We start from the raw sequence: 56,510 nt of genomic DNA on the forward strand, positions 1-56,510 counted from the left end.
CCCCTCTTTCCAGGTTGAAAACCTGGCGTCCTAACCGATAGACGAACGGGCCATGCTTGCGGCGTGGGGCGGTAGATAGTCGAGGTTTCTTCGCCGCGCAAGAGGTTTTTTCACGATATTCTCACCTGTCGTGGCGCGCGGGGAAAACACCCATGAAAATATGCGCTTTCAAAGGGTTTCAATAGCGGGTGCGGCATCCTCCAGCCGCAGTTGAACCTTGCTTCTGCCGCCCCAGGTGTTGATTTCCAGTCGGCCGGCCAGATGGAATCGTGTCGCCCCCGGCTTGGCAAGGGCCGGACCGATGGCGCTATCAAAGGCCCCGAAGGCGATGGCATCGCGTTTCTGGCCCAGACCATCCCCGAAAGAGAATCGCAGATGCGATTCGCCAACCTGACGCGCCCCGGTAATTTCCATCGCGGGGAAGGCAAAACGCGGGGCAGGGGCGCCCTGACCGAAGGGGCCGGCCTGTTCGATCTGCTCGATCAGGTCGGTTGTGGCCGCGCCGGGCATCAGCAGCGTGTCGATGCGCAGATCACGCGGCCCACCGGCCCCCGCGCCCTGCTTGGCCAACAGCTCTGCCAGACGCTCCATCGCGGCCTCCAGCTTGCCTTCCTCGACCGTCAGACCTGCGGCCATTTTATGCCCGCCGCCTTTCAGCAACAGCCCCTCGGCGGCCACACGCTGGATAGAGGCGCCAAGGTCCACCCCGTTGACCGAGCGCGCCGAGCCCTTGCCGATGCCCTTATCCAGCCCGATCACCACGGCGGGGCGGTTGGTGGCCTCTTTCAGGCGGGCGGCGACAATGCCCACCACGCCCGGATGCCAGCCCTCGCCTGCGGCCCAGACCAGAGGCGCATCCAGCCCGCGGTCTTCCGCCTGTTTCAATGCGGCCTCGCGGACGCGGTTCTCGATGTCGCGGCGGTCGGTGTTGAGCTGGTCAAGCCGGTCGGCCAGCGCCTGCGCCTCGGCCTCGTCGGTGGTCGATAGAAGACGCGCGCCCAGATCGGCGGCACCGATCCGGCCCCCCGCATTCAGCCGTGGCCCCAGCAGGAAACCCAAGTGATAGGCATTGGGCGCCTGATCCATACGGGAGACATCCGCCAAGGCGCGCAGCCCCACGCGGTCGCGCCGCCCCATCACCTTCAGCCCCTGCCGCACCAAGGCGCGGTTGCAGCCGATCAGCGGCGCCACATCGGCCACCGTGGCCAGTGCCACCAGATCCAGCATGGCGATCAGGTCCGGCCCCTTCAGGCCCTCGCCGCGCATCAGCCGGTTCACATCGACCAGCATCAGGAACACCACCGAGGCCGCACAGAGATGCGCCAGATCCTTGGTCTCGTCCTGCCGGTTGGGGTTCACGCAGGCCACGCAATCGGGCAGGGTCTCACCGCCCAAGTGGTGGTCAAGGATAATCACATCCGCACCCTTGGCTGCCGCCACAGGCTCATGCGAAAGCGTACCGCAATCGACGCAGATGATCAGGTCATGATCGCGCGCAAGGGTTTCCATCGCGGGTACGTTCGGGCCATAGCCCTCGTCGATCCGGTCGGGGATATACAGCGTCGGGTCCAGCCCCATCTGCCGCAGCCAGACCAGCAGCAGGGCGGCAGAAGAGCCGCCATCCACGTCGTAATCGGCAAAGATGGCGATGCGCTCGCGGGCCTTCACCGCGGCCAGAAAGCGGGCCGAGGCTTTCTCCATATCCAGCATCTCGCGCGGATCGGGCAGCAGGTCGCGCAGGGTGGGCTCAAGGAAGCTTGCGGCCTCCATCGGCGGCACGCCACGGGCCACAAGAATACGGGCAAGGGGATGGGGCAGGCGGGTTTCCTGCACCATGGCTTCGGTCAGCCGATCGGATTCGGGGCCGGGGCCCACCCAATGGCGATTGGTCAGGGATTGTTCGACATTCAGAAAGGCGCTCATGGCGGCAGTCCTAGCCAAAAGGGGCGCGCGCCGCCAGAAGAAACCGGCAGGTGCGGGGGATCGCCGCCTTGGCAAAGTAGAACGGCCCCCTGAGGGGCCGTCTGTGGGGTTACTTGCGCTTGGTGGGGTTGCGATAGATCATCCGGCGCACGGAGCCGGTTTTCGAACGCATCAGCACCGTTTCGGTTTCGATGTAATCGGGCTCGCGCTTGACGCCCTTCACGATCGAGCCATTGGTCACGCCGGTCATCGCGACGATCACATCCGAGGTGACAAGCTCGTCACGCGAATAGATCTTGTCGAGATCGGTGATGCCTGCCTTGGCCGCGCGGCCTTTCTCGTCGTCATTGCGGAACAGCAGCTTGCCCCACATCTGGCCGCCCATGCATTTCAGGGCCGATGCCGCCAGAACGCCCTCGGGCGCGCCGCCGGACCCCATATACATGTCGATGCCGGTGGCCTCGGCTTCGGCGCAATGGATGACACCTGCCACATCGCCATCGGTGATCAGGCGGATCGCCGCGCCGGTCGAGCGGACTTCCTTGATCATCTCCTGATGACGCTCGCGGTCGAGAATGCAGACGGTGATATCGCGGGGGGTGACGCCTTGCGCCTTGGCCAGCGCGTTCACCCGCTCGGCGGGGGACATCTCGAGCGAGACCACGTCTTTCTCGTATCCCGGACCGATGGCGAGCTTTTCCATATAGACGTCGGGCGCATGCAGCAGCGTGCCGCGCGGCGCCATCGCGATGACGGTCAGCGCGTTGGGCATGTCGAGCGCGGTCAGCGTGGTGCCTTCCAGCGGGTCAAGCGCGATATCCACAGCGGGGCCTTGGCCGGTGCCGACTTCCTCGCCGATATACAGCATGGGCGCTTCGTCGCGCTCGCCTTCGCCGATCACGACCACGCCTTTGATGTCGAGCATGTTCAACTGCTCGCGCATCGCATTCACGGCGGCTTGGTCGGCGGCTTTCTCGTCGCCACGACCGATCAGGTCGGCGCTGGCATGGGCGGCCGCTTCAGACACACGGGCCAAGCCCAGCGAAAGCATACGGTCATTGAAATCTACGGGAGTGTTCATTTCTTGTCCTGTTTCTTGCGCGTATTCGCGCAGTGCAAATGGGCCAGCGCCAAGAAAACCCGTTCCGGCAGGTAGGGCAACCCCCGTGATCGCTAACAGAAGAAAGTTAATTCAGGGACTTGGCGGTTTTTTGCAGGTCGAATGTTTTGTGACGCTGCGACGGGCCATATTGCTTCAAGGATGGGCCGAAGAGAATCGTCGGACCGGTTGGTTCGGGCAAGAGACCGAATGCAAGAGACTGAACGCAGGAGACTGGGCTCAGGAAGCTGGGCGCAGGAGACTTGCGCAGGGGGGGACGCAAAAGGGCGGGATCGCCCCGCCCTTGTTCCGCCCTGTTTCAGGGGATGTCTTTCAGAGATCTTCGATACGCAGCGCCACGGGGTCGCCCTGAACCACGCCGGTTTGCGGGAAGGTGGCGATGGCGTGCTCGATTGCATCGCTGGTGGTCTTATGGGTGACAATCAGCACCGGAGCGGCGCTGTCGGCATGGCCATATTGACGCATCCGCGAAATCGAGATGCCTGCATTGCCCAGAGCCTGCGCAATCTTGGCCAGTGCGCCGGGTTTGTCGGACAGGTTGATGCGCAGATAATAGGAGGCGGGCGCGGTGGCGACCGCTGCGGTGGCCTCGGTCAGTTGCGAGGCCGGAATGCCGAAGGTGGACAGGCGCAGGCCCCGCGCGATATCGGCGACATCGCCCATGACGGCGCTGGCGGTTGGGCCTTCGCCCGCACCCGCCCCGCGCAGCACGATCTGGCCGACGCTATCGCCTTCGACGACAACCATATTGGTGCCGCCGCTCAGTTGCCCCAAGGGCGAGGTCGCGGGCACAAGGCAGGGGGTCATCCGCTGTTCCAGCCCGCGACCGGTCATTTGCGCCACGCCCAACAACTTGATCTTATAGCCCATATCCCCCGCGCGACGGATGTCGTCGATAGAGATGCGGCCGATGCCTTCCAGTTGCACATCATGGAAAGCGACTTTTGTGCCGAAGGCGATCGAGGCCAGCAGCGACAGTTTATGGCCCGCATCGATGCCCCCGACATCAAGGTTGGGATCGGCTTCCAGATAGCCCAGCTGGCGCGCCTCTTCGAAAACGGTCGCATAGGGCAGGCCCGCATCTTCCATCCGCGTCAGGATGTAGTTGCAGGTGCCGTTCATGACGCCCATCACACGGCGGATCTGGTTGCCTGCCATGCTTTCGGTCAGGGCCTTGATACAGGGAATGCCACCCGCCACCGCGGCCTCGAAACGGATCACGCGGCCAAGGCTTTCGGCCATCTCGGCCAGCGCCTGACCGTGATGGGCCAGCAGGGATTTGTTGGCGGTCACGACATCCTTGCCGCTGGTCAGCGCGGCCTCGGTGGCATCTTTGGCTACGCCTTCATGGCCGCCCATCAATTCGACGAAGACATCGATATCCTCGCGCTTGGCCAGATCGACGGCGTCGCTCTCCCATGCATAGCTGGACAGATCCGCATCGCGGTTCTTGTTGCGGTCTCTTGCGCAGACGGCGGTGATTTCCACCTTGCGGCCGGTGCGGGCGGCCAGCAGGTCTGCATGGCGCTGGACGATTTTGACCACGCCGATGCCCACTGTGCCAAGGCCGGCAATGCCTAGACGAAGAGCGGGGCCGGTCGAGCGTTGTGCGGACATGAGATACCTCATCGGGATTGGTCTGAGTTGTGGTCTGTTAGCCGGAAATCCCCCTTGGTGCAACGCGCATCCGGTTCTGGGGCATCCGGTTGGCGCAGGCGGCAGGGAGGCTTTGGCGCAGGGGGCGCTTAATTGGTGCCCTGCGACGTGCCGTCTGTGGGTTCTGCGCGCAGGGCTGCGGCCTTGGCGCGCAGAGCGGCGGCGCGGGACTCCAGCGTGCTGGTGCCCGCGTAATCCGGTTCGCTTGTGTCGTTAAGAAGTTGATCGAGCGGCAGAAGTTCGGGGTATCCGCCTTCCATCATCGGGCCGCCGCCACAAGCTGCAAGCGTCGCGCAAAGCAACGGGACCAGAGCGAGGCAGGGCAGATGTCGCATCGATTCTCCTTTCGACGGGGCAGGGCAGACCATAGGCAGGCGCGGATTGCTTGACCAGCCCGTTTGCATGGCCTCCGGCGATCTGCGCGGCCTGTGGCCTTGGGGGAGGGGCTGGGGCGCGCAGGCGTCAGGAGGACGGGTCCCACTGGATGGGGGTGCCACGACGTCGGGTCACGACGAAATTGCCGATTGGAATGCCGTCTTTGGTTTGTGCCATGCCGACCTTTACGGCATCCGAGCTGCCATTGCCGCCCGGCAATAACAGTGTGAGATTGCCGATATTGAACGGGGGACGGTAGCGGTAGAGTGTTTCCACGATCACCGCCGTATCGCCCGCTCCCATGATCGGGATGCGGTCGGCTTCGTTATCCAGTGAGGCCTGTGTTTGCGCTTTCAGCCCGCCCGTGGCAGGCACAGGATACGAGCCGATCAGGGTGGCTTTTTTCGTGACCCCGTCGCAGTTGTCCGTATCCTGGGCGGTTGTGTGGCATTCGATCAGGGTGACCCGCATCATGGTCTGCCCGTCGAAGCTTTTGCGGGAGGCGAAATCATAGACCTTCTTCATGCCGGCCAGATAGCTGGGGCCGATGGCCGAACGTTCGCGCGACAGAATATCGGCCACGGCATAGGCGGCACGCGATACCTCGCCTTTTTTGCGGAAGGCGTCGTAGAACTGGAAGGCCAGAAAGATCCACACGGTCAGGATCAGATAGGCGAAGATCGCTTCGATCGGGATCGAGCCGTCTTCATCGCGGTGCATCTTGTGCAGGGACAGGCGCAGAGGGGTCATTGCTGGATCGGTTCGTTGGCAAAGACGGTGGTCGAGATGAGATTGAGTTCGCCGTCATCATCCTTGGCCAGCATCGCCCATCGCAGCAGGCCTGCGGCAGAGGCGGACATGATCGTGTCGCTGACAAGGGCGGGCACTTTCAGGCAGGCGCGCATCAGCATGATCTGGTTATCCGTGCCTTTCTGCAGCACGGGTTCCGCATCAAGGGCCTTGCCGTCACTATAGTCGTGGCAAAGGGCCTGTCTGTTCCAGTTCGGCGCGGTCCATGTGCTGCGGTCTACAGCCACCATCTCGATGGTCAGCTGGTTCATGCAGTTTTTGATAAAGCCGATATTGCGGCACATATTGCTTTTGATCTGGTTCTGCGTCGGAAAAAGGGTGCCATAGGTTTGCAACCTGAGGTTACGTGCGGTGATTTCCAGCCCGCGATCAAGCATGGTCTGCTTGCTCTGCAAGACGAAGATCTGGGCCGCAGCGACCACGAAGATCAGGAAAAAGGGCAGCATGATGACCGCCGCCACCGTTCCGGCACCGGTATCGTCACGAAAGAACTTGCGTAGGAAAGAGGTCATGACGCGCCTTGCGGTTTCTAGTTTGTCAGCCGGAGCGAGTTGATCGAGGCGGCGATCTTCGAGAAGGCATTGGTCAGCTCGTCCGAGGTGATGTCGTAATAGAACCCGTCCCCCGAAGAGCAGGATTTCAGCACTGCGGCACCGTCCGAGGGCGCATCGACCGCGAGTGTATAGATCAGGATGTCATTGGCCTTGGCCGCCGTACAGACCGCATCAAGGGCGGCATCCTTTTCATGCTGGTCATCGGTGATATTGCTGTAGGTCGCGGCCCGTTCAGATTGCTCCGAGAAGAGTTCGTAGATCTCCTTGCTCGATTTATTGGCCCCCAGCGCATCGTAGAGCGGTTTCATGAATGTCTTGATGACATATTCATGCGGCACGCTGTTCCGGCTCCAGACGGTGCTCCATGCAATCTGGCGCAAGGTGCCGGGGCTATTGGTGGTCGACCACTGGCCGCTATAGGGCGAGCCCGATTTGCGATACCATTGCGAGCCGTATTTGTAATACCAGTAACGGTCGGAATACCGGTAATAGAGATTGGCGTCGATCGCGGTCATATTGGCAAAGAGCGCGTTATAGGAGTTCTGGTCCGTGCCGAAGGCGGTCGAGGACGCGGTGGAATAGAAGAAAGATCCGCCGGAGCGATAGGCCGATTTGATACTGTAAGAGCCGGTATTCTGGCCATCGGTCATCAGCACCATCACCTTGATCGCGCGGTCATTCGAGGCCTTCGACCCTGTCAGATCATACGCGTAGGGGCGGGCGGACAGGTCGGAGCTGACCGCGCCCTTGTTGATCAGGCTGTTGACAATGGGTTTGGCGGCAGGGTCCAGCAGCGCCAGCCCCCAACGTGCCCCGACATCGATTGCCGTATCGCCGCCGGCCTGCAAGCCGGAGATCTTGTTCTTGATGGCCGTTTGCGAATTCGAGAATGGCAGCACGGTGGCATAGCTGTTTTGCGGGCAGTTCAGGACGCTGATTTCGTCGCTGATATACCGGTCGTCGTTATATTGGCGCGTGTAATCGAAACTGTCGCCATACATCGTGCGCTGGATGGGCGTGGTGGGGCTGATGGCGATGCTGGAGCTGGGCAGCAGGAAAACATCGCCGCAGGTGGTCTGGGTCTGGTCGGTCGAGAGGTTGAACTCGTCGGCAAGCGTGCTGCCCAGCACCACTTGCTGGTTATAGGGGATGATCGAAATCGAGAGCCTGCCCGCCGGAGCGGAGGCCGGCTGAACCTTGGTGAACATCAGGTCGACAAAGGTCGAGGCGCTGCTGCGCAAGGCCGAGATACGGGTGGTGTTCCGGCCCACCGAAGTGCCCATAGACCCGGAGACGTCCAGCACCATCGAGACTTCGACATTGCCAATCGCCTCGGTGGCTTGGCTTGAAATATGGGTGGATAGCGTCTTGATGCCGATCTGGCTAAGCTTGCCCATGAAGCTGGTATCCATCGTATCGACCGCATCGATACGGACCTGACGCCATTCGCCCCATGTGCCCTGTTCAACAGTGACGGTGGTGTCCAGCCCGTCAAGTCCGGCCTTCTTGAGATAGTCCTCGACCACCAGTTTCGGATCCAGATCCTGGCTGAGCGAGGCCGCCGCCAGAGATGCGCGGTCGAGAGCTGCCAGAATTTCCGTGCGCCGTGCCTCGAACCGCATGAAATCCAGTGCGACGCCGGACAGCACCAGCAGCACGGTCAGCAGCACGATGGTCATGGGGAGGATGGCGCCGGTTTCATCGTGATGCAGGCGCAGGGGCCGCCGCAGGCTCCGACGGGCGAGACCGGTCAGACAGGGGCGGCGATGGGCCATAAGCAAACTCCGGAAACTGGAACAGGGACTGCCGGTCAGCAGCAAACATTCACAAGTTCTTAATCTTTAAGCTGCGGCGAAATTGGGGCAATTCTCGGGCGGGATTGGTGCGTATGGAAAAGATGGCCTGAAATGATTGCGATTGGGCGAATTTTGCCATGATAGTGTTTAGGATTTTCTATAATTTGTAACCGCTTGCGGGGAGACGCGGCATCGGATGGCGAATCATCCTTCCGTGAAAATCCACTGCGTGTCGCAAACATTTTTTTGCGTGGACAGGGGGGCTGCCCCTCTGGACAGGGGCGCAAACTGGGCCGATATACTCTGTATGAGCTTGCCACCCGGATTCCTTGATGAACTGCGTACGCGCATCTCGATCACTCAGGTGGTCGGGCGCAAGGTCATGTGGGACAATCGCAAGTCCAATCAGGCCAAGGGTGACATGTGGGCCCCTTGCCCCTTCCATCAGGAAAAATCCGCGTCTTTCCATGTGGATGACCGCAAGGGATATTATTACTGCTTTGGTTGCCATGCCAAAGGGGATGCTGTTACTTTCGTGCGTGAAACCGAGAATGTCGGGTTCATGGAGGCCGTCGAAATTCTGGCGCGGGAGGCAGGCATGCAGATGCCTGCCCGAGATCCGCGCGCACAGGAAAAGTCGGACCGTCGCACCGAGCTGGCCAAGGTCATGGATGAGGCCGTCAAATATTATCGCCTGATGCTGAATACGCAGGCAGGGCAGGCCGCGCGCGACTATCTGGCCAAGCGCAAGCTCGACCCCGCCGCGCAGGCGCGCTTCGAGATCGGTTTTGCGCCGGATGGCTGGCAGGGGCTTTGGGATACGCTGCGGGCCAAGGGGATTGCCGAGGATCTGATCTTGGGCGCTGGGCTGGCCAAGGCGTCGACCAAGGGCAAACAGCCCTATGACGTCTTCCGTAACCGCATCATCTATCCCATCCGCGATCCGCGCGGGCGCTGCATCGCTTTTGGCGGGCGGGCGATGGACCCTAATGATAATGCGAAATATCTGAACTCGCCCGAGACCGAGCTCTTCGACAAAGGGCGTTCGCTTTACAACCACGGACCTGCGCGCGAAGCCTGCGGCAAAGGTGCGCGCTTGGTGGTCTGTGAAGGCTATATGGACGTGATCGCGCTGGTCGAGGCAGGCTTTGGCGGCGCGGTGGCCCCTTTGGGCACAGCGGTGACCGAACATCAGCTGCAACTGCTATGGCGTATCCATGACGAGCCGGTGATCGCGCTTGACGGCGATACGGCGGGCATTCGGGCCGCGCATCGGGTGATCGACCTTGCCTTGCCGCTTCTGGAGGCGGGCAAGGGGCTGCGTATCGCGATCATGCCGGAGGGGCAGGACCCCGATGACCTGATTAAGGCCAAAGGGCGTGAGGCGATGGCCGAGGTGCTCGAGACCGCCCGTCCGATGATTGACCTGATGTGGAACCGCGCGATCGAGGGCAGGGTCTTTGACAGCCCCGAGCGCAAGGCGGCTCTGGATAAAGAGCTGCGCGCCGCGATCGCGCAGATCAGGGACCCCTCGATCCGCGCGCATTATGGCGAGGAGATCAGGGAAAAACGTCTGGCTCTTTTCGGAATGGGCCGCGGCCGCGACGAGGGCGGCGGCGGGGCCTCGCGTGGGAATTATCCACAGGCTTACCAACAGGGCTCTGGGGGTAACTTCCGCCGGAGTTATCCACAGGGGCGCGGGGCTTGGGGAAAACTGCCCGCATTGCCGCTGGAGCAGACCCGCAATTCCATGCTGGCCGTGGCGCAGGATGCTGCCGTGGCCGAGCGTCTGCGTGCCGCGATGGTGCTGGCGATCTGCGTGTCGCATCCCGCGCTGGTGGCGGAGTTCGAGGCGCAGTTGGAAAATGCGCCGCTGGCGGATCCCGATCACGACCGTTTGCGCAATCTGATGCTGCGAAATCTGGGGGCAGGGGCCGAAGAGATGGCACGGCTCTTGCAAAATCAGATGGGGGACTATCTTGAAAAAATGATGAGATTGCCCCATCTCCGAAGCGCACCACCTGTTGTGAAGGTGACAGATACGGCACTTGCGCGTATGTGCTTGGCCGAAGAACTGGCCAAACTGGATGCAGACCGTGCTGTACGCGCCGAGGTGGAAGATGCGATGGAAGACTTGGAGGGCGCCGCCGATGAAGGGCTCACATGGCGTTTGAGCCAAGCAACGCGACAAAGACAGAAGGCGTCGCGATCCAAGCTGGACGATACGAGTGATATGGGGGAGGACAGGGCAGCCCTCTCCGCCTATTTGCAATCGGTGATCGATCAAGAGATATGGCGGAAGAAAAAATGACGCCGTGATGCAACGCCCTGAATATGATCGATTCACCCCTCTGTGATTCGGTTCAATGATTCGATAAAACAGCGGGATATGATTCGTTCCCGCCCTAGCCGTGCTACAGCCCAAGCCGATCAAGGAGCGCCCATGGCCGCCAAAGACATCGACGATAACAAGCCTAATACCGCCAGCGACGATGGTACGTCCTTCGACATGTCGAAGACGGCGGTCAAACGCATGATCGCCGAGGCCAAGGAAAAAGGTTACATTACCTATGACCAGCTGAATGCGGTCATGCCGCCCGATCAGGTATCGGGCGACCAGATCGAAGACGTCATGTCGATGCTGTCCGAAATGGGCATCAACGTGATCGAGGACGAAGAGGCCGATGAAGACGGCTCTGACGATAATAACAGCTCCTCGGGCGGTGCGCTGGCCACGACCGGTGGCGGCTCGCGCGAGGTTGCGCTGTCCTCCGGTTCGGGCGAGACGCTGGACCGCACCGATGACCCCGTGCGGATGTATCTGCGCGAGATGGGGTCGGTCGAACTGCTGTCGCGCGAAGGCGAGATCGCGATTGCCAAGCGCATCGAGGCAGGCCGCAACACGATGATCGCGGGGCTGTGCGAAAGCCCCCTGACCTTCCAGGCGATCACCATCTGGCGGGACGAACTTCTGGAAGAAGATATTCTTCTGCGCGACGTGATCGACCTTGATGCGACTTTCGGGCGCTCGCTTGATGAAGAGGGCGAGGATGACGAGCCCGTGGTCGGCACGATGGGCGAAGAGCAGCCGCGCCAGACCGAGAAATCGCAGGAATTCGATGCCGACGGCAATCCGATCGACTCGGATGACGAGGATGATGATGACGCGCCGAACATGTCGCTTGCCGCTATGGAAGCGACGCTGAAGCCGCGTGTCCTCGAAACGCTCGAATCCATTGCGCTGCTTTATGACGATCTGGCCGAGATGCAGGATATGCGGATGTCGGCCACGCTGAACGAGGATGGCACTTTCTCGGTCTCTGACGAGGCGGCCTATCAGAAGAAGCGTTCCGAGATCGTCGAACTGGTGAATTCGCTGCATCTGCATAACAACCGGATCGAGGCGCTGATCGACCAGCTTTACGGCATCAACCGCCGTATCATGTCGACCGACTCCGCGATGGTGAAACTGGCCGATCAGGCCCGTATCAACCGCCGCGAATTCATCGAATCCTATCGCGGATACGAGCTTGACCCGACTTGGGTCGATGCGATGGCCGCCAAGCCCGGACGTGGCTGGCAGGTCCTGATGGAGAAATATCGCGACAAGGTTGAAGACCTGCGTGGCGATATGGCCCAGATCGGGACCTATATCGGTGTGGATATCACCGAGTTCCGCCGCATCGTGAATCAGGTGCAAAAGGGCGAGAAAGAAGCCCGCGCGGCCAAAAAAGAGATGGTCGAGGCCAACCTGCGTCTGGTGATCTCGATTGCCAAAAAATACACCAACCGTGGTCTGCAATTCCTCGATCTTATCCAAGAGGGGAATATCGGTCTGATGAAGGCTGTGGATAAGTTCGAATACCGCCGCGGCTACAAGTTCTCGACCTATGCGACATGGTGGATCCGTCAGGCGATCACCCGCTCGATCGCGGATCAGGCGCGCACCATCCGTATTCCGGTCCATATGATCGAAACGATCAACAAGCTGGTCCGCACCGGTCGCCAGATGCTGCACGAGATCGGCCGCGAGCCGACGCCGGAAGAACTGGCCGAAAAGCTGCAGATGCCGCTGGAGAAAGTCCGCAAGGTGATGAAAATCGCCAAGGAGCCGATTTCTCTGGAAACCCCGATCGGGGACGAGGAAGACAGCCAGCTGGGCGATTTCATCGAGGACAAGAATGCCGTGCTGCCCTTGGACAGCGCCATTCAGGAAAACCTCAAGGAAACCACCACGCGGGTTCTGGCCTCGCTTACCCCGCGCGAGGAACGGGTTCTGCGGATGCGCTTCGGCATCGGCATGAACACCGACCACACGCTGGAAGAAGTGGGTCAGCAGTTCTCGGTGACCCGCGAACGTATCCGGCAGATCGAGGCGAAGGCGCTGCGCAAGCTCAAGCATCCGTCGCGCTCGCGCAAGCTGCGGTCCTTCCTCGACCAGTAAGCTATGTGGCCTGAAACGATTGGTGGCCCGCTAGATCGTATCGCGCGCGTGGTGGAAGCTGCGCGCGCGGCGCATTTTAGCGAAGAGGTCGTGCTGGAAAATGCCCATTGGGGCGAAGACCTGGATGCGCGCTTCCCGTGGGAATGCGGGGTGATCTATCTGATCGAGGATCTGGGTGACCCTGCCGAGACCGCCGAGGCCTTCACCCGCTACCGCCAGAACCTGACGCCGCAGAACCGCCACCGGTTGAAGATCCTGCAGCCCACCGGCAGCGGGTCGCAGGTGCTGCATGTGGGGGCCTGTAGCCGCAATCTGCGCGGTGCGCTGCGTCAGCATGTGATGTCGATCACCGCCGCCACGCCTGCGCTGAAACTCAGCTGGTGGTTTGCGCCGCGCCCCTACCGTATCCACCTGCGCCGCTATGATGTGGAGCCGCCCGTGCTGGATCTGATCCGCTCGGCTATGGTCGAGGATCTGCGCCCCGCTTTTGCCTGATCCGCTCGGATTTTCTGCAATGCAGCAAAAACGGAGTGGCATTTTTCGCAACTTTGGGCATGATACGGTCATCCTATCTGGTTTGGTTTTACGATGTTTCAGGGCAGAGGCTGCGGCGTTTGCGATCCAATTTCAGGACATGCCACCACGGGAGCAGACAATGTTTTCATTGAAGGGGCAGAAGGCGCTGGTTGTCGGGGTCGCCAACGAGACCTCGATCGCCTATGGCTGCGCGCAGGCGCTGCGGGCGCAGGGTGCCGATCTGGCGATAACCTATCTCAACGCCAAGGCTGAGCCCTATGTTCGGCCTCTGGCGCAGGCGCTCGGGGCCGAACTGATTGCACCGCTGGATGTCGGGATGCCGGATCAGATCGAGGCGCTGTTTGCGCAGATCACGCAACAATGGGGGCGGCTTGATACGCTTGTGCATTCTATCGCCTTCTGTCCCAAAGAGGATCTGCATGGGCGGGTCACCGACTGTTCCCGCAGCGGATTGGCGCAGGCGATGGATATCTCGGTGGGCAGCTTCATAGAGCTGGTCCGCCGTGCCGAGCCGCTGATGGAAGGGGGCGGCACCTGTATGACCGTCAGCTTTTACGGCGCCGAGAAGGTCGTGCGGGATTACAATATCATGGGGCCGGTCAAGTCGGCGCTGGAATCTGCGACACGCTATATGGCGGCAGAACTGGGGCCGAAGGCCATTCGCGTGCATGCGCTGTCGCCCGGGCCGCTGAAAACCCGCGCAGCCTCCGGCATTGCCCATTTCGACGAGATGATGGAGGCCGCCAGCGCCCGTGCGCCCACCCATCAGCTGGCCACCATCGAGGATTGCGGGGCCTTTGCCGCCTTTCTGGCAAGCCGCGAGGCCGCCAATCTGACGGGCGGGCTGCATTATATTGATGGCGGGTTCAATATTACGGGCTAGGCAGCAGGTGCGGGGCGTTTATGGCAGCATTTGTGGCGGCGACCCGAAAAAGCTGCGGGCGTCCCGTTACAGGTCGGGGAAGCGCAGGCTTGATCGCGCGGCTCGGAGCACCAGCCGCAAGGCGGCATTCGGCCGTGGGTTTGGCGGTTGCCATTGGCTGGAGGTCCGCGAAACCGGCATTGGGGTACAGGTCCGGAGCCTCCGGCCCTGCTGCTCTCAGCAAGCGCGTGATCCGTAATCGGGCCCTTGTCACGATAGGGGAGATTCCCCCCCCCAGATCTCGCAAGGAAGGTCCAGTGGCAGGGGCATCACGGCTGCTGGATCGGGGGGGCTATGGCCGGAGGTGCATCTCCGGCACTTCGCCTGCATGGATCAGCGGGGCCTCGGTCTGGGCTTCGATCTCGGCCACACTGACGCCGGGGGCGCGTTCCAGCAGATGCAGGCCGTTTTCCTGTGGCGCAATTACCGCGAGTTCGGTGACAATCAGGCTGACACGACGTTCCGCCGTCAGGGGCAGGGTGCATTCGGTCACGATCTTGGCCTCGCCCTTGGCAGAATGCTGCATGGCGACGATGACCCGTTTGGCCCCCGCCACCAGATCCATCGCCCCGCCCATGCCGGGGATGCGCTTGCCGGGCACCATCCAGTTGGCCAGATAGCCGCGCGCATCCACCTGCAGCCCGCCCAGCACGGTCACATCCAGATGGCCGCCACGGATCAGCCCGAAGCTCATTGCGCTGTCAATCGAGGCCGCCCCCGGCACGGCGGTCACAAAGCCGCCCCCCGCATCGGTCAGATCGGGGTCTTCCATCCCGTCTGGCGGACGCGAGCCAAGGCCGATCACGCCGTTTTCGGCCTGAAAGAACACATTCATTTCCTGCGGCACATAGCTTGCCACCAGCGACGGCAGCCCGATGCCCAGATTGACCAGCGATCCGGGCTGGATTTCCTGTGCGACACGGCGGGCGATCAGTTCCTTGGCATCCATCAGTGCAGCCTTTCCAGCAGGTGGTCGACCAATACGCCCGGGGTCTTGACCCCATCGGGCGGGATCGCGCCCACAGGCACGATCAGCCCCGGCTCGGCGATCACCGTAGTGGCGGCCATCGCCATGACCGGATTGAAGTTATGCGCGGTCATCGAATAGGTGAGATTGCCGACATAATCGGCCTCATGCGCGGCAATCAGGGCAAAATCCGCCGCCAGCGGCTTTTCCAGCAGGAATACCTTGCCGTCGATGGTCAGGACCTCTTTGCCCTCGGCGATCTTGGTGCCCACGCCCGTAGGCGTCAGCACGCCGCCCAAGCCTACGCCCGCGGCGCGGATACGTTCGACCAGAGTGCCCTGCGGCACCAGTTCGACCTCGATCTCGCCCGCGATCATCTGGGCTTGGGTCTCGGGGTTCAGCCCGATATGCGAGACAATCGCCTTGCTGATCGCGCGGGCCGTGATCAGCCGGCCAATACCGTCATCGGGGCGGGCGGTGTCATTGGCGATCACGGTGAGGTCCTTGACACCGGCTGCCACAAGGGCATCGATCAGGCGGCGCGGCGTGCCCACGCCCATGAACCCCCCGATCATTACAGTGGCCCCGTCAGGGACAAGGGCTGCGGCTTTTTCGGCAGTCAGGGCGGGCTTCATGGCGATGTCCTCCGGTCTCGCTGCGGGCGATATGTCAAATGAAACGTCTGAAATAGGTGCTTTGACTATTCTCGAAGAGCCCGCATATTTCAACGCATGATTGACCGGATGTGCAGGAGGGGCGCATGGCCCCCCTCCTTCATGCGTAATTATAGCGCATTGCGGACCGTGACGGCCATCGGTTCGGTCGGGTGGCCCAGCAGGCGCGACAGATCCTTCGAGCGGTCGTCGAGCCAGCCTTCGCCCGCACGTACCGAGCTGTCGACCAGCACGTCGGCAAAGCCGTCCGGAATGCCTGCGCCCACAAGCGCGGCCTTATACTCGGTGGGGGGCAGGTCGATATAGGTCACAGGTTTGCCGGAGGCCTGCGCGATCATTCCGGCCAGTTCCGCGCCGGTATAGCTTGCATCGCCGGCCAGTTCGTAGATCTTGCCTGCATGGTCGCCGCCTGCAAGCACGATTGCGGCGGCCTCGGCGTAATCGTGGCGCGGCGCAGAGGCATAGCGGCCTGTGCCGGAGGCCCCGATCATGGTGCCATTGGCAAGCGCATGATCCAGCCCCGCCAGCATGTTCTCCGAATACCAGCCATTGCGCAGCAGGGCATGCGGCACACCCGAGGCCGCCAGTGCCTCTTCGGTGGCCTTATGCTCGGCGGCAAGCAGCATGGGCGAGCGATGGGCCTGCAGCAGCGAGGTATAGGCAACAAAGCCCACGCCCGCCGCTTTGGCCGCAGCAACCACATTGCCATGCTGGCGGGCGCGCTGGCCAACTTCGGACCCCGAGATCAGCAACAGCCGGTCGATCCCGTCAAATGCCTTGGTGAGCGCGTCGACATCGTCATAAGAGGCAATGGCGGTGTGGTAGCCCTGTGCCGCCAGCGCCGAGGCCGCATCCTCGCGGCGCACCAGCGCGGTGATGTCGGCTTTCGGGATGCGCGCCGACAAGGCGGCCAGAACATGTGTGCCCAACTGCCCCGAGGCACCGGTGATCATATAGCGCATTATCTTTCCCTTCGGTTGCAACAAGAGTATAGGTCTCGGATAGAGACCTTTTCCTGCGCTGTGAAGGAGGCAGGTTTTCGGTACAAGGTAACAGGAAGGGAACCCCATGCTGCAAGAACGGCTGTTCGATCCTCAGGGGCGTGATCTGGCCGATTGTCCGGTGCGCCATGTGCTGGACCATCTGGCGGCGAAATGGACCACGCTGATCGTGCTGGAGCTGGCCTCCGGCCCCCGCCGGTTCTCGCAGGTATCAAAGGCGCTGCCGGATATCTCGAAGCGGATGCTGACCCAGAGCCTGCGGGATCTGGAGCGCGACGGGCTGATCCGGCGCACGGTCTTTCCGACCAAGCCGCCCAGTGTGGAATACGCGCTGACCGCGATGGGCCAGTCATTGCTGCCGCCGCTTCTGGGGCTGATCGAATGGGCGCAGGCGCATGAGGTGCAGATTGCAACGGCGCGGCGGGCCTATACGGGCTGAGCGGATGTGCGGGCTAAGGCTTCCCCTTGGCCTCCGGTCTTGCTATGCCGGAACCATTATAGCTTCGAGGTGAATATGTCCCGCAAGATTATGTCTTTGCTCGGTCTGCTCGTGCTCTCTGCCTGCGTGGTGGATGAAAACGGGCATCCGGTATTTGCGACCCGCCCGACCGGGCCTTCGATGGATCAGGCTGGCACCTGTTTTCTGTATGTCGAAGATGCCAAGGACGGCACCTATAATCTTGTGAACGGCATCGGCAATGGCACCAAGACCCCGCTGGCCACGCGCCAGACAGGTCTGGATGCGGCGGCTTTGGATGCGGCTTGGGCAAAAGAGCGCAAGATCATGGATATCAACCCCGAATGTCTTGCGATTTCGGCGCGTGATCGCAGTGCGGCGCGTCCGGTTTCGGGCTAAGCGGTGACAGTTCGCGGGCGGCGGGGGCCTATGCTGGCCCTGCTGGTGGCCGGAATGCTGGCGCAGCCCCTGGCCGCGCAAAGCCTGCTGGATTGCCGGATCGAGGGGAAGGCGGCGCAGCTGTCGCTCACGCTGGAGGGCGGGGTGCTGACCTATCGTTACGGGCCGCAGGCCGCCCCCGATCTGGTGCTGACCCGTCCGGTCGAAGAGGTCACCTATCAGCCCTGGCCCGGTGTGGGCGCGACCATCTGGGAGCAGGTGACCCTGACCAATAAGGGCGTCGATTACAGTGTTTTCGATTTCGTCGAGCGCGCTGTCCAAGGGGATGAGGTCCGGCTGGCGCGGGGAGCGGGCGTGGATGTGTCACGCGGGGGGCAGCCGCTTGCGCGACTGGACTGTGCCGGTACGCCCGAAGCCGATTTTTCCGCGATCGGCGAGGCGCTGATTGCAAAAGGGTATTGCCATGCGCCGGACGGCTGGCATTTGGGCGCAGGAGGGTGGTTCTGCCAATGAGTACACGCGAATTCCGGATCGGCACGAGGGGGCAGGGGCTATACGAATTTACCCGCGACGTGGCCGAATGGGTCGAGGAGGACGCGCCCGATGAGGCCGTGCTGACGCTGTTTCTCCGTCATACCTCGGCCAGTCTTGTCATTCAGGAGAATGTCGACCCCGATGTGCAGACCGATCTGCACGGGTTTTTCAACAGGCTGGTGCCGCCCACAACCCATCCCAGCCAGTCCTGGATGGTCCATACCTATGAAGGCCCCGACGATATGCCCGCCCATGTGAAGGCGGCGCTGCTGCCTGTTTCCTTGCAGATCCCCGTGGTCGCGGGGCGGATGGTGCTGGGCACGTGGCAGGGGATTTACCTCTTTGAACATCGCGATCAGCCCCATAGCCGCCATGTCTTCGCAATGCTGCGCTGAGTCGGATCGGCCACAGGTTCCGCCTTCCCGTATTTGGTAGACGCACTTTATGGCTACCCAATGATTCGCGTCTCGCCTATAGTCTTGTGGATAAGTGGGGCATGAGACCCCATAGAGGCGGATTTTACAGGAAAAGGGGGACGCGATGCGCTGCCCGTTTTGCGGAAATGTTGATACCCAGGTGAAGGACTCGCGTCCGGCCGAAGATCATGTCGCGATCCGGCGCAGGCGTTTTTGTCCCGCATGTGGCGGACGATTTACGACCTATGAGCGAGTCCAGTTGCGCGATTTGGTGGTGGTGAAGACCTCCGGCAAGCGTGAGGATTTCGACCGTGACAAGCTGGAGCGTTCCATCCGGATCGCCATGCAGAAACGTCCGGTCGAGCCGGAACGCCTTGACCAGATGATCTCGGGTATTGTGCGGCGGCTGGAAAGCATGGGCGAGACGGATATCCCCTCCAAGACAATCGGCGAGATTGTCATGGAAGCGCTCGCCCGTATCGACACGGTGGGCTATGTCCGCTTTGCCAGTGTATACAAGAATTTTCAGGAAGCGGATGATTTCGACAAGTTCGTATCGGAACTGCGCCCGGGCGCGCCGGACTGATGCAGCCTGACGAACGATTCATGCGGTTGGCTTTGTCGCTTGCGCGGCGGGGTCTTGGCAATACATGGCCCAACCCTGCGGTGGGCTGCGTGCTGGTCAAGGGGGGCGTCATTGTCGGTCGGGGCTGGACCCAGCCGGGAGGCCGCCCCCATGCCGAGCGCCGCGCATTGGCGCAGGCAGGCGCGGCGGCCCGAGGGGCTACGGCCTATGTCACGCTGGAACCCTGCTCGCATTATGGCAAGACCTCCCCCTGTTCGCTGGCCCTGATCGAGGCCGGTGTGGCGCGGGTGGTCTCGGCGCAGACAGACCCCGATCCGCGGGTTGCCGGACGCGGCCATGCGATGCTGCGGGCGGCGGGGATTGCTGTCACGGAAGGCACATTGGAGCCCGAAGCGCGGGCGCTACAATCCGGTTTTCTGTCACGGATCGAACATGGGCGGCCTTGGCTGGCCTTGAAGCTGGCCACGTCCTTCGATGGCCGGATCGCCCTGTCCAACGGGCAGAGCCAATGGATCACCTCGGCGCAGGCGCGTGCCCATGTGCATGCGCTGCGCGCCGAGTTCGATGCGGTCATGGTCGGGGGAGAGACGGCCCGCGCCGATGATCCGCTTTTGACCGTGCGCAATTTCACGCCCGTTCAGCAACCCGTGCGGGTGGTTGCGGCCTCGCGGCTGGACCTGCCGCGCGCCCGATTGGCCGGTTCGCTGGATCAGGCGCCCCTGTGGCTGGCACATGGGCCGCAGGCCCCTGAACAGGCGCGCGCCTATTGGCAGGGGCGCGGGGCCAATCTGTTCCAAGTGCCGCTTGCCGAAGGCGGGATGGACCCGCATGCGCTTTTGCAGGCGCTCGGGGCAGCTGGGCTGACGCGGGTTTTCTGCGAAGGGGGCGGGCGCTTTGCCGCTGCGCTGATGCGCGCGGGGCTGGTGGACGAGCTGATCGGCTTTACGGCTGGGATGGTTCTGGGCGGCGATGGCCGTGCCGCGATCGGTGCGATGGGGATCGCGCAGTTGGCTGGGGCACCGCGCTACCGGCTTGTCTCTCAGCGCGAGATCGGCGGCGATGTGCTGCATCGCTGGCGGCGCGATTAACGGCGGACCGGTTTCGCAAGATCCTGCAGCCTCGACAGGAGGCGAAGGGAAAGCCCTGTGCGCAGAGGCTGGGCCAGCCGCTCTACTGCGATTTCGGGCGGACAGGGCAGGCCGGTCAGCGGGTCCATATAACGCGGATAGGCAATCAGCGCCGCATGGGCCAGTTGCCACAGGTCGGGCCGTGCCTGACGGCGTGGGGGCTGTGGCATCAGATCGCGGGTCAGGCCCCAGCCCGCATAGAAGGGCATCCCCAGACAGGTCACAGGCTTGCCGCGCAGAAGGGCCTCGAACCCCATCAGCGAAGTCATGGTCCAGACTTCGTCACAGGCCTCGATCAGCGCAATCCCGTCGGTCTTTTGGCACACCAGATCGGCCAGCCGCGCCAGATCATCGGCGGGCACGCTGCCTTTGCGCAATCCCGCCTCGACATCGGGATGTGGCTTATAGATGATCACGGCATCCGGATTTTCGGCACGGGCGCGGGTGAGCAGGGCCAGATTGCTGCCGGTTTCGGGGCTGCCCATGCGGATCGAGGCATCATCCTCGACCTGACCGGGCACAAGGATGCGATGGCCGCGCGGCAGGGCGGGGGCGGTGCCTGCAAGATTGTATTTCGACAGCCGCGCCTTGCGGATGTCGCGCAGCAGCCGCTCGATGCGCAGCCGGTCGTGATCCGGCAGCGGTTGCGCGATCAGTGCTTCCAGATCGGAAGGGGTGGTCGGGTCATAATAGATCCCCTGCCGATCCGTCACCAGAGACAGGGGGGGCGTCAGCTTGGCCCCCAAACCGCGCGAGCGTAAAAAGCCGTCCTCCATCCGCCACGCGCCGGTCGGGCGGTCGGGCTTGCTGGCCCAATGGACAGGCTGGCCCGCGCCTGAGCCTGAGACCGCGCCTGAACCTGAGCCAAAGCGCACCGGCCCGTATCCGCCATAGAAGCGGCGCAGGTGTTTGTGTTTCCAGCGGCTCATGCCGGTCATCGCATAGCCGTGGCCGTCCTCGCGATAGGCGCGGGTCTGGGCGGCAAGCTGGTCCACCGCCTCTTCGAAGCTGCACAGGCGCGCGCGGCAGGGGTCGAACCATGTGGGCGCAAGCAGATGCGAGACGGCAAAGATCTGGGCGCGTGTCAGGCGGCGCTCGCGCCGTGGAGGCGGGGCCTCGTCTTGGCTCAGTCCCCATCCGGCATAGAAAGGCTGGCCGAAAACGCGGGGGCGGTGCCCTGCAAGAATGGCCTCGTAGCCCATCAGGGACGACACGGTATAGACCGCGATCGCCCCCTCCAGCAGCGCCCAAGGGGAATGGGGGGCGGTGACAATCTCGGTCAGGGCATCGCCATCTGCGGCGCTGTAATGCCCCGCCCTGAAGCCTGCGCGGGTTTCGGGATGGGTCTTGATCAGGATGCGGGCCTTGGGGTTTTCGATCCGCGCCACGGCCAGCATTTCGCGGAAGGTGCGGGCGGAGGCCGCGCCATGCGTGATCGAGGCATCGCCCCGCGTCTGGTCGATGACCAGCACATAGCCCGGAGCGGGGGGCGGCAATGCGATGTCGAAATCGTTGTATTTCGAGAGGTCGAGCGCCTTGAGGCGGGCAATCCCCTGCCGTGCCCGTGCCAGAAGCGCCCCGTCATCCAGAGCGGCTTTCTGCAGCAGTCTTTCGATCCGCGAGGGGCGCGCGCCATCGAAATGCACCCCGACAGGGTCGATGATCAGCCCCAGGGGGGCTTCTCCTGCGCGCCCCGTGCGGACCGAACGCAAAAACGCATCTTCCAGCCGGATCAGCGTTGCGCCGGTTCGCGCGGCGACAGCCTCGCCGCGATTTGCATAGGGCGAGCGCCCCCAGACCACGACCCCGTCTTCGGCGCGGGGCAGGCCCAGATGCAGGCTATGGCCTGCCGCCTTCAAAATGTGGCGCAGACGCGGCTGACGCAGAAAGCCGCCGTTATAAAAGAAAAGCCGCCGGGGCACCCCGGCGGCCATATCCTCTGCATCAGACAGCGGCATTAATTGGCCAGATTGCTGATCGTATTGACCGGACCCAGCGACCCTGTCAGCGCCGAAAGCGTTTTCGACCATTGGACATAGGGTGCTTCGGTCACATAGACGGTATCGCCGTCACGGATGGCGAAATCGCGCGCCATGAACATGCCGTTGGGCTCGGTCAGGTTGAGCACATAGACCATACGCTGATCCCCCACGAGGTCATCGCGGCCCAGCACGGCGCGGGCGATCTCTTGCGGTTCGTTGCGGAACACGAAGACACCGGTCGGGTCGGCGGTCTGCGTCTGCAGGCCTCCGACGGTGGCAATCGCCTCAAGCGCGGAAAGGGTCTTGGTTTCGAAGGGCACGCGGGCTTGCGTGCCGGTGGCGCCGAGTGCGGTAAAAGCGCGGGTGTCCTGTTCCACAAGGATCTTGTCGCCATTGCGCAGCGCGATATCCATCTGTGGATTGTCGTAAAGATCCGACAGCCAGACAGTGCCGCTCTGGCCGTTTTTGCGCGTGACGGTGATTTTGGCGATATCGGGGTTGATCGACACACCACCGGCGCGGGCAATCATGGCCGAAAGCGTGCGGGTCGGGCGTTCGATCGCATAGACACCCTGACCGCCAATGGCACCGGTCAGCGACACGGTCGACCCGTCGCCTGCCACCCGTGACACGGCCACCTGCGGATCGGGGGTCTGGGCATCCAGCTTTTCGGTGATCAGGCGGCGCAGCCCGTCGGGGGTGTTCCCCGCCGCCTTGATACGGCCTGCATAGGGCACGAAAATATAGCCTGCGCCATCCACCTGCACCTCGGTGAGCTGGGTGGCGTTGGTGCCTTGCTGGACCAGAAGCCCGTCATCGACGTTTTCCCAGATGGTCAGCGAGAGCGTATCGCCGGCATTGATGGTATCCGACCCCAGAACGCCAGCGTTGCGGAAGCTCGAGGAGAATCCCAGAGCCGGCTGGACGGCGGTTGCGCGGGCAACATGGTCATTGACCGAGACGATGAAGGCATCGCCCTTGCGCATGACCGAGCCTGCAAAGATTTCACGCTTGTTCGGGCCCGAGCGCGGCAAAGCGCAGGCGGCCACGCTGAAGACCAACGCAGACAGAACCAGCACACGCGTGGCTTTGGAAAAATTCGTCGTCACTGCTCGAGCTCCTCTTTCGGGATGCTTCTCATAGATATGCGTTATGCATTTTGACGGGCAGCGTGGCAGAAAGCCTGAGTAAAATCCAGTTGTGTCACTTGATTACGCGCAACTGTTGCCGTGGTGCCGCTGTTCCCGAGGTCAGGGCGTCGTAAGGGTCTTCGGTGGAGAGCATCATATCCACGACCTGCCGCAGCAGCGTGCGCCGCCCCTTGGCGGAATAGAACCCGCCCGGAATCTGGCTGGTTTCCAGCAGATAGTGGCGATAATCGCGATAGGCACGGGTATCGGGGCGTGCGGGGGTCGCGAAGAATTCGGGCAGGGGCTGGGTCGAGACGAATTCGGGTTTGTCGAACACCGCCCGCCCGAATGCCTTGAGCGGCAATCCCCGCCAGAGCACTTGCTGCGCTGCGGTCGAATTGACGGTAACGGCAGAGCGCGCCTGCGCCAGAAGATTGGCCAGCTTGCCGCCGCGCACGAAATGCACGCGCCCCCTGAGCCCGTAGCGGGCAACGCCCTCGCGGATGGCGGCCTCGATGGGCGCGCGCCCGTCTTCCAGCGGATGGGCCTTGAGCACCAGATGGTGGTGCGAGGGCGCCCCTTCGGCAAAGCCCCTCATCACCAGATCCAGAAATTCGGTCTGGCTTTTGAACGGGGAATGCATGACAAAACTGCTGTCATGTTCCAGTTGCATCAGAACGAGGTGATAGGGAAAGCCGCCATATTTCACCTGAGAGGTCGCGATCCAGCGCTGCACCATATGTAGGGGCATGCGGATCATGCGGCGCAGATAAAGGCGGAATTCGTCCAGCACGCTGACCCCGCGATGGGGGCGGAAATTGGGCCAGCGCCGCGCCCCCTTCATCACAAGGAAATGGTAGAGCGCGCCATAGAAGACATGCTGGCGCATATCTCCCCAGCGGGGCGGGGCATCGGGGAAGTCGATATCGGATTGAGCAAGGGCTGTGCGCATCTCGGCCACGCCCATGTCCATCAGCCGCGAATGCCCGTTCGAGCCGCCGCGCTCGTAGGTGACCCAATAGGGGCGCAGATAGCCTTCCTCGAAGACATGCACACGCAGGCCCTGCGCCCGTGCGGCAAGGATGGCCTGCGCGTGGATGGCGCGGGTGTCGCCATATAGCACGATATCGGTGATCCGTTTTTCCAGAAGCAGGTCCGAGACCGCTTCGGGCCAGTCCTCGGCTTTGCCCTGCCACGGGATGAAGCGGGCATCATCGTTCCAGAAGGCGGCATCCCCGCCGTTGAACCCCACACGCCAGACCGTGGCACCGGCGCGGCCCAGCATCTCGCCCAACTGGCGGAAGAAGGGGCCGTGCGGCCCTTGCAGAAGCAGGAAATGACGGTTGTCAAACAGGGGCATAGGCGGGACGGGTCCGGAACTGGTGACAGGCGGTACAACGGAGAATCGCGACAATTCCCTTGGGTAAGGTGAATATGTGTCATAAATCGGGCGGCTTGTAGATTATTATTTAGACATTCCGCCCGAAGGCGCGGTTGTGCCCAGATGATGTGCACATATGTAACGGCAGCAGTTCTTGCACCGCCCCCCTTGCCAAGTTAGGGGAAAGGGGACCGAAAAGGAGATCAGGATGTTCACCGGGATCATTACCGATATGGGCGAAGTTCTTGCGCTGGAACAGCAGGGCGACCTCTGGGCGCGGATCGGCACCTCTTACGATGTCGACACGGTGGATATCGGCGCGTCCATCGCCTGTGACGGGGTCTGCCTGACCGTGATCTCCAAGGGCAAGGATCCGCAGGACTGGTTCGATGTGCAGATCTCGGCGGAAAGCGTCGCCAAGACCAATATCGGGCGCAATTCCTGGCATGTCGGACGCCGCCTGAACCTTGAGCGCGCGCTGAAGGTGGGCGACGAGCTGGGCGGCCATATCGTGGCGGGCCATGTCGATGGCGTGGCCGAGATCGTGTCGATCCGCGACGAGGGCGACAGCTCGCGCTTTACCTTCCGCGCGCCTGATGATTTGGCGAAATTCATCGCGCCGAAAGGCTCGGTCACGCTGAACGGCACGTCGCTGACGGTGAATGAAGTGTCGGGCGCGGAATTCGGGGTGAATATCATTCCGCATACCAAGGAAGTGACGACATGGGGCGCGGCCAAAGCCGGTGACCCGATCAATATCGAGATCGATACGATGGCGCGTTACGTCGCGCGCTTGCAGGAGTGGAACGCATGAGCGAGATCAAACCCGTAGACAAATCCGGCACCCATGATGTTCCGGGCCCCGTCGAGGAAAGCTATCGCGAGGCGATCTCTTCCATCGAGGAAATCATCGAGGATGCCCGCAACGGGCGCATGTATATCCTTGTCGACCATGAAGACCGCGAGAACGAGGGCGATCTTTGCATTCCTGCGCAGATGGCGACCCCCGATGCGATCAATTTCATGGCGACCCACGGGCGCGGGCTGGTCTGCCTTGCGCTGACCTCGGATCGGGTGGATGCGCTGGGGCTGCCGTCGATGGCGGCCTCCAACAGCTCGCGTCAGGAAACCGCCTTTACCGTCTCGATCGAGGCCCGCGAGGGGATCTCGACCGGGATCTCGGCGCATGACCGTGCGCGCACCGTGTCGGTGGCGATCGACCCGATGAAAACGGGCGCCGATCTTGCCTCGCCGGGCCATGTCTTTCCGCTGCGCGCCCGTGATGGCGGAGTGCTGGTGCGGGCAGGCCATACCGAAGCCGTGGTCGATGTCTCGCGTCTGGCGGGGCTGAACCCGGCCGGTGTGATCTGCGAGGTGATGAAGGAAGACGGCACGATGGCCCGCCTTCCCGACCTGATCGCCTTCGGCCAGAAATACGGCATCAAGATCGGCACGATCTCCGATCTGATCGCCTATCGCCGCCGTTACGATAACCTTGTGACCCAGACGGCCCAGAAACCCGTGACCTCGGTGCATGGGGGCGATTGGGCGATGCGCGTCTTTACCGACGATCTGGAGGGCGCGGAACATATCGTGCTGTCCAAAGGGGATCTGACGGGCGGGACACCGGTGCTGGTGCGGATGCATTCGCTGGACCCGCTGGGCGATGCGCTGGGTCTGGTGCCGGGACGCGATGGCGATATCGGGCGCGCTCTGGAGGCGATTGCCGCCGAAGGCCGCGGTGTTTTTGTGGCGCTGCGCGATCCGGGAATGAAATTGCCGCTGGTGGGCGAAGACAGCCCCAGCACGCTGCGCCAATATGGTCTGGGGGCGCAAATTCTGGCAGCCCTCGGCCTGTCGAAAGTCGAGCTGCTGACCAATTCCCCCATGCCCAAAGTCGTCGGGATTGATGGCTACGGGCTCGAAATCTGCGCGACGCGTAAATACTGATAGGACAAGACGATGGCCGAATCCGAGACCCATTACACCCTTCCTGCGCCAAGCTTCGACAAGCCCGTGCGTATGCTGATCGTGGTGGCCCCTTATTACAAGGAGATCGCCGATAATCTGGTCAGGGGCGCGCGCGAGATGGCCGAAAGCTGTGGCGCGGTGGTCGATGTGATCGAAGTGCCGGGCGCGCTGGAAATTCCGACGGCAATCAAGCTGGCCGCCCGTATGGCCGATTACGACTGTTTCACCGCTCTTGGCTGTGTGATCCGTGGCGAGACCACGCATTATGAGACGGTCTGCAACGACAGTTCGCGCGCGATCCAGTTGATGGGGCTTGAGGGGATCCTGATCGGCAACGGCATTCTGACGGTGGAAAATTACGAACAGGCCGATGTCCGCGCCGACACCGCGCGGTCAAACAAAGGTGGCGGCGCGGCTGCTGCGGCCTTGCATTTGCTGGCTCTATCGCGCAAATGGGCGAACCGGACAAAAGGGATCGGCTTCCGCCCGCAAGGCGAGTCGTTCCGCATTGCCGGTGAAGCCGAAGGAAACCAGACCGCATGACCGAAGATATGCCCGCCGAAAAACCGCGCAAACCCTCGCTGGAGGAGAAGCGCCGTATGAAATCCGCAGCAAGGCTGTATGCCGTGCAGGCTCTGTTCCAGATGGAAGCGGGCGGGCTGTCTGTTGATAAGGTGCGGGCAGAATTTGAGAATTTTCGCTTTGGGGCGGTGATCGATGATGTCGAGATGTCCGAAGGCAATGTGGATCTGTTCCGCCGCATCCTCGATGATGCGGTGATGTGGCAGGGCAAGATCGATAAGGCCACCGATAAGGCGCTTCTGGAGAGCTGGCCGCTGAACCGGATTGATTCGGTTCTGCGGGCGCTGTTCCGTGCGGCAGGGGCCGAGCTGGTCAATCCGGCGACACCGCCGAAAGTTGTGATCAATGAATTCGTCGAAGTCGCGCGCGCTTTCTTCCCCGATGGTCGCGAGCCGAAATTCGTCAATGCGGTGATCGACAATATGGCCCGCCAGCTGCGCGACGATCTGGTCTGATCCGTTGTGCGACAGGTATTGCAGAAAGCCGGGGGGAGACCTCCGGCTTTTGCTTATCCGGCCAGTATATGGGGAAAGGCCAGTGTGCGGCGTTGCCGTGAGGGCAGGGCGGGGTGCCCAAGCCAGCAGGACGCATGACAGAGCTGCCACAAACGCCGCGCTCCTACCGTAACAGCGCCGGTCAGGCTGGCAGGCGCTTATGCCCGAGGGGTGCTCCGTCCGCGCTGTCCAGCCGCTGTTGTTGACCAATTTCTAAGCAAAAACAAAATCGGCTCTTGGTTTTTGAAATTGATGCGTTACATTGAATGTAACAACCGGAGGGAGCTGTCATGCCGCAACTCGTTCGTCTGTATATCCGTAACGTCCTGTTCGGATTTGCCCTTGCTGTTGCCTTTGTCGCAACGCTCCTGGCCTTTAACGTGGCCAATCTTTGGCAGCTTGTCTCGACCTCGGATATGGGCGTTCTGGCCGTAGTGATGCTGGTGGTTTTCAACACGATCGTTTTTGCGGGCGTGCAATTCGCGATCAACATCATGGCGATGGCCGAGGATGAGGATAAGCCGGCAGGTGGTCTGCGTCAGCACGATATGCAGTTGCAGCCGATTCCGGTTCGGGTTGACCCGCCAAGCCGTCTGCAACGCCAGCTCCGTCGCTGAGATATCCCTTTGTTCAAATTATAGGGCGCGCCTTGCGGTGCGCCTTTTTGCTGTGCAAAACTGGACGGGCAATGTTCGGCAGAGGAGGCGGATATGATTACCATTTTGCGTGAACATCCGGTGCAGGAAAATCTGGCGCTTTTGCATAAGCGACATTCCGACGCGATGCATGCCGATACACCTCCTGAGTCAATCCATATGCTGCCGCCCGATGCGCTGGCGGCACCGCAGGTCCGCTTTTTCGTCATGCGTCAGGAAGGCCGGGCAATTGGCATGGGGGCGTGGAAGGCGCATTCTGCCACGCTGGCGGAACTGAAATCCATGCATGTGCTATATGAAGAGCGCGGGCGCGGTCTGGCCCGTATGATGCTGCGCCACCTTCTGTCCGATATCCGCGAGGCGGGCTTTGCCGAAGTGCGGCTGGAGACAGGGTCGCAGGAAAGCTTTTCCGTCGCGCGTGCCCTGTACGAATCGGAGGGCTTTGTGACCTGCGATCCTTTCGCCGATTACCGCCTTGATCCGATGAGCGTCTATCTGGGACTGTCGCTGCACGCCTAGCCTTGTGTTTCGCACAAGACTTGCCGTGCTGGCAGGTCTCAGGGGCTGGGGCGCATTTGCGGGCGGGGCTAAAACAAGACCCGTGGCAGGGGATCTGCTGCGTGGCTGCATGGGGCAGGCCTGCGCAGTTTCCCAGCCCATGGAACCCAGAGATCCAGTTCCGCTGGGGTCCATTTCTGGCGGGGATCCTTTTCCCTTGGCAAGTTGACAATATGCGCGTTTTGTCTGATACGCTTTGAGAAAGTGCGGGCCGTTAGCTCAGCTGGATTAGAGCAGGGAACTTCTAATTCTCAGGTCGGGGGTTCGAGTCCTCCACGGCTCGCCAAAATTCCTCTTTTCTGCAAAGAGACCCGAGCGGCTGGCGCTTCGTGTCTTTGCGCCCCAAAGGGCCTCTGACGTCTATCGGGTTCCGGTCGTCGCGGGGCACAATCCCTGCGGTTTTTCAGAAAATTTCAAATTCAGGCTGAGGTGGCGGGCTGTGGCAGACGTCTATTCTCCAGCAACGCTCGTATGTCTGCGCGCGAGAAGATTTTGAACTGGGACCTATCCATGAAACTGAGCCGTCTTTCCTGCCGCCCTTATAGCCGTTTCTGCGTGAGTCTGGGTTTTCGAGTCATGGCGTCCACGGCCATACTCGGGGGGCTGCCGTGATTTCACCCGCAGGGGCACAGGTGACAGTGTCCTATGCGATTGCGCCGGGTCCGCTTGGGTCCGTGCTGACGCAATTCGGTCAGGCATCGGGGCTACAGATTTTCTATCCGGCGGATCTCGTTCGCGGGAAACGGTCATCGGGGGTTTCGGGGGCGCTGTCGGTGGATGCCGCTTTGGCAACTGTCCTGTCAGGGACGGGCCTTGTGTTCCAGTATACCAGCGAGAGCACCGTGACGCTTGTCGGCAATACGGGGGCGGGCACTCTCGGGGACGATGGCGCGGTGGCGCTTGATCCGATTCTGGTCGAGGGGGGCGGTCTTGCGCCTGCAACGCCGAATTCCGCGCTGATGTCGGATGATCCGCGTCTTCAGGCGGGCACAAAAACCGTTGTGACGGCAGAAGATCTGGCAAATGGCGGCAATACGAATGTGGCCGAGGCGATGAAAAGCGTGCCGGGCGTATTTGTGACAAATAACCAGATCAGCATCGGGGGGGCGGGCACTGATTACACCAAGATCATGATTGATGGTGTGCCGGTCACCACAGAGGAACTCAAGCAGAAGGGCGCATCCTATAAAGGCGATCTGGAATGGGTGCCGATGGATGCAATCGCGCGGATCGAGGTCATTCAGGGGCCGGGGGCTGCGCTTTACGGGTCCGGCGGTATCGGGGGGGTGGTCAATATCATCACCAAGAAGGACGATCAGGAGCGGCTGAAAGGCGCGCTTACGGCAGAATATTACGCCGCAACCGGTGATGAGACGGGATCGACCAAACGTGTCAGCGGCTCTGTCTCGGCACCTCTGATCAAAGGCGCTCTGAGCATGTCTTTATGGGGTGATTTTACCCGCCATGATGACGATGAAGATGGCGGGCAGCGCGAAAGCAAGGATCTCAAGGCACGGGTCCACTGGCGCCCTGATGATGCGCAGGATCTGACATTCGAAATCGGCCATTCCGACCAGAGCTATATGAAAGATACCGCAGAGGATGACGGTCTTAACGGGGTTGTCCGTGATACGCTGTCCCTGCGCCATAGCGGACAATGGAGCTTTGGCGAGGAAGCCCTGAGCCTGTTCTGGGAGAAATCGACAACGGATCTGGCGGTCAGCAATACCGATACCGTCACCACCTTGCAGCAGTCGGAAGACTATCGGACCTATGGTCTGGAAGGCACGCTGACCGATACCTACACGCTGGGCGGCATCGACCATGCGGTGGTCTATGGTCTTGAGGCGTCGCATGCGCGGCTGGCAGATGGCGGGCAGGGGAGCCTTTATTACAGCCCCGATGGCAGTGTTGCCGGCGGGGGAAGCACCTCGGATATGACCAAGCTCGGCCTTTATGCCAAAGACCAGATGTCGATCACCGACCGCTTCCGCATCGATACCGCATTGCGCTATGACTATAACAGCATCTACGGCGACCATCTCTCGCCGGTGGTGAATGCGGCCTATGACATCACTGATGCGCTGACCTTCAAAGCGGGGATCGGCAAGAGCTTCAAGGCACCCAATCTGCGCCAGTCGAATGAAGACTACCTCTATGCCGAATATAAGGCCAATCGCGGCATCATGACCTACTGGCTGGGAAATGACGATCTCAAGCCGGAACTGGCCACCAATTACATGGCCGGTTTCTATTATGATCAGGGGCCGATCACCGGCAGCGTCAGCGGTTTCCTCAATAACATTACCAACCGCATTCAGGGCAACGAGATCGGCACGTTCAACGGTGTGCGGGTCAAACAATATGTCAATGTCAACGAAGCCCGCACGAGCGGGATACAGGGCAATCTGAACTATGCGCTGAGCGACAGGCTGCAATGGAATACCACATTCTCGAAACTGCTTGAATCCAAAGACCTTGCAAGCGGGTCGGTGCTTTCGGAAGAGCCCGATATCAAGATCCATACGGAACTGTCATGGCAGGCGACGGACCGGCTGATGCTGACCGGCTCGATTGACCATTATGGCAAGCAGGTTGAAGTGACCGGCGAGGATAGCAGCGGTGAAGAACGTATTCCGGCCTATACCGTGGCCAATGTTCTGGCCAAATACACCCTGACGGACCATGCCTCGTTGAAAGCAGGGGTCAATAATATCTTTGATGAACAGCCCGACACCGATGCAGATTACACCGAGGATTCCCGCACCTACTTTATCTCGGCATCGCTTGATTTCTGACCGGAATGCCGGGGCATTGCAGAGTGTCTTTCAGAGTGTTTTTGTCGGGAATTTCGGTCGAAAATCTTGCAAACAGGCTTATGATAAGGTAGCCCATAGAAACCGGAGGAGCCTGACGCCACTTCAAACATTCGGGTGTTCTGGTGTCCAGCTTCCTTGCATCTTCAGGCAGGTCCGTGTCGGGTGTCGTGTCCCTTTCTCAGGGGGGCGCGTCAGGGCGATTGTGCCATGCCGGATGATCTCTCCCGTCGAAAGATACTCGGGGTTTTTCTGTCCAACTATCGGGCGATAACGCGGCGGGTGGCGGCAAGGTTGGGCAGTCCTGCGGATGCGGAAGATGTCCTTCAGGAAAGCTGGTTCAAGCTCCAGCGGTTAGGGGACGCTCCGCATGTCGCGCATCCGGCTTCCTTCGTCCATAGCGTGGTCAATAACGTCGCGAATGACTTCCTGCGGGCGCATAGCACGCGGGTGCGATACGAAACCGCACCGGAGATGGAGACCCAAAGCCGCCACGCGCCCTCGACGGAACAGGTCTATGATTACGCGCAAAGGCTGCGCAGGCTGCAAAGGGTGATCGCGTCCCTGCCACCGCGGCAAAGGCAGGCGTTCACGCTCCATAAGTTCGACGGGTTGTCGCATTCTGAGGTGGCTGCGGAAATGGGGATCAGCCGCAGCGCCGTCGAGAAACTGGTGATGAAATCCTTGCAGCGATGCCGTGACGAATTGGCAGGCGATCTAAAGGAAGATTAGGACACGGATGTGACGCATGTCATGAAGGAAGAGAACGCTGTGAAATCCGAGGCCCTTCATTGGTTTGTGACGCTCCACTCCAAAGAGGCGACAGAACAGGACCGGCAGGCTGCGGCGCATTGGTTGGCCAAAGATCCTGCGCATCGTGCCGAGTTCGAGGCCCTTGGGGATGTCTGGCGGGCTCTGGATGATGTGAAGGATCTTCCGGCTCCGGTGTTCCGAAGGCCGGTCAGCGCCAGTCGTCGGGCCTTTCTTTCGTCAGGTCTGGCGGCAGGGTTTGCGGCGGCAGGGCTGGGCTATGTGCACCACCGCATGGCCGCGCCGGTCCTGCAGGAGACCGGAATCGGGGAAATCCGTTCGGCGCAGCTCAGCGGTGGCACCGCAGTGGATCTGGATGCCGGAACGGCGCTTGCCGCCGAAGATCACGGCGGCGGCTGGCTGCGTCTGCGTCAGGGCCGCGCGCGGTTCCGCGTGGCCGAGAACGCGTCGCCGCTGCATCTGAAAGCCGGGCATGTCAGCCTGCAGGCGGGGGCAGGGGCGTATCAGCTGCATCTTTGGAAACATGCGCTGGCCGTAAGTGTGCAGGAGGGCGAGGCCCGTCTGGCGCATCCCCATGCGGGCAATCTGAAGATTGGCAGGCACCAGCAGGTGCTGCTGGAGGGCCATCACTGGGGCGCATGCCAACAATGGAGCCCGCAGACCGGTAATGCCTGGATGTCGGGGCGGTTCATTTTCGAGGATCAGCCTTTGGGCAGGGTTCTGGACGACCTTGGCCGCTATCGGCATGGCAAGGTAATCGTGATGGAACAGGCGCTGTTGCAGCTGCCGGTCAGCGGCGTCTTTGCCACACATCGCCCCGAGGACGTGCTCGCCGCCATCGAGGCAACCCTCCCCGTCAGACGCTACGCGCTGACCGACTATCTTGTGGTCTTGCGCGCGGCCTGAGGGCGCAAAGGGTCAGGTCGCAAAGCGCCCTCAGCTTGTTTCCTCCAGCAGCGCGTCGATAGAGACCCCGCGTTTGGCGGCCGCAATCTTTGCCGCTTCGCGGATCGCGGGACTGCGGCGCATCAGTTTACGGAAGCGTTTCTCGTCGAGTTCCAGAATGGTCGAGGGCGTGATCGCGCGCACATCAGTGCGGCGCGGCTTGCCTGTCAGCAGGGCCAGTTCGCCGAACATGTCGCCACGGCCCAAACGCGAGATCTGCCCCGCGGTTTCAAGCTCGACCGCGCCGGAGGCGATAAAGAAGACGCTGCGGGCATGGCTTTCCTTGCGCATGATCTTGTCGCCCGGGTCGAAATAGCGCGTGCGCAGGCTGCGGCCCAGAGGTTTGCGCACCGCGTCGTCGAGATCCTCGAACAGTCGCATCCGGCGCAGGATATCGGCCCGCTGCACCTGTAGATCCAGCATCGGGCGCTCTTCGGCCTGAAGCCTGCGCGCCGAGATATCCTGTATCAGCGAAATGAAGACTTCCTCGCTGATCAGGCCGTCCTCATGCATGATGTTATATTCGCGCTCTTCCATCCGCAGCGCGGTGCGGCGGATCAGGCGGCGCTCCAGTTCCTCGGCATAGCCGGGATATTGCAGCCTCAGGCCGAAGAGGGCGGTTTCGATATTTTCCACCCGACGGCCCAGTAATTCGCGCAGAAGGTCGGCCACGCGACGCCCGTGGATCCGGCGGATGCGGGCGTCGATGAAGGTGTCCAGATCACGCAGGATCATCCGTTCCGAGATCAGGCGTTCGAAACGGTCGGCGGTCAGCAGGGCCAGCGGGGCGGAGAAATGCGCGCGGTTATGCAGGAAGCTTGCGATGCGGAAGGCGCGCCCGTAAGACACCGCGCGTCGGGCGGCACGTTGATAGCCGGTCCGGCCATGCGTGCGGGCGCCCTCGATCAGATGGTCGGTCTGGCTCAGCGCGGCCTCGCCAATGCGCGCGGAAATCGAGCGGTCGCGCAGGCGGATCAGCACCTGTTCGCGCTCGAACCCCGCCAAGGCGATCAGACCCAGCGTGATGCGGTCACGGTCAAGGATATTGGCACCGGCCTCGGCCGAGCGCACGACCGCGTCCAGCCGCTCGCCGAAGCGCTTGGCCTCGGCCCGCACGATCTCGTGGTTCAGCTTGTAGTTGTCGCTGGATTTGGCGACATCTTCCCGCACGGTTTGCAGCGAAACGGCGATCACCTGATTGGCCAGCGCCTGATCCAGCGGGGACAGCTTGTCCAGCCCCAGCCGCCCGATCACGCTGCGCAGGGTTGTCCCTTGCACGATTAGGGTGAACAGGGTGAAGCCGGTGGCCAGAATACCGACCACGCGCTTGATCTCGACAGGGACCAGCGCGTTTTCGGTGACCGCCAGCGCCAGCGCCAATGTGACCGCGCCGCGCAGCCCGCCCCACAGGATCGCCACCCGATAGGGGCGTTCCACGACCGGCGAAAGGCGCAGCAGGGTCAGCACCGGCAGCAGGCCGAACAGGATCACCGCACGCGCCAGAATGGCGGCCAGCACCACGACCCCGATCAGCAGGAAGTCGGTGACTGTCGTGCCTTCAAGCAGCCGCGGGATCAGCAGCGCGGCGAGAATGAAGATCAGCGCCCCTGCCCAATGCGCCACCAGATCCCATGTCTCGCGCATATTGGTCCATGTCGTCGGCTCGATCCGGCGCGGGCCCGCCAGATTGAGCGTCAGCCCGGCGGCGACAACCGCAATCACCCCCGAGGCCCCGACAAGCTGTTCGGCGATGATATAGGCCAGATAGGGCAGCGCGACCGAAATCGACATCTGGGCCTGTTCATAGCGTGGAAACAGGCCCATGATCCGCAGGCCGATCTGCGACAGGATCCAGCCCGTCATGACGCCTCCGGCGATCAGCATCGGAAAGCGGCCAAGCGCCTCGCCCAGTTTGGGGTCCGGTACCCCCAGCATGACATAGCTGACAAACAGCCCGAAAAGCGCGATGGCGGCGGCATCGTTCAGCAGGCTCTCGCCTTCGATGATCCGCGCCAAGCGTTGCGGGGCCGAAAGCGAGCGGAAGATGCTGACCACAGCCGAAGGGTCCGTGGTCGAGACAATGGCGCCGACCAGAAGGCAGGCGGCCAGCGGCAGGCTGGAGGTATAGGACAGCGCATAGCCCACCGAGAGTGTCGCCACCACCACCGCCACCACGGCCATGACCAGAATGGGCACCCAGTCATCCAGCATCCGGCGCAGGTTCATGCCCAGCGTGACCTGAAACAGCAAGAGCGGCAGGAAGATATAGAGGAAGACATTCGCCCTGATCGGCAAATTCAGGATCGCCTCGGCCAGCGGGTTCAGCGCGTCGGTCAGGGTGGTCTGCAAAAAGAAGATGGCAGCGCTGCCGATCAGGATACCCAGCAGCGCGATGATCACGGAATAGGGCAGGCGCAAACGCGCGGCCAGAGGTTCGGCAATGCCGATCACAAAGAAAAGCGATGCGATGACCGCGACGATGATAACGATTTCCATGACCCGAATGATAGCGGCTGACAATGGCCCTTTGAAGGCGGTTTCGCAGGGCCTTCTGGCAGGCAGGGGAAAGGGGGAGGGGTGGCTAGATATGAAAGCAGCCGCCGAAGATCGGCGGCTGCGCTATTGGCTTTCCGGCCGAGACAGGCAGGTAGGCGCCTTAGTCGCGGTTCCCCATGAGCTGCAAGAGCATCATGAACAGGTTGAGGAAGTCCAGATAGAGGCTCAGCGCCCCCATGATGGCCGCTTTGCCAAGGAAGTCCTCGCCCGAATGGGCCATTTCGATATAGGTCGCTTTGATCTTCTGGGTGTCATAGGCGGTGAGGCCCGCGAAGATCAGCACGCCCAGCACGGACACCGCAAAGGCAAGCGCCGAGCTGGCGATGAAGATGTTGACGATCGAGGCCACGATGAGGCCGATCAGACCCATCATCAGGAACGAACCCATAGCCGACAGGTTACGTTTGGTGGTGTAGCCATAAAGCGAGAGCGACGCGAAGGCGATGGCCGTCACGAGGAAGGTCTGCGCAATGGAAACGCCGGTGAAGACAAGGAAGATCGACGAGATCGAGGCACCGACAAGGGCGGCATAGACCCAGAACACCAGCTGCGCCGCACCAACCGACATGCGGTGGATCGTGGCCGAGAACAGGAAGACCACGGCCAGCGGGGCCAGCATCACCACCCATTTCAGCGGCGAGGTGTAAAGCAGCGCGCCGAACTGGGTCAGCATGGTGCCATTGCGCATGGTGCCGACGGCCATCGACGGATCATTGGTCATTGCAAGACCGGCCAACGCCCATGCCACGACCCCGGTGATCAGCATCGCTGCCGACATCAGCCCGTAGACCTTGTTCATATGAGCGCGCAGACCTTCGTCGATCAGCGCCTGACGCGTACCGGCATTGGTGCGCATCGTGTTAAAACCAGCCATCAAATCCCTCCATGAAGCGGCGCGCGCCTCGTGTGGCACGCTTGTCGTCTGCCGATATTGGCAGGCTTGCTGATCATTTCAAGAGAGAGTCGCTGCGGTTTTGGCCGGAAAAGAGGTTAACCGGAGAGTTTTTCACGCGGATGTGGAAGGTGCCATCCGGATGACCAGCTTTCCGGTCGAGCGGCGGCTGCGCAGCATTTCAAAGGCCTCCTCGATCTGGGCAAGATCGAAGACATGCGAGATATGCGGGGTCAGCAGCCCCTTGGCGTGATCTTGCATCACGGCTTCGACAGAGCTGCGGAACATCTCCGGATCAATCTGCCGCATTCCGCCCCAATAAAGGCCGAGAATGGAGATGTTCTTGACCAGCGCGTGATTCAGCGGCAATTCGGGCGGAGTGCCGCCCGCAAAGCCGATCAGCAGAAAGCGTCCGCCCGGTTTGAGCGCGCGAAACGCGGCCTCGCCCAACGCGCCGCCCACGGCATCATACACAACATCCACACCGCCCAGTTCTTTCAGGCGGGCTTTCAGGTCGGCGCTTTCGCTATCCAGCGTGATCGCCGCGCCTGCTGCGCGCGCCACCGCGCATTTTTCTGCCCCGCGGGCCACGGCAATGACCTTTGCGCCAAGCCTTGCGCCGATTTCCACGGCGGTCAGCCCGACCCCGCCAGCCGCTCCGATGACGGCCAGCGTCTCGCCGCTACGCAAGCCCGCCTTCCGGTCCAGCGCGAGATGCGAGGTGCCATGCGCGATCAGCAGGCCCGCGGCCTCCAGATAGGATGTGCCCTGCGCAAGCGGAATGCAGCTTTCTTCGGGGAAGCAGCCATAGTCCGCCAGCCCCCCTTGACCGGCATAGATCACAACGCGCGTGCCCAGCGGGGTCGATGTGCCTTCGCCGCAGCCTACGACCTCGCCCGCGCATTCCAGCCCCAAGGTGAAGGGCGGGGCGGGGGTGTCCTGATAACGCCCCTGCATCATCAGCAGATCGGCGAAATTCAGACCACAGGCATGGATGCGGATTTTCAGCTCTCCTGCGGCGGGAACCGGATCAGGCAGGGAGCGGACCTGCGGCACCGCAGAAAAGTCGTGAATTTGATAGGCTTTCATAGGGCTCTTCCGTCGCATTCGGGATCGGGCAAGCCTATAATCTGAGTCGTGCAGCGCAAGCGGTTTAGAATGATTCGTATTGGAATTACGTATAACCAAAATTTTGACACATTTGCATTTTGCGATGCAAATTGCGAAACACGCTGAGGGAGAGGGGGGGTAAATTAGGCTCGCTTTAAGCTTCGCGACGATAAAATTTAAGAAAGCGACGCAAAGATTAACTTTGTTTAGGCTTTTTATACCAGTTTTGACGACCATTTGTGAGGAAATGCCGCCCTATGCGTGTGCGTACGTGCTAGGTTCCTTTTTGTAGTGTTGTAAGGACGATTGAATGAAACACCCAGTTGATGCCCATGTGGGCAAACGTATTCGCCATCGTCGCTGGATGATTGGCGTTACGCAGCAACAACTTGCTGACAAGGTTGGAATCAAATTTCAACAGATCCAGAAATACGAGACCGGCATGAACCGTGTTTCGGCATCGCGTCTTTGGGACATCTCGGAAGCGCTGGATGTGCCGATTTCCTTCTTCTTTGAAGGGCTGGAAGGCCGTGTCGAGAAGAAAGAGGTCGAAGGCGATATCTTGGCGGATAAGGAAGCACTGGCTCTGGTGCGCTCCTATTACGCGATTCCGGAAGAGCAGCGCCGCCGCCTGTTCGATCTGGCCAAGGTTCTCTCGGCGTCGTCTGCCGCGTGATCTTGCGATCCTGCGCGTTATGTCGTCCGGCCTGTCTGGGCCGGGCTAGGGCGTGGGGTGGCACGTCTTACGAGGCGCGGCATCATGCCTTGCCTTGACCTCCCGAAGGTGGCTCTGTACCGCTTGAACAAAAGCGGGAGTGCGCGATGAAAAAGCCTTTGGATATCACATCTCTTGAAGCCGATGCCTTGCTTGATCTTGCGCAGCGGCTTGCGGATGCGGCGCGTGTGGAAACATTGGCGCGGTTTCGTCCGCTTGGTGGCATTGCTGCGGCCAATAAGGATGCGGGCGGCTTCGATCCGGTGACAGAAGCGGATCGCGCGGCAGAAGCCGCGATGCGCGCCATTCTGGCAAAAGAACGTCCGAATGATGGTATTTACGGGGAAGAGCAGGGGCAATCGCTTGGCACAAGCGGCTATGTCTGGGTGCTTGACCCGATTGACGGCACGCGTGGTTTCATGTCGGGCACACCCACTTGGGGCGTGCTGATCGGTTTGGCGCAGGTGGTTGACGGTGCCTTGGGCGCGCCGTTCCTTGGGGTCGTGGACCAACCCTATATTGGCGAGCGGTTTATCGGCGGTCTGGGGCAGGCGCGGCTGATCGGGCCGCATGGAGAATTTCCGCTCAAGACGCGCGCAGCGGCTCCGCAGGCGCTGGCCGATGCGGTGCTGTTCACGACGTTCCCCGAAGTGGGCACGGCCGCAGAAGGCGCGGCTTTCCGGCAGGTATCACAAGCGGCCAAGCTGACCCGTTACGGGATGGACTGCTATGCCTATGCGCTTCTGGCGGCAGGGCAGATCGACCTGGTGATCGAGGCCCAGCTGCATCCATACGACATTCAGGGGCCGATGGCCGTGGTCGAGGCAGCAGGCGGTCTGGTGACCGACTGGCAGGGCGGTCCGGCGCATCTGGGCGGGCAGGTGATTGCTGCGGCAAACCCCGAGGTTCATGCCGCAGCGCTGGCGCTTCTGAACGCCTGATCCCTTCGCCCTGCACGCTTTCCCCTGCAAATGTGCAAACGGCACTTGCAGGGGGGCTCCCTTATTTCCAGCAGCTTACATGAACAACCAGACCTTGCGCCGCCCGCGTGAGGTCTTCGGTGGCAATGGCCCCATGAGGCTCTGCCGCGTTCGGGGCTGTGCCCATGCGGGCCATCGCATCGGCCATTGGCTGGGCTTGTAGTGCCACCGACAGATCTTCGGGCAGGATCTTGTCGTCTGCGGTGGTCTTGGGCAGCACCATGCCGATCACCGCGCCCGAGCTGTCCAGCACGGGGCCGCCGACATCGCCAGGCAGGCTGCGCAGGGCCAGACGTGCCTGCTGGGGGTCGTTCTCCAGCCCCTTGAGCGCCGTGAGCGTTCCGAAGCTGAGCACCGGTGCCGAAAGCGCCTCGGGATAGGAGAACCCTGCCACGGCGATATCGGCCCCCGGCGCGGTTTGTGCCGTCTGGAATTTGGCAACCTGACGGGGCGATAGCGGTTTTTCCGGCGTCAGCAGGGCCAGCCCCAGATCCTTGTCCTGTGCCGTCAGCTTGGCCTTGCCATCCTCGATGGTCAGGCGCGTGCAACTGTCGATACCGGCGGCGGCGGTGGCGACCGTTCCGTGGCTGTCCACATAAAAGCCTGACCGCGCAAAGGCCGGTTTGCGGATGTCGAGCCCGCTGGTCAGATCTTCGCGGCTAACGGTCATCGGCTTGCCCAAGGTCGGGTCCAGTGCCTGATTGCCGAAGGGCTGGAAGTTCTGCTGCATGGCGTTCAGCACGCGTGCGCGCTGTGCCATATCGCCATTTGCGGGCCAGACCAGCGTAAAGCCCTTGATCAGACCGCCCGATAGAGCCGCCTGTGTATAAGAGACAATCCTGTCGTTTCGTCCCTCGATATGGAACGCGGTCGCGGTCCGGGCGCGCGGCCCTTCCATCGGGACCATTTCCTGACGCTGCATCACATCATATAGCGCGCCGAGGTTCTTGGCGTCGCCCTGACGCGAGATCAGCAGCACCGACACCCCCGACCCGTCCTTCGGGCCATAGGTCACGAACGGCGCGTCATAGCCTTTGAACGCCACCAGACCGGTGGGCAGGGCAATACGGATGCCGGCATCGTTATTCTCGACGATCTCCAGCCCGAGTTCGGCGCGTTCCTTTTCGACTTGGGCCAGAAGGGCGGCCTGCTGGGCGGATGTCAGCACGCCTGTCGGCTCTTCGCCCTGTGCGCTCTGCCAAGCGGCAATCGAGCTGCGCGTGCCCGGACCGAAAGACGCATCCAGTCGACCGGTATAGACGCCCTGCCACGAGAGCGCATCCTGAATGGCCATCTTCTCGTCGCGCGTCAGAAGGGATTCGCGCTGACGGGACTGGGCCAGCGTTTCGACCGGCGGGGCCTCTTGTGCCACAGTAGGATCGGGCTGTGCGGGGGGCGGCTGGACAAGAGCGGACGTTTCAGACGGGCTTTGCGCGGGCTCTGTGCCCGTTTCGGTGGCCGGTATGGTGGCCGGTGTGGTGGGTGTCGCAGGCTGCGATGCCGCGGCCTCGGGAAGGGCGGTCATCTCGCCCACGGGGGCAATCGGATCGCCCGCGCTAACGGGTGCATCCTGCGGGGTCTGTGGGGCCGTGGCCTGAGACGTTGGAACTTGCTGGAAGCGCGCGCCGACTGGCCAGAACTGCTGGCGGTAATTGGCCCCGTCGGTGACATAGGAATCAGAGGGGATCAGCCCCTCGCGTTGCAGCAGGCGGCGGCGGTCATTGGCGGCCTCGCGTGTGTCGAACGGACCGACGGAAATGGCATACCATCCGGTGGTCATCGCAAAGCCCGCCAGATCGGGCAGGCTGGACCAACCGCGTGCCGATTGTTCGGCCTGTGCCAGCGAGGGCTGGGCTTCGATCTGCAGCCACAGGGGGGCCGCCCATGCTGCGCCTGCCCAGACCATTCCCGTCAGGCTGGCCCCGACCATCATCGACACAGCTTTGCGCATAACCCTCATTATAATTCCTGCCCTGTTCAAAATTGCAAAGTCGGCGCAAATTAGCAGGGTTTTGGCCCGCGTCATCCCTTAAAGCCGGTGCGGTTGTCCAAGGCTGCGTGTTGTTGCACGTTGACCCCGCTTGCGGGCTTGCCTATCAGGCATAGGCAAGTTTCGATGACAGATCCGTCTGGGAGAGTTCGCATGTCAGATGCCACCGCCACCAAACCCGCCGCGCCGCGGTCGTTTCAGGAGATTATCCTGCGGCTGCAAGCCTATTGGGCGGGCAAGGGCTGCGCGATCATGCAGCCCTATGACATGGAAGTAGGGGCGGGCACCTTCCACCCTGCGACCACGCTGCGTTCGCTTGGCTCCAAGCCTTGGGCCGCCGCCTATGTGCAGCCCTCGCGCCGTCCGACCGATGGCCGTTACGGGGAAAACCCCAACCGCCTGCAGCATTACTACCAGTATCAGGTGCTGATCAAACCCAGCCCGCCGGATCTGCAAGAGCTCTATCTGGGCTCGCTGCGCGCGATTGGCATCGATATCGACCTGCATGACATCCGTTTTGTGGAAGACGACTGGGAATCCCCGACGCTGGGCGCTTGGGGTCTGGGCTGGGAAGTCTGGTGCGACGGCATGGAAGTGTCGCAGTTCACCTATTTCCAGCAGGTCGGCGGCCATGACTGCCACCCCGTTTCGGGCGAGCTGACCTATGGTCTGGAGCGTCTGGCGATGTATGTGCTGGGCATCGACCATGTGATGGATATGCCCTTCAACGACCCCGACGCGCCGATCGCGCTGAAATATGGCGATGTCTTCAAGCAGACCGAGCAGGAATATTCCCGCTGGAACTTCGATGTGGCCGATACCGATATGCTCTTGCAGCACTTCAAGGATGCCGAAGCCGAATGCGAGCGTATTCTGGCCCAAGCCGATGAAGACAGCGTCGAGCGCCGGATCATCATGGCCCATCCCGCCTATGATCAATGCATCAAGGCCAGCCACCTCTTCAACCTGCTGGATGCGCGCGGCGTGATCTCGGTCACCGAGCGTCAGGCCTATATCGGGCGGGTGCGGGCGCTGGCCAAGCAATGCGCCGATGCCTTTGTGCGCACGCCCGCAGGCGGCGCGGCCTGATCATGGCGGCTTGGCACAGGATACCGGCCCTTGTGGCTCTGGCGGGGGGAACCGCCTCTCTCGCGCTTGCGGCGACCCCGCAGGCGCAGGAGATCCGTCTTGTGTCGATTTCGTCAGGCCAGCCCGAGCCGATCCTGACGGACGGTCTCAAAACCACGCAGGATGCCTTGGCCGCGGATTATCGGGGCTGTTTCACCACGCCCCTCAGCCTTGGCATGCTGACCGAAACTTTCACCGTAGACCCTCTGGCCAAGCCCGAGCCGGACACCCGTGGGCTGTCCTGCTATGATCCGGCCCGCCTGACCGAGGATCTGCGCACAGGCGAGGCTGTGGCCTTCCTGTCCGAACCCGACATCACCCCCGGTATGGACCGGGTGGTGGCCATTTATTCCGATGGCCGGGCCTATGCCTGGCATCAGCGACACGCCGCGGAGAATTGACATGCCCGATCTTCTAATCGAACTCTTTTCCGAGGAAATTCCCGCGCGGATGCAGGGCCGCGCGCGCGAGGACCTCAAGAAGCTTGTGACCGACGGGCTGGTCGAGGCGGGCCTCACCTACGCCTCGGCGGGGGCGTTTTCCACCCCGCGTCGCCTTGTGCTGACGCTGGAGGGCCTGTCGAAAGAGAGCCCGACCCTGCGCGAGGAACGCAAAGGCCCCAAGGTTGGCGCGCCCGAGAAAGCGGTTGAGGGCTTCCTGCGCTCGACCGGTCTGACGCTGGCCCAGCTGGAGATCCGCGACGAGAAAAAGGGGCAGGTTTATTTTGCCGTCGTCGAGAAAGAGGGCCGTCCGGCGCCTGCGATCATTGCCGAAGTGCTGGAAAAGACCATCCGCAATTTCCCTTGGCCGAAGTCGATGCGCTGGGGGGCTGGCTCCTTGCGTTGGGTGCGCCCGCTGCATTCGATCCTGTGCCTTTTGTCCGATGAAAGCGGCGCCGAAGTGGTTGAGCTGGATATCGACGGCATCAAGTCGGGCAATACGACCGAAGGCCACCGCTTTATGGCGCCGGGCCGTTTTGCTGTGACGGGCTTTGAGGATTACTGCGCCAAGCTGGCGGCGGCATCCGTCGTTCTGGACAGTGCCGAGCGTGAACAGACCATCTGGCATGACGCCGAGCAGATGGCCTTCGCCCGTGGGCTAGAGCTGGTGGCTGACCGTGGCCTGCTGACCGAGGTGGCGGGGCTTGTCGAATGCCCCGTGGCGCTGATGGGCGAGATCGACGCGGAATTCCTCGAACTGCCGCCCGAGGTGCTGCAGACCTCGATGAAAGAGCACCAGAAGTTCTTCTCGGTGAAAAACCCGAAAACCGGCCGGATCGAGGGCTTTGTCACCGTGGCCAACCGCCAGACGGCGGATCATGGCGCGACCATCCTGAAGGGCAACCAGAAGGTGCTTTCGGCGCGTTTGTCGGATGCCAAATTCTTCTGGGAAAACGACAACCGTCTGGTGAAAACCGAAGGCCTGTCGGGCATGGGCGCGGGTCTGGCCGATGTGACCTTCCATAACGCGCTTGGCTCTCAGGCCGACCGCATCGCACGGATCGCGGCACTGGCCGGTGAGATTGCGGATAAGGTCGGCGCGTCGCCCGATCTGGCCCGCGAGGCCGCCCAAGTCGCCAAGGCCGATTTACGCTCGGAAATGGTCTATGAATTCCCCGAACTGCAGGGGATCATGGGGCGCTATTATGCGCAACGTGCGGGTCTGCCCGAGGCCGTGGCCGATGCCTGCCGCGACCATTACTCGCCGCTGGGTCCGTCCGATGATGTGCCCACCGCGCCGGTGACGGTGGCCGTGGCTCTGGCCGATAAGATCGACACGCTGACGGGCTTCTGGGCGATTGACGAAAAGCCCACCGGTTCCAAAGACCCCTTTGCGCTGCGCCGTGCGGCTTTGGGGGTGATCCGCCTGATCCTGACCAATGAGCTGCGTCTGAACCTGCTGGAGGTCTTTGCCAAAGGCTATGAGGGCGCGGACGGGGGCGATCTTCTGTCCTTCTTCCATGACCGCCTGAAGGTCTATCTGAAGGATCAGGGCATCCGCCATGATGTGATCGATGCGGTTCTGGCGATGCCCGGAAATGATGACCTGACGCTGCTGGTCAACCGTGCCGAGGCGCTGTCGGGCTTCCTGAAAACCGATGATGGCGAGAACCTGATCCAGGGCTACAAGCGCGCGAACAACATTCTGGCGCAGGCCGAAGAGAAGGATGGCGTTGAATACAGCTTCGGCGCGGATGTGAAATTTGCCGAAGGCCCCGAGGAGAAGGCGCTGTTTGCCGCCCTTGATAAGGCCGAGGCCGAGATCACGCCCGCGATGAAAGCCGAAGAATTCGCAAGCGCGATGGGGGCGATGGCGCAGCTTCGCGCGCCGATCGATGCGTTCTTCACCGCCGTGCAGATCAATTCCGACAACCAGATCGTGCGCCGGAACCGTCTGAACCTGCTCTCGCGTATTCGTCAGATCTGTCTCTCGGTGGCCGATCTGAACCGAATCGAGGGCTAAGTGCTTTATCTGCCTGCTATTTTTCAAGCGGGTTGGTTTGGTAAAAAGTTGTTCATGCGAAACCGGCGGCACATGCTTTGCGTGCCTCCGGTTTTCATGTATGCTGCACCTGCAAAATAGGGCGTGCTGCGATGCAGAAATTCTATGATTTTCCCGAATTCGTCGAGTTGACCCCGACGGCCAGAGTTGAGAAATCGCGGCACGGCTGGCGGGCAAAATGCCTGCAGCGCCTGATCCGGCTTGATCTGCCGGTGCCGCCGACGGTTGCGCTGCCGGTTGAAACGGTGAAGGCGATTGCCACGGGGCAGATGCCCTATCTGGCGCCCTTGACCAATGTTTTCGGGCAGGATTTCCTGATTTCCGTACGCTCCAGCCCCGAAAACCCCGAATGGGGCGGGCCGGGGACGGTGCTGAATGTGGGCATGAATGACGCCATGCATCAGCGTCTTTGTGCCAGCCACGGGCAGGAGGCGGCGGATGCGCTCTATCTGAATTTCGTGCAAGGCTATGCGATCCATGTCGCGCGGCTTGACCCCGACATGTTCTCGGCCGAGGCGGGCGACGGGGCGCTGGAACAGGCGCTTGCCGCATTTGCCGAAGAAATGGATGACGATTTCCCGCAAGATCCGTTGCTGCAACTGCGCGAGGTTCTGCGCTCTATGGCGCGGGCGTGGGAAGGCACAACGGCGCGGCTTCTGCGGCAGGCCAAAGGCGCGCCCGCCGAGGCGACGCTGGGGCTTGTGCTGCAGGAGATGGCACTGGGCATCGGTCCCGGCCTGTCGGGGTCGGGGACGATCCAGTTTGTTGAAAGTGTCACCGGTCAACCGCAGATTACGGGGCGGTTCCGTGGCCAGTCGCAGGGGCGGACCAATGCGGTGGACACCCATTATCTGACCAGCGACCCGCGTGGCGCGGCACTGGAGGATGTGGCCCCCGATGTGTTTGCCCAGCTTTGCAGCTATAGCCCCGTCTGCCGGACCCGCCTGCGCGAGGAGATGCAGATCGAGTTCACCATCGAGAGCGGGCGGATCGCGGTGATTGATGCGGTGCGGGTGCAACGCTCGGCCCGCGCGGCGGTGCGGATCGCCGTGGCTTTGGCCGAGGACGGGGTGATCCCGCGCGACGAGGCGCTGTTGCGGGTGGAACCGCGTGCCCTGACCGAGCTCTTGCACTATCAGGTGGACCCGCGCGCGCCCCGCGATGTGATCGCCAGGGGAATCGCGGCCTCGCCGGGGGCGGCGACGGGCAAGATCGTGTTCTCGGCCTCGGCGGCGCAGGCGGCGGCGGCGCGGGACGAACCCTGCATTCTGGTGCGCCGCGAGACCCAGCCCGAGGATATCCGCGGCATGCATGCGGCCAATGCGGTGCTGACCGAACGGGGCGGCATGACCAGCCATGCGGCGGTGATTGCGCGCGGTCTGGGGCTGCCTTGCATCGTGGGCTGCAATTCCATCACGCTCAATTCGCGCGACCGTAGTTTCACCGGCCCCAAGGGGCGGGTGTTCCGCGAGGGCGATATCATCACGGTCGATGGCTCCAGCGGTGAAGTGCTGCTGGGCGAGGCCGAGATGCTGGAACCCGCGCTGGATGACGGGTTCCGCACGCTTCTGCGTTGGGCGGATAATGTGCGCGACATCGGTATCCGCGCCAATGCCGACACGCCCGATGATGCCCGCACGGCGCGTAACTTCGAGGCGGACGGGATCGGGCTGTGCCGGACCGAACATATGTTCTTCGATGAAGACCGGCTGACCGTGATGCGCGAGATGATTTTCGTGGACAGCCCCGAGGATCGCGCGGCCGTGCTGGAACGTCTGCTGCCGATGCAGCGCAACGATTTCATCGCGCTGTTCGACATTATGGCGGGGGCGCCGGTCTGTATCCGGCTGTTCGACCCGCCTTTGCATGAATTCCTGCCGCATGACCGCGAAGGTCTGCGCGAACTGGCCGAGGCCGTGGGGCGTCCGCTTTCGGAGGTCACGCGGCGCTGCGAGGCGCTGAACGAGTTTAATCCGATGCTTGGCATGCGGGGGGTGCGCCTTGGGGTGACCCTGCCCGAAATCTACGACATGCAGGCCCGCGCCATTTTCGAGGCGGTGATCGAGGCGGGGCGGCGCGGGTCGGTTATCGTGCCCGAGATCATGATCCCGCTGGTTTCGGCCTCGCGCGAGGTCGAGCTGGTGAAGACGCGGATCGATGCGGTGGCAGCGGCTGTCCGCACCCAGCAGAAGGCGCAGTTTTCCTACCGTCTGGGCGTTATGATGGAGACCCCGCGGGCGGCGCTGCGCGCGGGCGAGATTGCCGAACATGCCGAGTTCATGTCCTTCGGGACGAACGACCTGACCCAGATGACCTATGGCTTGTCGCGCGATGATGCGGGGCGCTTCATGTCGACTTATGTCAATCAGCGCGTCTTTGCCGAGGACCCGTTCCATATTCTCGACATCGAAGGGGTGGGCGAGCTGCTGCTGATCGGGGCAGGGCGGGGGCGTGCGACGCGGCGCGATATCACGATTTCGGTCTGTGGCGAACATGGCGGAAACCCCGAATCGATTGCCTTCTGTCGGGCTGCGGGCTTCGATTATGTGTCCTGTTCACCATTTCGTGTGCCGGTGGCGCGGCTTGCTGCGGCGCATTTTGCGCTCTTGGCTCCGAAACAGCAACAATGATGGCTCTCCGTTTCGTGACCTTAAAACTTGATGTAAATCAGTCAGTTTTCAGGATTCCGCGAAACTTGATAACGTCAAGGTTACGTTAAGGTAGGCGGATTTTCGCCATTTATTTGACGGAAATGCTGGGAAAATCATCTGGTTGTAGATTTTTAACGATTTAGGATGTACCTCCGCCGGGTCGTGATGGGCCCGGGTCCGTCAGGGCGTGTAACCACTGCGAGACGGACTCATGACGAAACTGGTCGGTAAGATTGTTGCGATTTTTGCCCTGACGCTTTGTGCTGGCTTGGGCTCTGCGCAGGCGGAAGTGACCGTCAGTGGTTCCAATGATCCGACAATCGATATCGACGCGCCGCTGGCCTCGATGCTCTCGGGCGAGCGCGACACTCTGGGCAGGTTCTCGGCCTCGCAGATTTCCAAGATGCTCACCCCGCCGGAAGGTGCGACCCCGCCCGAGCTGACCGCCGCATGGCTGGCGGCACAGCCGGTTGCCAAAGGGGGCGACCAGTTCGACTGTCTGGCGCAGGTGATCTATCATGAAGCGCGGGGCGAAAGTCTGGCGGGGCAGCAGGCCGTGGCCGAGGTAGTGCTCAACCGTGTCGATGACCCCGCCTTCCCGAATACCGTCTGTGGCGTGGTGCATCAGGGCGGCAAGCGCTCGTGCCAGTTCAGCTGGACCTGCGATGGCAAGACGGATGCCATTGCCAACCGCGCCAGCTATGCCCGCGTGGCAAAGGTGGCCCGTGCGATGATGGATGGTGCGCCGCGCAGCCTTACCCAAGGGGCGACCTATTTCCACACCCCCGCCGTGCGCCCGTCCTGGTCGAAGCGTTTTGTGAAAACCACGCGTGTCGGGGCGCATATTTTCTACCGCAAGCCGGTGCGCACCGCATCGAACTGAGGCATAAGCGCGTGATGGTGTCGTTTCTCGCCGGCATCTGACGTTTCGGGGTGGGCAATGGCCCGCCCTTTTTCTATTTTCCGCGCCATCCGCAGCCTGAAAGAACCGACATGTCCAGCGATATCGCCCAAGCTTTTGCTCACCCCGAAGAGCGTTCTATCGCCTCGGCTCCGGCGGATCCCCGCGACCGGATCAGCCTGCGCGACCATATCGTGACAGCCGATATCGGGGCCTTCCAGCAGGAGCGCGGGCATGGCCAGCGGCTGCAGTTCAATATCGTGGTCGAGGTGCGGCCGGTGACGGCGCCGCTGGAGGATGATGTGGACCGCATCCTGTCTTATGACCGGATCACCGAGGCCGTGGCCGCCGAGCTTGCCGCCGAGCGTCTGAACCTGCTGGAAACGCTGGCCGAGCGCGTGGCCGAGCGTATTCTGGCCGCCCCTCAAGCGATGCGGGTCTTCGTGCGGATCGAGAAGCTCGACCGTGGTCCGGGGGCTCTGGGTGTGGAAATCGTCCGCTCGCGGGCGTCGGTGCCGGTGCAGGCGGAAGGCGAGGCCGTGCATCCCGTGCTGGCCTATCTGTCCAATGACGTCATTCAGGCCCCCGATCTTGCCGCACGGCTTGATGCGCTGGAGGCGGGGGCAAAGGCTGTGGTTCTAGTGGTTGGTCTGCCCGAGGCCACGCCGCCCCAATCGGCGCAAAAGCCCACCCAGCGCCGGATTGACCTGCTGGCCATCGAGCAGAACGCCTGGGTTCTGGCGGGGCGCGATGCGCGCTGTGTGGTTGTGTCGTCGCGCACCGAGCTTGATTGGGCGATGAAACACGGCAAGACGGTCGTCTGGGCGCCCTCGAAGATTGTGCTGGATGCGGTGGACGGGCCCAAGGGGGCTGCGCATGATGCGGTGGCGCTTGCCGTCTGGCTGGCCGAACAGCTGGTGGCCGAGCGGTTGGAACTTCACGGAAATATTGCAGCGCCGGCAGGTTCCCGCGTGAAGGTTCTGACCCACGCCTGAGCGCCGCGCAAAGACGGCTTGCCAAATCGCGGCACATGCGGTGAATGGAGGCCATGGAAAAGCTCTATTATCGCCCGATCCCGCGCACGGATCTTGCCCGCCCCGACACCGCCCTCCGGCTTGCCGGTGGCTGGTGCTGGTTTGATGAAGTCGAGGTTCTGCGCCGTGGATTGCCGCCCGAGGTGATCCCCGCGCAGCATTGCCCCGAAGAGGTTCTGGAACGGCTGACCGCCAAGCGCCGGATGATCGGGTCGATGAACCTCGAGGTGCCGCGGGTGATGGGCATCCTGAATGCCACGCCCGACAGTTTCTCGGATGGCGGCGATTATTTCGATATGCATGCGGCGATGGAACGCGCCGAAGCGATGGTCGAAGAGGGTGTCGATATCTTTGACATCGGCGGCGAAAGCACCCGTCCGGGCGCCGAGACCGTGCCCGAGGATGAAGAGATCGAGCGCACCGTGCCGCTGATTCAGGAGCTGCGCGATATGTTCGACCTGCCGATCTCGATCGATACCCGCAAGGCGCTGGTGGCGGATGCGGCGGTCGAGGCGGGCGCCGATATGATCAACGATGTCTCGGCGATGGAATATGATCCGGGCATGGCGGAACTGGCGATGGTGTCGGGCCTGCCGATCTGTCTGATGCATGCCCAAGGCGACCCCGAGACCATGCAGGACAAGCCCGAATATGATGACGTGCTGCTGGATGTCTATGACCATCTCGAAGAACGAATTGCGCTGGCCGAGGCCGAGGGCATCGACCGCGCGGCGATCCTCTCGGATGTGGGGATCGGCTTTGGCAAGACGGTCGAACATAATCTGACACTTCTGCGCGGGCTGTCGCTGTTCCACAGCCTTGGCTGCCCGATCCTGCTGGGCGTCTCGCGCAAGCGCTTCATCGGCACCATCGCGGGGGTCGAGGCCGCCAAAGACCGCATGCCCGGTACTCTGGCTGTGACCCTTGCGGGCATCGCGCAAGGTGTGCAGATCCACCGCGTGCATGATGTGGCGGAAATCAAACAGGGGGTAAACCTCTGGGCGGCCCTGACCCTGGGCTGGGAGGACGAGAAATGAGCAGAAAACTTTTTGGCACCGATGGCGTGCGCGGCGAGGCCAATCAGGGCCATATGACCGCCGAGATGGCTTTGCGTCTGGGCGCGGCGGCGGGGCGCTATTTCCGCCGTGCAGGCACCAATGGCCATCGCGTGGTCATCGGCAAGGACACCCGCCTGTCGGGCTATATGTTTGAAAACGCGCTGACCGCCGGTCTGACCTCGACGGGGATGAATGTGCTGCTGCTCGGGCCGGTGCCGACGCCGGCTGTGGGCTATCTGACGCGGTCCATGCGCGCCGATCTTGGGATCATGATCTCGGCCAGCCATAACCCCGCCAAGGATAACGGGATCAAGTTCTTCGGGCCGGACGGGTTCAAACTGTCCGATGAGGCCGAGATGGAGATCGAGGCCATGCTGGAGGGCGAGATCCGTCTGGCGGTGCCCGATAATATCGGTCGTGCCAAGCGTATTGATGACGGTCTTGGGCGCTATGTCGAATATGCCAAGACGACCTTTCCTGCGCGCGACCGTATGTCGGGGCTGAAGGTTGTGGTCGATTGCGCGAATGGGGCCGCCTATAAGGCCGCGCCGCAGGTGCTGTGGGAGCTGGGCTGCGAGGTGATCCCCGTGGGTGTCTCGCCCAATGGCTATAATATCAACGATAGGGTCGGCTCGACCCATACCGAGACCTGCGCCGAAGCGGTGGTGGCTCATGGCGCCGATCTGGGCATCTCTCTGGATGGGGACGCCGATCGCGTGATGATCATCGACGAGACGGGCCGCGTGGCCGATGGTGACCAGATCATGGCGCTTTTTGCCCATCGCTGGGCCGAAAAGGGCATTCTGCGCGGCGGGGCCTTGGTGGCCACGGTGATGTCGAACCTCGGTCTCGAGCGCTTTCTGCAAGGGCACGGCATCGGGCTTGAGCGGACCAAAGTGGGCGACCGCTATGTGGTCGAACGTATGCGCGCGGGTGGTTTCAACTTGGGGGGCGAGCAATCGGGCCATATCGTGATGACCGATTACGCCACCACCGGCGACGGGCTGATGGCGGGGCTGCAATTCCTGCTGGCGATGGCCGAGACGGGCAAGCGCGCTTCGGATCTGGTGCGCCAGTTTGACACGGTGCCGCAGCTTCTGAAGAATGTGCGCTATCAGGCAGGGCAGGAGCCCTTGAATGACGCTCGGGTGCAGAAGGTGATTGCCGAGGCCGAATCCCGTCTGGCGGGGCAGGGTCGGCTGCTGATCCGTAAATCGGGGACCGAACCTCTGATCCGCGTGATGGCGGAATGCGAGGATGACAAGGTGCTGGAGGCCTGCGTGGATGCGGTGGTCGAGGCCGTGACAGTGGCCGCAGGCTGAGGGCAGGAAAAGCTTCGGGCGGCGTGCGGGCCGCCCTTCGGCATGAAGGCCGGTTTCAGATGGCCTGCGTCTGAGCGGATTGCAGGCGCGCTTTCAGCCCTGCCGGATAGAGCGAAGGCTGGTTCGGGCCATCCAGCCCGTCCAGCGCGAACCAGTCGGCGTGACAGGCTGTGCCGCTGTCTTCGTAAAAGGTAAAGCCGCCCGTTGCGGGCAATCTCTCTACGGGCAGATCCACCGGAAACAGGATCAACAGCTCGTGGCCCTGCATCCCTTCGTGGTGATAGAGATTTTCCATGAAAAGCGGCGGCCCGATAATTGTTGCGGTCACACCCAGCTCTTCGCGAAACTCGCGCATCAACGCGCTTTCGGCGGTTTCGCCAAATTCGACGGTGCCCCCCAACGGGCGCACCCCCTTTAGCGTCCCATCATCGTTGAAGACACAGGCCGCCAGAAGCCGCCCCTCGCGCCAATGCAGGCCAAGGGTCTTTATGCGGATGGTCTGGGCAGGGCGCCAATATGTCATACGGGCAGACTATCAACGATGTCCGGGCGGGGCAATGCGCGCAGAACGGGCGGGCGTCCTCACCGTCTGCTTATGGCTGTGGCGACCAAAGGCCCTGCCGCGCCTGAGGCGGTTTTCATGCGCTCAGGCAAAGCGGCGGGCACCGGCGACGCAGAGCACGGTCAGGCCCGTGCAGGCCAGCATCGGCCAGACAACCGGTTCCCGCAGGAAGAGCGCCGCCAGCAGGAGGCCGAAGAAAGGTTGCAGAAGCTGTAGCTGCCCGACGCGGGCAATCCCTCCGAGGGCCAATCCGCGATACCAGAAGACAAACCCCACCAGCATGCTGAATATGGCCACATAGCCCAACCCTGCCCATGCCGCAGGCGAGACCCCGCGCAATCCGGCGGCAGGCCATGTGGCGGTGGCCAGCAGGCCCGTCACGGGGGCGGCCAGCACCAGCGCCCATGAGATGACCTGCCAGCCGCCCAGACGGCGCGACAGGCTTGCCCCCTTGGCATAGCCCAGTCCGCAGATCAGGATTGCCGCGCACATCAGCAGATCGCCGCGCAGGGCACCGCTTGCGCTATGTGTCAGGGCAAAGCCGGACACGCTTGCCGCCCCTGCCAGCGAAAACAGCCAGAAACGGGGGCGCGGGCGCTCGCCTTCCAGCAGCACGGCAAAAAGCGCGGTGGCCAGTGGTAAAAGCCCGATGAATACCGCTGATCTGGCAGCGGTGATCGATTGCAACGCCAAGGCCGATAGCAGGGGAAACCCCACGACAACCCCGAGGGCCACCACGGCCAGCCCTACCAGATCGCGTGCCGCAGGGCGTTTCTGGCGCAGGACCGTCAGGCAGACAAGGGCCAGCGCCGCCGCGATCAACGCACGGATTGCCGTCAGGAAAAGCGGCGAGAAATCCGCCACGGCCAGTCGTGTGGCCGGTAGCGAGCCGCTAAAGATCAGCATGCCCAGACAGCCGCTGCCCCACCCTTTGTTCCAGCCCCGAAGTCTTTGATCCATAGCTTGGTCTCCTTTTGGGCTGGGTAATGCCTGTCCGGCGATATAGACAGGCACAGTCCAGTACAATTCTGTCAAACTGTACTGGATCAGCAGGGCATACAGTTTGAAGGAGCATCCTATGGCGGGCACCAAGACCGAGCGCCTTATCGAGGCCCTGCGCGACAGGATCGCGACGCGTGCCTTGGGGCCGGGGGACCGTATGCCCTCGATCCGCCGGTTTGCCGAACAGATGAAGGTCTCGCCGTCAACCGTGGTCGAGGCCTATGACCGTCTCGCGGCAGAAGGGGTGATCCGTGCTCGGCGCGGGGCGGGGTTTTACGTGGCCGAAAGCCCGCCCGCACTGAGGACGCTGGGCACGGCCACAACGCCCAAGGCGCGCGCTGTCGATCCGTTCTGGGTGTCGCGCCAGTCGATGGATGCGCGGGCCGGCAGCTTGCAACCGGGCTGTGGCTGGCTGCCCGAGGACTGGATGCCGCATGAGGCACTGCGGCGGGGCTTGCGCCAGCTTGCCAAGGCCGAGACGACGGTGCTGACCAATTACGCCACTGCGCGCGGCTCTCCGGCATTACGGCGCTGCCTGCTGGGCCGCTTTGCGGCAGAGAACCTGCAGGCGACGCCAGATCAACTGATGCTGACGGGATCGGCGTCGCAGGCTATGGACCTGATCTGCCGGTTGCTGCTGCGTCCGGGGGATACGGTGCTGGTGGATGATCCGGGATATTTCAACTTCCGTGCCCTTTTGCGGGCCCATCAGGTGGAGGTGCTCGGCGTGCCCTATACGCGGGACGGGCCCGACCTTGTGGCTTTCGAGGCGGCGCTGGCCCATGCGCCGCGCCTGTATCTGACCAATTCCGCGCTGCATAATCCTACAGGGGCCACGCTTGCCCCGACGGTGGCCCATCGCGTGCTGGGGTTGGCTGCGGCGCATGATCTGACCATCGTCGAGGACGACACCTTTGTGGATCTTGATCCCGACCCGACACCGCGCCTTGCCGTTCTGGACGGGTTGGAGCGGGTGCTGAGGATTGGCGGCTTTTCCAAGACGCTTTCGGCCTCGATGCGCTGCGGCTATATCGCGGGGCGCGCGGACTGGATCGAGGCGTTGGTCGATTTGCAGGTGGCCACCAGCTTTGGCGGGCCAAGCCCTGTGACCACAGAGCTTCTGTCCAGCGTGCTGGCAGGGGGCGGGTATCGCAGATATATTGCCGATCTGCATCACCGCCTGAATGGGGCCCGTAAAACCGCTGTATCGCGGCTGGCCGGATTGGGGATCACCCCTTGGGTTCTGCCGCGCGGCGGGTTCTACCTGTGGTGCCGTTTTCCCGACGGCATCGATACGGGCGATTTTGCCCAAGGCGCGATGCAGAAAAACCTGATGCTGGCACCGGGCAATGTGTTCAGCCCATCGCATTCGGCCAGCCGTTTCATGCGGTTCAATGTGACGCAGATGCAGGACCTGCAGATCTACGAGGTCATGCGGGAGGTGCTGGGGTGACGGGGGGCTCGCCTTTGGGGGGATCGATCCGGGCCAGCCATGCGCGCAACGCCTCGTCCATCGCAGCCCGCAGGGGCGGCGGGAGATCGTTGATCAGGCGGTGCTGGTTGGCCACATGCTCGGTCACCACCTGATCGATCAGCCGGAAGCCCATATCGGTCAGCGCCACAACCGAGCCGCGCCCGTCCTCGGGGTTGCTGCGCCGCTCGATCAGCCCGCCGGCTTCCAGCCGGTCCAGCCGGTTGGTCATCGTGCCCGAGGTCACCATCGTCCAGGAAATCAATGCCGAAGGGCTCAGCGCATAGGGCGGCCCCGCGCGGCGCAATGTTGCCAGAACATCAAAGCTCGCCGCCGTCAGGTCATGCTGTCTGAACAGCTGTGCCATCTCTTGGGACAGGTGATCGGTCAGCCGTTTGAGCCTGCCGAAGATCCCCATCGGCCCGACATCAAGATCGGGGCGCTCTTGGTGCCACTGGGCGAGAATAGTGTCGACTTGATCCATAAAACAGCGGATAGGCGGTTTTTATCTTGACGTCAAGTTTCTCTCATTTATCTCGACATCAAGATAGATGGAGAAACCAATGTCCGCCAAGACCGATATGCTGCTAACCGCCCTTGCGCCGGTGATCTGGGGCAGCACCTATATTGTCACCACCGGGCTTTTGCCCGCAGGCTATCCGCTCACCGATGCCGCTTTGCGCGCGCTGCCTGCGGGGCTTTTGCTGATGGCGCTGACCCGGCAATGGCCCCCAAGGCGCTGGCTCGGGCGCCTGCTGATCTTGGGGGCGTTGAACTTTGCGCTGTTCTGGGGCGCGCTGTTTGTGGCGGCCTATCGCCTGCCGGGCGGGGTGGCCGCCACATTGGGGGCGGTGCAGCCGTTGATCGTGCTGGTTCTGGCCCGCTTTATCCTGCAGGTTCCGCTCTCGCAGCGCGGAATTCTTGCCGCGCTGACAGGATTGGGGGGCGTGGGCCTTCTGGTGCTGGGGCCGGGGGCGGATTTTGATCCGGTCGGAATGGGCGCGGCCTTGCTGGGAGCTGTCTCTATGGCCGCGGGGGTGGTGCTGACGCGC

At 62.2% G+C, this 56,510-nt stretch carries 51 protein-coding genes and 2 tRNA genes (2 of these 53 only partly in view); 32 read left to right on the plus strand and 21 right to left on the minus strand.

Annotation, left to right across the window (positions count from 1 at the left end; translation table 11 throughout):
* From WDB86_RS13815 to WDB86_RS13850, 8 genes are all read right to left on the minus strand, one after another.
* Positions 1-52 (minus strand) — tRNA-Glu (locus tag WDB86_RS13815) (it extends 23 nt beyond the left edge of the window).
* Positions 53-168: 116 nt separating this feature from the next.
* Positions 169-1,923: a single-stranded-DNA-specific exonuclease RecJ gene (gene recJ, locus WDB86_RS13820; RefSeq protein WP_339107932.1), complete on the minus strand. Its 1,755-nt coding sequence runs from the start codon at positions 1,921-1,923 to the stop codon at positions 169-171.
* A 109-nt stretch (positions 1,924-2,032) separates the two neighbouring features.
* Positions 2,033-3,004 (minus strand): class II fructose-bisphosphatase, encoded by a 972-nt coding sequence (gene glpX, locus WDB86_RS13825; protein WP_339107931.1) that lies wholly within the window; start codon positions 3,002-3,004, stop codon positions 2,033-2,035.
* Positions 3,005-3,355: 351 nt separating this feature from the next.
* On the minus strand, positions 3,356-4,660 hold the full coding sequence (locus WDB86_RS13830; RefSeq protein WP_406736181.1) for a homoserine dehydrogenase: 1,305 nt from the start codon (positions 4,658-4,660) through the stop codon (positions 3,356-3,358).
* Positions 4,661-4,788: 128 nt separating this feature from the next.
* On the minus strand, positions 4,789-5,034 hold the full coding sequence (locus tag WDB86_RS13835) for a hypothetical protein (RefSeq protein ID WP_339107929.1): 246 nt from the start codon (positions 5,032-5,034) through the stop codon (positions 4,789-4,791).
* Between the two features lie 127 nt (positions 5,035-5,161).
* On the minus strand, positions 5,162-5,824 hold the full coding sequence (locus WDB86_RS13840) for a TadE/TadG family type IV pilus assembly protein (RefSeq protein WP_406721154.1): 663 nt from the start codon (positions 5,822-5,824) through the stop codon (positions 5,162-5,164).
* Positions 5,821-6,396: a hypothetical protein gene (locus tag WDB86_RS13845; RefSeq protein WP_339107927.1), complete on the minus strand. Its 576-nt coding sequence runs from the start codon at positions 6,394-6,396 to the stop codon at positions 5,821-5,823. Before WDB86_RS13845 ends, WDB86_RS13840 begins: the two co-directional genes overlap by 4 nt.
* A gap of 17 nt (positions 6,397-6,413) precedes the next feature.
* On the minus strand, positions 6,414-8,213 hold the full coding sequence (locus WDB86_RS13850) for a pilus assembly protein TadG-related protein (RefSeq protein ID WP_406736182.1): 1,800 nt from the start codon (positions 8,211-8,213) through the stop codon (positions 6,414-6,416).
* 328 nt (positions 8,214-8,541) lie between these two features.
* On the opposite strand from WDB86_RS13850, the gene dnaG reads away from it, so the two are divergent.
* The 4 genes from dnaG to fabI all read left to right on the plus strand — a co-directional run bounded on the left by dnaG (position 8,542) and on the right by fabI (position 14,098).
* The gene (dnaG, locus tag WDB86_RS13855; RefSeq protein ID WP_406736183.1) at positions 8,542-10,545 is read left to right on the plus strand and encodes a DNA primase; all 2,004 of its coding nucleotides are present in this window, start codon (positions 8,542-8,544) and stop codon (positions 10,543-10,545) included.
* 132 nt (positions 10,546-10,677) lie between these two features.
* Positions 10,678-12,678 (plus strand): RNA polymerase sigma factor RpoD, encoded by a 2,001-nt coding sequence (gene rpoD / locus WDB86_RS13860; RefSeq protein ID WP_406736184.1) that lies wholly within the window; start codon positions 10,678-10,680, stop codon positions 12,676-12,678.
* A 3-nt stretch (positions 12,679-12,681) separates the two neighbouring features.
* Complete coding sequence (locus tag WDB86_RS13865) at positions 12,682-13,173, plus strand: hypothetical protein (protein ID WP_406736185.1); 492 nt, start codon at positions 12,682-12,684, stop codon at positions 13,171-13,173.
* A gap of 160 nt (positions 13,174-13,333) precedes the next feature.
* Positions 13,334-14,098, plus strand: a complete 765-nt coding sequence (gene fabI, locus WDB86_RS13870) for an enoyl-ACP reductase FabI (protein WP_406721149.1) — start codon at positions 13,334-13,336, stop codon at positions 14,096-14,098.
* 331 nt (positions 14,099-14,429) lie between these two features.
* Here fabI and WDB86_RS13875 read toward each other — a convergent pair whose 3' ends face one another.
* The 3 genes from WDB86_RS13875 to WDB86_RS13885 form a co-directional block, all read right to left on the minus strand.
* Positions 14,430-15,086 carry a 3-oxoacid CoA-transferase subunit B gene (locus tag WDB86_RS13875; RefSeq protein ID WP_406721148.1) on the minus strand — a complete coding sequence of 219 codons (657 nt, stop codon included), beginning with the start codon at positions 15,084-15,086 and terminating at the stop codon, positions 14,430-14,432.
* Positions 15,086-15,739, minus strand: a complete 654-nt coding sequence (locus tag WDB86_RS13880) for a 3-oxoacid CoA-transferase subunit A (protein WP_406736186.1) — start codon at positions 15,737-15,739, stop codon at positions 15,086-15,088. The genes WDB86_RS13875 and WDB86_RS13880 overlap by 1 nt, the downstream gene beginning before the upstream one ends.
* A gap of 149 nt (positions 15,740-15,888) precedes the next feature.
* Positions 15,889-16,740: an SDR family oxidoreductase gene (locus tag WDB86_RS13885; RefSeq protein WP_406736187.1), complete on the minus strand. Its 852-nt coding sequence runs from the start codon at positions 16,738-16,740 to the stop codon at positions 15,889-15,891.
* Between the two features lie 106 nt (positions 16,741-16,846).
* Between WDB86_RS13885 and WDB86_RS13890 the strand changes: the two genes are divergently transcribed.
* The 6 genes from WDB86_RS13890 to ribD all read left to right on the plus strand — a co-directional run bounded on the left by WDB86_RS13890 (position 16,847) and on the right by ribD (position 20,259).
* Positions 16,847-17,218, plus strand: coding sequence for a helix-turn-helix domain-containing protein (locus WDB86_RS13890; RefSeq protein ID WP_339107918.1), 372 nt, complete (start codon positions 16,847-16,849; stop codon positions 17,216-17,218).
* 75 nt (positions 17,219-17,293) lie between these two features.
* Positions 17,294-17,635, plus strand: coding sequence for a hypothetical protein (locus tag WDB86_RS13895; protein WP_339107917.1), 342 nt, complete (start codon positions 17,294-17,296; stop codon positions 17,633-17,635).
* Positions 17,636-17,665: 30 nt separating this feature from the next.
* Positions 17,666-18,148: a hypothetical protein gene (locus tag WDB86_RS13900; RefSeq protein WP_406721144.1), complete on the plus strand. Its 483-nt coding sequence runs from the start codon at positions 17,666-17,668 to the stop codon at positions 18,146-18,148.
* Positions 18,145-18,564 carry a secondary thiamine-phosphate synthase enzyme YjbQ gene (locus tag WDB86_RS13905; protein ID WP_406721143.1) on the plus strand — a complete coding sequence of 140 codons (420 nt, stop codon included), beginning with the start codon at positions 18,145-18,147 and terminating at the stop codon, positions 18,562-18,564. The genes WDB86_RS13900 and WDB86_RS13905 overlap by 4 nt, the downstream gene beginning before the upstream one ends.
* Before the next feature lie 145 nt (positions 18,565-18,709).
* Positions 18,710-19,171, plus strand: coding sequence for a transcriptional regulator NrdR (nrdR, locus tag WDB86_RS13910; protein ID WP_339107914.1), 462 nt, complete (start codon positions 18,710-18,712; stop codon positions 19,169-19,171).
* Entirely contained in the window at positions 19,171-20,259 is a 1,089-nt protein-coding gene (gene ribD, locus WDB86_RS13915; RefSeq protein ID WP_406736188.1) for a bifunctional diaminohydroxyphosphoribosylaminopyrimidine deaminase/5-amino-6-(5-phosphoribosylamino)uracil reductase RibD, read from the plus strand. The genes nrdR and ribD overlap by 1 nt, the downstream gene beginning before the upstream one ends.
* On the opposite strand, the gene WDB86_RS13920 is transcribed toward ribD, so the two are convergent.
* From WDB86_RS13920 to WDB86_RS13930, 3 genes are all read right to left on the minus strand, one after another.
* Complete coding sequence (locus WDB86_RS13920) at positions 20,256-22,256, minus strand: capsular polysaccharide biosynthesis protein (protein ID WP_406736189.1); 2,001 nt, start codon at positions 22,254-22,256, stop codon at positions 20,256-20,258. The two genes, ribD and WDB86_RS13920, sit on opposite strands and share 4 nt — an antisense overlap.
* Complete coding sequence (locus tag WDB86_RS13925; RefSeq protein WP_406721682.1) at positions 22,256-23,359, minus strand: polysaccharide biosynthesis/export family protein; 1,104 nt, start codon at positions 23,357-23,359, stop codon at positions 22,256-22,258. Before WDB86_RS13925 ends, WDB86_RS13920 begins: the two co-directional genes overlap by 1 nt.
* A gap of 124 nt (positions 23,360-23,483) precedes the next feature.
* On the minus strand, positions 23,484-24,770 hold the full coding sequence (locus WDB86_RS13930) for a capsule biosynthesis protein CapA (protein ID WP_339107910.1): 1,287 nt from the start codon (positions 24,768-24,770) through the stop codon (positions 23,484-23,486).
* A gap of 229 nt (positions 24,771-24,999) precedes the next feature.
* Here WDB86_RS13930 and WDB86_RS13935 point away from each other — a divergent pair, with 229 nt between their 5' ends.
* The 10 genes from WDB86_RS13935 (at position 25,000) to WDB86_RS13980 (ending at position 33,545) form a co-directional block, all read left to right on the plus strand.
* Positions 25,000-25,605, plus strand: coding sequence for a riboflavin synthase (locus WDB86_RS13935; RefSeq protein WP_339107909.1), 606 nt, complete (start codon positions 25,000-25,002; stop codon positions 25,603-25,605).
* The gene (gene ribB / locus WDB86_RS13940; RefSeq protein ID WP_406721139.1) at positions 25,602-26,741 is read left to right on the plus strand and encodes a 3,4-dihydroxy-2-butanone-4-phosphate synthase; all 1,140 of its coding nucleotides are present in this window, start codon (positions 25,602-25,604) and stop codon (positions 26,739-26,741) included. The genes WDB86_RS13935 and ribB overlap by 4 nt, the downstream gene beginning before the upstream one ends.
* 12 nt (positions 26,742-26,753) lie before the next feature.
* Positions 26,754-27,305 (plus strand): 6,7-dimethyl-8-ribityllumazine synthase, encoded by a 552-nt coding sequence (locus WDB86_RS13945; protein WP_339107907.1) that lies wholly within the window; start codon positions 26,754-26,756, stop codon positions 27,303-27,305.
* Positions 27,302-27,799, plus strand: a complete 498-nt coding sequence (gene nusB, locus WDB86_RS13950) for a transcription antitermination factor NusB (RefSeq protein ID WP_339107906.1) — start codon at positions 27,302-27,304, stop codon at positions 27,797-27,799. The genes WDB86_RS13945 and nusB overlap by 4 nt, the downstream gene beginning before the upstream one ends.
* Before the next feature lie 329 nt (positions 27,800-28,128).
* A complete protein-coding gene (locus WDB86_RS13955; protein WP_406736190.1) occupies positions 28,129-28,455 on the plus strand; it encodes a hypothetical protein in 327 nt (108 codons plus the stop codon).
* A 93-nt stretch (positions 28,456-28,548) separates the two neighbouring features.
* A complete protein-coding gene (locus WDB86_RS13960; RefSeq protein WP_339107904.1) occupies positions 28,549-29,013 on the plus strand; it encodes a GNAT family N-acetyltransferase in 465 nt (154 codons plus the stop codon).
* A 247-nt stretch (positions 29,014-29,260) separates the two neighbouring features.
* Positions 29,261-29,338: transfer RNA gene (locus WDB86_RS13965), tRNA-Arg, on the plus strand.
* Positions 29,339-29,660: 322 nt separating this feature from the next.
* Positions 29,661-31,850 (plus strand): TonB-dependent receptor domain-containing protein, encoded by a 2,190-nt coding sequence (locus WDB86_RS13970; RefSeq protein WP_406736191.1) that lies wholly within the window; start codon positions 29,661-29,663, stop codon positions 31,848-31,850.
* A 228-nt stretch (positions 31,851-32,078) separates the two neighbouring features.
* A complete protein-coding gene (locus WDB86_RS13975; protein ID WP_406736192.1) occupies positions 32,079-32,600 on the plus strand; it encodes an RNA polymerase sigma factor in 522 nt (173 codons plus the stop codon).
* Positions 32,601-32,609: 9 nt separating this feature from the next.
* Positions 32,610-33,545 carry a FecR family protein gene (locus tag WDB86_RS13980; protein ID WP_406736193.1) on the plus strand — a complete coding sequence of 312 codons (936 nt, stop codon included), beginning with the start codon at positions 32,610-32,612 and terminating at the stop codon, positions 33,543-33,545.
* Positions 33,546-33,575: 30 nt separating this feature from the next.
* On the opposite strand, the gene WDB86_RS13985 is transcribed toward WDB86_RS13980, so the two are convergent.
* The 3 genes from WDB86_RS13985 to WDB86_RS13995 form a co-directional block, all read right to left on the minus strand.
* Positions 33,576-36,080: a cation:proton antiporter gene (locus WDB86_RS13985; RefSeq protein WP_406736194.1), complete on the minus strand. Its 2,505-nt coding sequence runs from the start codon at positions 36,078-36,080 to the stop codon at positions 33,576-33,578.
* 160 nt (positions 36,081-36,240) lie between these two features.
* A complete protein-coding gene (locus WDB86_RS13990) occupies positions 36,241-37,014 on the minus strand; it encodes a Bax inhibitor-1/YccA family protein (protein WP_339107899.1) in 774 nt (257 codons plus the stop codon).
* Positions 37,015-37,146: 132 nt separating this feature from the next.
* Complete coding sequence (locus WDB86_RS13995; protein ID WP_406736195.1) at positions 37,147-38,121, minus strand: NADPH:quinone oxidoreductase family protein; 975 nt, start codon at positions 38,119-38,121, stop codon at positions 37,147-37,149.
* 331 nt (positions 38,122-38,452) lie between these two features.
* Here WDB86_RS13995 and WDB86_RS14000 point away from each other — a divergent pair, with 331 nt between their 5' ends.
* Both WDB86_RS14000 and WDB86_RS14005 read left to right on the plus strand, forming a co-directional pair.
* A complete protein-coding gene (locus WDB86_RS14000; RefSeq protein WP_339107897.1) occupies positions 38,453-38,818 on the plus strand; it encodes a helix-turn-helix transcriptional regulator in 366 nt (121 codons plus the stop codon).
* A gap of 146 nt (positions 38,819-38,964) precedes the next feature.
* Positions 38,965-39,798: an inositol monophosphatase family protein gene (locus WDB86_RS14005; protein WP_339107896.1), complete on the plus strand. Its 834-nt coding sequence runs from the start codon at positions 38,965-38,967 to the stop codon at positions 39,796-39,798.
* Positions 39,799-39,859: 61 nt separating this feature from the next.
* Here the strand turns inward: WDB86_RS14005 and WDB86_RS14010 are convergent, their stop codons facing one another.
* Positions 39,860-41,797 carry a trypsin-like peptidase domain-containing protein gene (locus WDB86_RS14010; protein ID WP_406736196.1) on the minus strand — a complete coding sequence of 646 codons (1,938 nt, stop codon included), beginning with the start codon at positions 41,795-41,797 and terminating at the stop codon, positions 39,860-39,862.
* A gap of 183 nt (positions 41,798-41,980) precedes the next feature.
* Between WDB86_RS14010 and WDB86_RS14015 the strand changes: the two genes are divergently transcribed.
* From WDB86_RS14015 to glmM, 8 genes are all read left to right on the plus strand, one after another.
* Positions 41,981-42,916, plus strand: coding sequence for a glycine--tRNA ligase subunit alpha (locus WDB86_RS14015; protein ID WP_406736197.1), 936 nt, complete (start codon positions 41,981-41,983; stop codon positions 42,914-42,916).
* 2 nt (positions 42,917-42,918) lie between these two features.
* Complete coding sequence (locus WDB86_RS14020) at positions 42,919-43,356, plus strand: DUF6446 family protein (protein WP_406736198.1); 438 nt, start codon at positions 42,919-42,921, stop codon at positions 43,354-43,356.
* A gap of 1 nt (position 43,357) precedes the next feature.
* The gene (gene glyS / locus WDB86_RS14025) at positions 43,358-45,418 is read left to right on the plus strand and encodes a glycine--tRNA ligase subunit beta (RefSeq protein WP_406736199.1); all 2,061 of its coding nucleotides are present in this window, start codon (positions 43,358-43,360) and stop codon (positions 45,416-45,418) included.
* A gap of 131 nt (positions 45,419-45,549) precedes the next feature.
* The gene (locus WDB86_RS14030; RefSeq protein ID WP_406736200.1) at positions 45,550-48,087 is read left to right on the plus strand and encodes a putative PEP-binding protein; all 2,538 of its coding nucleotides are present in this window, start codon (positions 45,550-45,552) and stop codon (positions 48,085-48,087) included.
* Between the two features lie 232 nt (positions 48,088-48,319).
* On the plus strand, positions 48,320-48,991 hold the full coding sequence (locus tag WDB86_RS14035) for a cell wall hydrolase (protein ID WP_339107890.1): 672 nt from the start codon (positions 48,320-48,322) through the stop codon (positions 48,989-48,991).
* Between the two features lie 110 nt (positions 48,992-49,101).
* Positions 49,102-50,004 carry a dihydroneopterin aldolase gene (locus WDB86_RS14040; RefSeq protein ID WP_339107889.1) on the plus strand — a complete coding sequence of 301 codons (903 nt, stop codon included), beginning with the start codon at positions 49,102-49,104 and terminating at the stop codon, positions 50,002-50,004.
* Between the two features lie 53 nt (positions 50,005-50,057).
* Positions 50,058-51,080, plus strand: a complete 1,023-nt coding sequence (gene folP / locus WDB86_RS14045; RefSeq protein ID WP_406736201.1) for a dihydropteroate synthase — start codon at positions 50,058-50,060, stop codon at positions 51,078-51,080.
* Complete coding sequence (gene glmM / locus WDB86_RS14050) at positions 51,077-52,423, plus strand: phosphoglucosamine mutase (RefSeq protein WP_339107887.1); 1,347 nt, start codon at positions 51,077-51,079, stop codon at positions 52,421-52,423. The genes folP and glmM overlap by 4 nt, the downstream gene beginning before the upstream one ends.
* A gap of 55 nt (positions 52,424-52,478) precedes the next feature.
* Here glmM and WDB86_RS14055 read toward each other — a convergent pair whose 3' ends face one another.
* Positions 52,479-52,946, minus strand: a complete 468-nt coding sequence (locus tag WDB86_RS14055) for an NUDIX hydrolase (RefSeq protein ID WP_406736202.1) — start codon at positions 52,944-52,946, stop codon at positions 52,479-52,481.
* Positions 52,947-53,069: 123 nt separating this feature from the next.
* On the minus strand, positions 53,070-53,945 hold the full coding sequence (locus WDB86_RS14060; RefSeq protein ID WP_406736203.1) for a DMT family transporter: 876 nt from the start codon (positions 53,943-53,945) through the stop codon (positions 53,070-53,072).
* A 118-nt stretch (positions 53,946-54,063) separates the two neighbouring features.
* On the opposite strand from WDB86_RS14060, the gene WDB86_RS14065 reads away from it, so the two are divergent.
* Positions 54,064-55,440 carry a PLP-dependent aminotransferase family protein gene (locus WDB86_RS14065; RefSeq protein ID WP_406736204.1) on the plus strand — a complete coding sequence of 459 codons (1,377 nt, stop codon included), beginning with the start codon at positions 54,064-54,066 and terminating at the stop codon, positions 55,438-55,440.
* Here the strand turns inward: WDB86_RS14065 and WDB86_RS14070 are convergent.
* Positions 55,418-55,942 carry a MarR family winged helix-turn-helix transcriptional regulator gene (locus tag WDB86_RS14070; RefSeq protein ID WP_406721124.1) on the minus strand — a complete coding sequence of 175 codons (525 nt, stop codon included), beginning with the start codon at positions 55,940-55,942 and terminating at the stop codon, positions 55,418-55,420. The two genes, WDB86_RS14065 and WDB86_RS14070, sit on opposite strands and share 23 nt — an antisense overlap.
* A 79-nt stretch (positions 55,943-56,021) precedes the next feature.
* Here WDB86_RS14070 and WDB86_RS14075 point away from each other — a divergent pair, with 79 nt between their 5' ends.
* A protein-coding gene (locus tag WDB86_RS14075) for an EamA family transporter (protein WP_406736205.1) crosses the window boundary here: on the plus strand, positions 56,022-56,510 show its 5' portion. The gene runs 390 nt beyond the window's last position; 489 of the gene's 879 nt are visible here — the first part of the coding sequence; its start codon is at positions 56,022-56,024; the stop codon falls past the right edge of the window.

It is taken from the genome of Thioclava sp. GXIMD4215, from assembly GCF_045291555.1.
Classification (GTDB): domain Bacteria; phylum Pseudomonadota; class Alphaproteobacteria; order Rhodobacterales; family Rhodobacteraceae; genus Thioclava; species Thioclava litoralis.

What these genes read in the sequence shown, in the direction of transcription:
- WDB86_RS13900 (WP_406721144.1), top strand. Translation starts at nt 17,666, where the DNA reads ATGCTGGCCCTGCTGGTGGCCGGAATGCTGGCGCAGCCCCTGGCCGCG.
- WDB86_RS13840 (WP_406721154.1), bottom strand. Translation starts at nt 5,824, where the DNA reads ATGACCCCTCTGCGCCTGTCCCTGCACAAGATGCACCGCGATGAAGAC.
- glyS (WP_406736199.1), top strand. Translation starts at nt 43,358, where the DNA reads ATGCCCGATCTTCTAATCGAACTCTTTTCCGAGGAAATTCCCGCGCGG.
- WDB86_RS13920 (WP_406736189.1), bottom strand. Translation starts at nt 22,256, where the DNA reads ATGCCGCTGTCTGATGCAGAGGATATGGCCGCCGGGGTGCCCCGGCGG.
- WDB86_RS13960 (WP_339107904.1), top strand. Translation starts at nt 28,549, where the DNA reads ATGATTACCATTTTGCGTGAACATCCGGTGCAGGAAAATCTGGCGCTT.
- rpoD (WP_406736184.1), top strand. Translation starts at nt 10,678, where the DNA reads ATGGCCGCCAAAGACATCGACGATAACAAGCCTAATACCGCCAGCGAC.
- WDB86_RS14055 (WP_406736202.1), bottom strand. Translation starts at nt 52,946, where the DNA reads ATGACATATTGGCGCCCTGCCCAGACCATCCGCATAAAGACCCTTGGC.
- recJ (WP_339107932.1), bottom strand. Translation starts at nt 1,923, where the DNA reads ATGAGCGCCTTTCTGAATGTCGAACAATCCCTGACCAATCGCCATTGG.
- WDB86_RS13945 (WP_339107907.1), top strand. Translation starts at nt 26,754, where the DNA reads ATGGCCGAATCCGAGACCCATTACACCCTTCCTGCGCCAAGCTTCGAC.
- WDB86_RS13995 (WP_406736195.1), bottom strand. Translation starts at nt 38,121, where the DNA reads ATGAAAGCCTATCAAATTCACGACTTTTCTGCGGTGCCGCAGGTCCGC.
- WDB86_RS14020 (WP_406736198.1), top strand. Translation starts at nt 42,919, where the DNA reads ATGGCGGCTTGGCACAGGATACCGGCCCTTGTGGCTCTGGCGGGGGGA.
- WDB86_RS13990 (WP_339107899.1), bottom strand. Translation starts at nt 37,014, where the DNA reads ATGGCTGGTTTTAACACGATGCGCACCAATGCCGGTACGCGTCAGGCG.
- WDB86_RS14065 (WP_406736204.1), top strand. Translation starts at nt 54,064, where the DNA reads ATGGCGGGCACCAAGACCGAGCGCCTTATCGAGGCCCTGCGCGACAGG.
- WDB86_RS14015 (WP_406736197.1), top strand. Translation starts at nt 41,981, where the DNA reads ATGTCAGATGCCACCGCCACCAAACCCGCCGCGCCGCGGTCGTTTCAG.
- glpX (WP_339107931.1), bottom strand. Translation starts at nt 3,004, where the DNA reads ATGAACACTCCCGTAGATTTCAATGACCGTATGCTTTCGCTGGGCTTG.
- WDB86_RS14000 (WP_339107897.1), top strand. Translation starts at nt 38,453, where the DNA reads ATGAAACACCCAGTTGATGCCCATGTGGGCAAACGTATTCGCCATCGT.
- WDB86_RS13975 (WP_406736192.1), top strand. Translation starts at nt 32,079, where the DNA reads ATGCCGGATGATCTCTCCCGTCGAAAGATACTCGGGGTTTTTCTGTCC.
- WDB86_RS13955 (WP_406736190.1), top strand. Translation starts at nt 28,129, where the DNA reads ATGCCGCAACTCGTTCGTCTGTATATCCGTAACGTCCTGTTCGGATTT.
- WDB86_RS13905 (WP_406721143.1), top strand. Translation starts at nt 18,145, where the DNA reads ATGAGTACACGCGAATTCCGGATCGGCACGAGGGGGCAGGGGCTATAC.
- WDB86_RS13845 (WP_339107927.1), bottom strand. Translation starts at nt 6,396, where the DNA reads ATGACCTCTTTCCTACGCAAGTTCTTTCGTGACGATACCGGTGCCGGA.
- WDB86_RS13895 (WP_339107917.1), top strand. Translation starts at nt 17,294, where the DNA reads ATGTCCCGCAAGATTATGTCTTTGCTCGGTCTGCTCGTGCTCTCTGCC.
- nrdR (WP_339107914.1), top strand. Translation starts at nt 18,710, where the DNA reads ATGCGCTGCCCGTTTTGCGGAAATGTTGATACCCAGGTGAAGGACTCG.
- WDB86_RS13890 (WP_339107918.1), top strand. Translation starts at nt 16,847, where the DNA reads ATGCTGCAAGAACGGCTGTTCGATCCTCAGGGGCGTGATCTGGCCGAT.
- WDB86_RS14040 (WP_339107889.1), top strand. Translation starts at nt 49,102, where the DNA reads ATGTCCAGCGATATCGCCCAAGCTTTTGCTCACCCCGAAGAGCGTTCT.
- WDB86_RS13830 (WP_406736181.1), bottom strand. Translation starts at nt 4,660, where the DNA reads ATGTCCGCACAACGCTCGACCGGCCCCGCTCTTCGTCTAGGCATTGCC.
- WDB86_RS13875 (WP_406721148.1), bottom strand. Translation starts at nt 15,086, where the DNA reads ATGGATGCCAAGGAACTGATCGCCCGCCGTGTCGCACAGGAAATCCAG.
- WDB86_RS13885 (WP_406736187.1), bottom strand. Translation starts at nt 16,740, where the DNA reads ATGCGCTATATGATCACCGGTGCCTCGGGGCAGTTGGGCACACATGTT.
- WDB86_RS14060 (WP_406736203.1), bottom strand. Translation starts at nt 53,945, where the DNA reads ATGGATCAAAGACTTCGGGGCTGGAACAAAGGGTGGGGCAGCGGCTGT.
- WDB86_RS13880 (WP_406736186.1), bottom strand. Translation starts at nt 15,739, where the DNA reads ATGAAGCCCGCCCTGACTGCCGAAAAAGCCGCAGCCCTTGTCCCTGAC.
- WDB86_RS14005 (WP_339107896.1), top strand. Translation starts at nt 38,965, where the DNA reads ATGAAAAAGCCTTTGGATATCACATCTCTTGAAGCCGATGCCTTGCTT.
- WDB86_RS13930 (WP_339107910.1), bottom strand. Translation starts at nt 24,770, where the DNA reads ATGCCCCTGTTTGACAACCGTCATTTCCTGCTTCTGCAAGGGCCGCAC.
- dnaG (WP_406736183.1), top strand. Translation starts at nt 8,542, where the DNA reads ATGAGCTTGCCACCCGGATTCCTTGATGAACTGCGTACGCGCATCTCG.
- WDB86_RS14030 (WP_406736200.1), top strand. Translation starts at nt 45,550, where the DNA reads ATGCAGAAATTCTATGATTTTCCCGAATTCGTCGAGTTGACCCCGACG.
- glmM (WP_339107887.1), top strand. Translation starts at nt 51,077, where the DNA reads ATGAGCAGAAAACTTTTTGGCACCGATGGCGTGCGCGGCGAGGCCAAT.
- WDB86_RS14070 (WP_406721124.1), bottom strand. Translation starts at nt 55,942, where the DNA reads ATGGATCAAGTCGACACTATTCTCGCCCAGTGGCACCAAGAGCGCCCC.
- WDB86_RS13935 (WP_339107909.1), top strand. Translation starts at nt 25,000, where the DNA reads ATGTTCACCGGGATCATTACCGATATGGGCGAAGTTCTTGCGCTGGAA.
- folP (WP_406736201.1), top strand. Translation starts at nt 50,058, where the DNA reads ATGGAAAAGCTCTATTATCGCCCGATCCCGCGCACGGATCTTGCCCGC.
- WDB86_RS13835 (WP_339107929.1), bottom strand. Translation starts at nt 5,034, where the DNA reads ATGCGACATCTGCCCTGCCTCGCTCTGGTCCCGTTGCTTTGCGCGACG.
- nusB (WP_339107906.1), top strand. Translation starts at nt 27,302, where the DNA reads ATGACCGAAGATATGCCCGCCGAAAAACCGCGCAAACCCTCGCTGGAG.
- fabI (WP_406721149.1), top strand. Translation starts at nt 13,334, where the DNA reads ATGTTTTCATTGAAGGGGCAGAAGGCGCTGGTTGTCGGGGTCGCCAAC.
- WDB86_RS13865 (WP_406736185.1), top strand. Translation starts at nt 12,682, where the DNA reads ATGTGGCCTGAAACGATTGGTGGCCCGCTAGATCGTATCGCGCGCGTG.
- ribB (WP_406721139.1), top strand. Translation starts at nt 25,602, where the DNA reads ATGAGCGAGATCAAACCCGTAGACAAATCCGGCACCCATGATGTTCCG.
- WDB86_RS14010 (WP_406736196.1), bottom strand. Translation starts at nt 41,797, where the DNA reads ATGAGGGTTATGCGCAAAGCTGTGTCGATGATGGTCGGGGCCAGCCTG.
- WDB86_RS14035 (WP_339107890.1), top strand. Translation starts at nt 48,320, where the DNA reads ATGACGAAACTGGTCGGTAAGATTGTTGCGATTTTTGCCCTGACGCTT.
- WDB86_RS13985 (WP_406736194.1), bottom strand. Translation starts at nt 36,080, where the DNA reads ATGGAAATCGTTATCATCGTCGCGGTCATCGCATCGCTTTTCTTTGTG.
- WDB86_RS13850 (WP_406736182.1), bottom strand. Translation starts at nt 8,213, where the DNA reads ATGGCCCATCGCCGCCCCTGTCTGACCGGTCTCGCCCGTCGGAGCCTG.
- ribD (WP_406736188.1), top strand. Translation starts at nt 19,171, where the DNA reads ATGCAGCCTGACGAACGATTCATGCGGTTGGCTTTGTCGCTTGCGCGG.